A 57,671-nucleotide genomic window follows, 5' to 3' on the forward strand; every position below is an offset into this window, starting at 1 on the left:
GCATGCAAGCTGCGGCTGCGCCCGATCGTGATGACGTCGGTCGCATTCATCGCCGGCTCGGTGCCGCTGCTGATCGGCAGCGGCGCGGGCAGCGAAGTGCGCGCGGCCACCGGCGTCACCGTGTTCGCGGGAATGCTGGGCGTCACGCTGTTCGGGCTGTTCCTGACACCTGTGTTCTACGTGGCGATCCGCAAGCTCGCGGGCGGCACGCCGGCCGTCTGGAGCGAACAGCACGGCACCCTCGAAGGAGAAAACCGATGAGCGCCGCTTTCCGTCTTTCCGCGCTCGCGATGTCGGTGACGATGGCCGCGTGCGCGGTCGGCCCCGATTTCAAGCGGCCCGATACGGCCACGGCCGCGCGGTTCGCGCGCGACGCGCAGCCGGCGACGCAGCGTGACGCGTCACCGTCCGATATGCCGCCCGACGCGTCGGCCGATGCCGATGCCGCGTTCTGGCGCGGCTTCGGCGATCCGGCGCTGACGCGGCTGATCGACACGGCGCTCGCGGCGAACCAGGACCTGCAGGTTGCCGTGTCGCGCTACGACGCGTCGAACGCGCTGCTGTCGCAGGCGACGTTCGACCGCTATCCGACGATCACCGCGAGCGGCCAGATCGGCCATCAACTGACGAGCAAGGATCAGGCGTTCGGCGCGCCGCGCAGCCAGCGCGATACGCCGATATCCAGCGTCGGGATCAATGCGGCATGGGAGCTCGACCTGTTCGGCCGGGTGCGCCGCTCGATCGAGTCGCAGCGTGCGGAAACGGCTGCGAGCGCGGCAGACGTGCGCGCGGTGCGCGTCGCGATCGCCGGCGAGGTCGCGAGCACGTACGTCGATCTGCGCGGTTCGCAGGAGCGGCTGCGGATCGCGCGCGACAACGCCGACAACCAGAGGCAGACGCTCGCGCTGATCAATGCGCGCGTCGGCGCCGGGCGCGGCTCCGAACTCGATGCGGCGCGTGCGCGGGCGCAGTACGAATCGACGACGTCGCGGATTGCCGTGTACGAAGCCGCGATCGGCGTCGACGAGCACCGGCTCGCGGTGCTGACCGGGCAGACGCCGGATGCGCTGATCGGCCGGTTCGATCTCCCGAAGGCAGCCGCTTCGCCGGGCACGCCGGTGCCGCTGCCGGCGCTTGCCGCCGATATCGATCCCGGCACGCCGGGCGACCTGCTGCGCCGGCGCCCCGACGTCGCTGCCGCCGAGGCGCGGCTGCGCGCGGCGACTGCGCGCATCGGCGTCGCGACGGCCGACCTGTTTCCGCGCTTCACGCTGTCGGGGTTGCTCGGCAGCGCGACGAGCAGCTACGGGTTCTTTCGTGCGGGCAGCGACACGAACCTGATCGCGCTCGGCATTGACTGGTCATTCCTCGACGTCGGCCGCGTGCGCGCACGGATCGCCGCGAGCGACGCGGAGGCGGCCGGCCAGCTCGCGCAGTATCGGCAGACCGTGCTCGGTGCGCTGGAGGAAACGGAGAACGCGCTGCTGCGCGTCGCACGCACGCGTGACGAGACAACGCACCTCGTGCGTGCCGCGGACGACAGCGCACGTGCCGCGCAGCTCGCGCAGACGCGCTTCTCGGCCGGCGCGATCGACTACTACGAAGTGCTCGACGCGCAACGGACACTGCTGCAGGCGCAGGATGCGGCGGCCGACGCGCGCACGCGCAGCGCGGCATCGACGGTCGCGTTGTACAAGGCGCTCGCTGGCGGCTGGCCGTCGGGAACGGCGCAGCGCGCGCAAGGCCCGCTCGCGCAGTCGGGGCAGTAGCGCGGGCAGGGCGGCGCGGCAGGCCGGAACGATCTTGCCTGCCGCGCGGTGCGCGACTACATGTGGATGGGAACCGTATCGAGGTAAGATTTAATTGCAACTGCAATTAAACGAATGGAACGACCTGACATGAGTGCATTCGAACCCGATCTGTGGTTCTCGTTCGTCCGCGCGCACCGGACAATGATTCGCGAGATCGAGCGCCGCCTCGCGGATGCCGGCCTGCCCGCGTATGCGTGGTACGACGCGTTGTGGGGGCTCGAAAGCGGGCCCGACGGCACGCGCCGTATGCACGAACTGGCCGATGTGCTCGCGATCGAGCGCTACAACCTCACGCGGCTCGTCGACCGGCTCGAACAGGAGGGGCTCGTCACGCGCGCCCGTTCTGCCGACGACGGCCGCGCCGCGTACGCGAGCATCACCGACAAGGGGCGGGCACTGCGCAAGAAGATGTGGAAGGTGTACCAGTCGACGGTCTCGGAGCTCTTTCTCGGGCAGTTCACCGGCAAGGAGCAGGTGGCGATGGCCGCCGCGCTCGATCGCGCGACCGCCGCGGCGCGTGAAGCGACGGCCGACGCGAAGTAGCGGAGGCCGGCTCGCGCGTCGGCCGCGCGCATACCGGTGCATCGCCTGTGCGGCTCGCGCGAAATAGCCGGGTTCGCGTGACCATGCTTGCCCGCCGCGCGCCTGCCTGCCCGGATCGCACAGTCTGCATATCCCTCTTTCGAGTGCTGGCATGTACCGGAGCCCCAGATCCTGGCATAGGATTGCAATTGCAACGATTGCAGTTGCAACGATAGCCGGATGACAAGGACCGACATGACATCGACACACTCCCTCACGTTCTATACGGCCGACACGCCGAACGGGCACAAGATCGCGATCTATCTGGAAGAGGCCGGGCTCGCGCACGACCTCGTGCACGTGAACTTGTCCGCCGGCGAGCAGCGCAGCCCGGCGTTTCTCGCGATCAACCCGAACGGCAAGATTCCGGCCATCGTCGACCACGACACCGGGCTGGCCGTGTTCGAATCCGGCGCGATCCTCGGCTATCTCGCCGCGAAGACGGGCTGTCTGCACCCCGAAACGCTGGCCGAGCGTACGGCGGTCCAGCAATGGCTGCACTTCCAGATCGGCGGGATCGGGCCGATGCTCGGCCAGCTCTGGTGGTTCCTGCATGCATCGAAGACGGTCAATGCGGAAGCGATCGCTCGCTACCGGAACGAAGCGCGGCGCCTCTATGGGGTCGTGAACGGCCGATTGTCGGAATCGGCGTATCTCGCATCGTCGCGATACTCGATCGCCGACATCGCCGCGTTTCCGTGGCTGCGCTCGGCGGCCGAACTCGATCTCGACGTTGCCGATTACCCGCATGTCGAGCGCTGGCTCGCCGACATCGCCGCGCGGCCGGCCGTTCAGCGGGGCCTGGTCGCCTGCCGCGCTTCCTGAACCGCGGTCGCTCGCACGTTGGCCCGATCCTGTCGGACGTTGTCCCGCGGGCCGCTGTCGCGCAAAGCCGCTCTGCCCGACACTGGCGCCTCGCGGCCGGGGAAGCCCCAGGCCGCGTCCGGCGGCGCCGGCAAGCTCCGCGCGCCGTTCCGTTCAATGTGCCAACCGAGAGAGCGACCCATGCAACATCCGACCATCCGTACCCTGGCCGGCGCGACGGCGCCGACGTCGATCGTCGCCGCCCGCACCGCGCTGCTGGTGATCGATTTCCAGAATGAATATTTCAGCGGCCGCCTGCCGATTCCGGAAGGGCCGCACGCGCTCGCCAACGCGCGGCGCGTGATCGCATTCGCCGACCGTGCGGGCATTCCCGTGTTTCATGTCCAGCACGTCGGTACGGCCGACAGCCCGATCTTCGCCGACGGTAGCGACGGCTTCCGCTTTCACGCGGACCTGCAGCCGGCGCCGCACCACACGGTCGTGAAGAAGACGTCGGTGAGCGTGTTCCCGACCACGGACATCGATGCGCGCCTGAAGGCGGCCGGCATCGACACGCTGATCGTCACGGGCCTGATGACGCATGCGTGTGTCGCCGGCGCGGCCCGCGATGCAGTGCCGCTCGGCTATGCGGTGATCGTCGTCGACGATGCATGCGCGACGCGCGACCTCGACGTCGCGGACGGCGACACGGTGCCGCACCGCGATCTCCATCGCGCGACGCTGGCCGCGCTGTCGGATACGTTCGGCGACGTGCTGACGACCGGGCAGGTGCTGGCGCTCGACGTCGCCTGACGGCCGCCCGGTTCGTACTTCAGTCGGCACAGCCGGCGCGGCGTATACGATTTCGTCGCGCAAGCTCGCCTCGATCGCGCGGGTTTGCGCGAAGGTCTCGACCGGGGGCGCGAACGGATTGCGGTCGAGGATCGCGAAGCTCGCGTCCTTGCCCGCTTCGAGCGAGCCCGTGCAGTCGTCGAAACGCGGCGCGTACGCGGTGTTCACCGTATAGGCTTCGAGCATCGTGAGCAGGTCGAGGCGCTCGTGCGGATTCCACGGCGGGCTGTCGGGCTGGTCGGTCGGCAGGTACGTGACACCCGTCTGGATGATCTGCATCGGGTCCATCGTGCTGACCGACCAGTCTGAACCGGCCGCGAGCATCACGCCCGCGTCGCGCATGCTGCGGAACGGGCAATTCCGCGCGGCGCGCTTGTCGCCGAGCAGGTCGCGGTAGCGCTGTTGCTGCTCCTCGCGTTCAGCCGTCCACGGCGTCTGCGCGCTTGCGATCGCGCCGAGCCGGTCGAAACGGCTCATGTCGGCCGGATCGACGAGCTTCAGGTGCGCGAGCTGCGCGCGCCGGTCGCGCTTCGTGTGCGGCGGCGTGCCTGCGGTGCGGTCATGCGAGCCCGCGGCCGGCGCGGCGGCGCTGCTCGATTGTAGGGGACTTCGCCGGCGCGGGGCAGCCGCGCTTGCGTTGCGGGTGGCCGGTCGTTTGGCGACGGCCGGCGCGCATCGTTGCACGCGGCGCGCCGGCCCGCGCGTCAGAACATCGTGTTCCGGTTCGCGGCCGTTTCGGGCACCGACTGGATCACGTCCCAGTGCTCGACGATCTTGCCGTCCTTCACGCGGAAGATGTCGACGACCGCTTCGCCGCGATCGCCCGGACGCTCGGTCGCATGTACGTGCAGGTAAACGAGATCGCCGTCGGTCGCGCTGCGGACGAGGCGCGCACGCGATGCCGGGTTCTTCTGGAATGTACCGACGAAGTACGACACGAACGGCTTCTTGCCGTCCGGTACGTGCGGGTTGTGCTGCTTGTAGTCGTCCGCGACGACGGCGGCTGCCTCGACCGCTTCGTGCTTGTTGAAGAAGCGGTCGTAGAACGTCAGCACGAGCTGGCGGTTGGCTTCCTCGGCGGCCAGGTCGCGCGTGGCCGGGCCGGCGGCAAATGCGGCCGCCGATGCGGCCAGCAGGACGCATGCGGCAACGGCGCGAACGGGGGAGTGGAGCGATGACATGTAGCGTTTTCCTTGTCTGGCGATTCGTCGGTTGGCGTGCGATGCGCGCCTGCGGATTGCGCCGATCGTTACGATCGTGACGATCGGCGGGCGATGGGGGCTTGGCCGCGAGCACGCATGCCGTAGCGACACGCAGGGGGCGTCGCGACCGGCGACGTTGCGACGACGGGCTGCATCGTCATGCTTCGTTGAACTGGCCAATTCGTACGTGCGGCTTTCGGGGCGATCGAATGGTACAGTTGCCGCGACCCCGTCACAAGAAGTCAGCGCGGTGTGAACAGGTCACACCGCGGTGACCGTGCATTGCCCGTGAAAGGGAATCCAGTCATGCCGTTCCCGCTCGCCGACGAAACCGTCGAACTCGATCAGCCGTGCCCGATCCGCGATGTGCTCGACCGCATCGGCGACCAATGGAGCCTGCTCGTGCTCGAAGCGCTGTCCGGCGGAACGATGCGCTTCAACGAACTCGGCCGCGCGATCGGCGATGTGTCGATCCAGATGCTGTCGCGCACGCTCAAGCGGCTCGAGCAGGACGGCTTCGTCAGCCGCACGCTGTTTGCCGAAGTGCCGCCGCGCGTCGAATATGCGCTGACCGACCTCGGGCGTTCGTTCCTGACGCCGATGCAGGCGATGATCCGGTGGGCCGACGAACATCATCGTGCGATCTGTGCCGCGCGCCTTCGGGCACGGGGGCAGGAGGGCGGCGCGCGCTGAGGGGATGCACGTGCCGTTCTGTCGCTTGTCGGGCTGTTGCGGACGGAGCGCGATGCGGTGACGCATGTTCGATGCAATCGCATCGGCATCTCATGATTTCGTTATCCGAATTATTTTGCCGGAATGGACGGCTCGACGATGCCTTGCCGTATTCGTCGCGAATGCGGCGATGCGCTTGCGATATGGCGCCCGGATAATGGGCCTGGCACCGGGGGGGCGAAACATTCAGCCGTCTGTTGCGCGGCATGCGATGCGCGCGATAAGAGAGTGGCGGGAATTCGGTCGATGCACGATGACGCGCCGGAGATCGGCGGACATATTGCGTGTCGACGTTGCCTGATTGGACGCCCAGGCGTCGGCTTTGGCGGTCGGGATCGTTCCGGGGAAGGGGCGAGCGGCGCAGCCGCCGCGAGTGCGCCTGTCGGGCACCATGATTCCGGAGCCGAACGACGCGGGTTCGCACGCCGTCCGGCTTTGGGCCCGGGGCCGCCATGGGCCGGACCCGGGCAACCGCCTATCGCCACGAACCGTCGACGTAGACCCACACTTGTCCCTGGCGACGCCAGTAGCCGGGCACCCAGCGACGCCCGGGGCGTCGTGCGACCCAGCGGCCGGGCACCCATATATAGCGGCCGCGCTGCCAGCGCCAGTAACCGTCCGTCCATATATAGCCGTGCGGCCGTGGTGGCGGCGGGCGGCGGTCGTGCCGGGCCGCCGGCGGCCCGAAGCCCGGGCGGTCGGCATAAGGCGGCCCGCCGGGCACGCGGTTCGGGCCGGACGGCCGGTACACCGGCGGCGCGGGCTGGGCCGAGGCGGCGCGGAGCCAGCCGGTGCCGACGAAGGCGGCGGTCAATCCGATGGCGCGCAGCAACGAGCGTCGATTCATGGCGTGTCCTGTTCTGTATTGGAGGCTGCCTTACATTAGCGTGCCGGTACACCTGCCGGGTTACGCCGGCGGTTAAGGCTGTTACCGCGTGTCACGGCACACGGCTGGGCGGCCAGCCGGTGGAGATCGGCCTTCCGTTTCTGCGGACTGACAGGCGGACATCGCCCGCTGCACGGGCGTCGCTCCCTGTTTACTGGTCGACCGACACGTTTTAGACGATCGAAGCTCGGCATTTGAGGCTGAAATGGGTAAAAATTGCCGATTTTGGGGTTTCGGTTGAACCTGTTTGTTGTTTCTATGCAACCGTCAAGACGGCGACATGAAAGAATGGTGCGATGAAAGCCTCCAAAAAGCCCCCGTCAAGAAGTCAAAAACAGACGTCAAAACAAATACTTATAACTCAGCCCCACTTTCATTATTTCTAGTTCTGGAAAAGCTTATTTCTTTATTTGCGGATCGCGCCCCTAGGGTACACCCCTAAACTCACGGTTCCCAAACGGGCAACTATCCGGGCGCGGCCAGCAGGACCGATGGCGTTCCCGGGCGGTTGAGACCGTTTATGAAACAAGGTCGCGAGACCTGCCTCTTTTTAGAAGGGAGCTCCACGAATGAACAAGACTCTGATCGTTGCAGCAGCTGCAGCATCGTTCGCTACCGTCGCTCACGCGCAAAGCAGCGTCACGCTGTACGGCGTGCTGGACGCAGGCATCACCTACACGAGCAACGTCCAACCGGCACTGGGTCAAGCTGGCAAGTCGCGTTGGGCGATGGGTTCGGGCATTGACCAGAGCCGTTTCGGCCTGCGTGGCTCGGAAGACCTGGGTGGCGGCCTGAAGGCAATCTTCACGTTGGAAAGCGGCTTCAACATCGGTAACGGCAAGTTCGCGAACGGCAACGGCGGCATGTTCAACCGTCAAGCTTTCGTCGGCCTGTCGAGCCAATACGGCACGGTCACGCTGGGTAAGCAGTATGACGCAACGCAAGACTACCTGGCGCCGCTGACGGCAACGGGTTCGTGGGGCGGCACGTACTTCGCGCACCCGCTGAACCTCGACCGTCTGAGCACGAACGGCGATGTCGCAGCGAACAACACGATCAAGTTCACGAGCGCGAACTACGCTGGCCTGCAATTCGGCGGCACGTACTCGTTCTCGAACAACACGAACTTCGGCAACAACCGTGCATACAGCGCGGGCGTTGCATACCAGTTCCAAGGTCTGAAGCTCGCAGGTGCGTACTCGCAAGCGAACCTGGGTGACGGTACGAACGGCAACGGCGCAACGTCGTCGGCGATCGGTGGCATCGCTAGCCAAGGCCGCGTCCGCACGTACGGTGCTGCTGCTGGTTATGCATTCGGTCCGGCACAAGTCGGCGCTGCATGGACGCAAGCGCGTCTCGACAACAATGCAGTCGCTCTGGGCACGCTGCGCACTGACAACTACGAAGTCAACGCAAAGTACAACCTGACGCCGGCTCTCGGCCTGGGCGCTGCTTACACGTACACGAACGCGAAGATCAACAACGGCAGCACGCACTGGAACCAGTTCGGCCTGCAAGCTGACTACGCATTGTCGAAGCGCACGGACGTCTACGCACAAGCTGTGTACCAGCGTGCAGCGAAGAACGGCATTGGCGCATCGATCTACAACGGCGACAGCTTCAACAACAACCTGCCGAGCTCGTCGATCAACCAAACCGCAGCAACGGTTGGTCTGCGTCACCGCTTCTAAGCGTGACGGCGGGGTAACCCGCTTCGTAGCATCGAAAAAGGCGCCTTCGGGCGCCTTTTTTTCGTCTGTGGAATGTAATGTCGGCGATTCAAATCGTCCGGATGCAAAAAAGCGAGGCCTGTGCCTCGCTTTTTTGTTGCGCGCCGTTAGGGCGCGGTGCCGCCGGCAGATGGCTCAGCGCGTGTATTCGCCGTTGGCTTCCGGCTGGAACACGATCGCGGCGACCTTCATCAGCTTTTCGGCGCCGCTCGGCTGCATCACCTTGACCATCTGGCCGCGCTGCGTACCCAGCAGCGCCATGCCGACGGGCGAGAAGACGTTCAGGCGGCCGAGTTCGAGATTGGCGGCGTCCGGATAAACAATCGTCCAGGTGGCCTGTTCCTGGGTCGCTTCATCGAGCAGCGTGATCTGCGAGTTCATCGTGACGACGTTTGCCTTGATGGCGTCGGGCTGGACGATGTCGGCGCGTTCGAGCAGCGTGTCGAGCATTGTCTGGAATCGCGGGTTGTGTTCGGCGTGCTTCTCGAGGCGAGCGACGTCGAGTTCAGTCAACTGGTAAAGGCGTTGTTTCATGGCAGTTCTCCAAATGATCGGCAGGGGCAGGCGTGGCGTGCCTATGAGGATCGCCCGGAGCCTGTCTGACCTGGCTCCGGGAGGAGACCGAGCCGTCAGATCAGGCGCCGGGCAGGGGCGAGCGGCGCCTGGGCCGTGCGTCGAGCGAGTGGATGCGCCGGATGGCCGGCGCGTGCGCGCGCGCCGGCCGGGCCGGACAGCGAAACCGAGAGGGGCGTGAGCGCGTACATGGTGGATGGAGTATCGAATCGACTGGCGAATAAAACCTTACGATTTTACAACACAACCTTCGGGATATGTGATCCGGCTGTTGGCGTTTCGTCAGCGATTGTTGTGCGGATGAGGCAAGTGGCAATGCCCCGGTCCATAAACAGTGGGCGATATTTTCCAAAATCGCAACGCTGTATGTTGAAACTAAGGGTTTCCCCTTGGAGTGGCGAGAACTACACTGAACTCAATCGCTTCAGACAGTCCTGCCGAGGCGACGTCAAAAGAGAACATATTCCGGAGGTAAATCATGAAGTCGATCATCTACGCAGCCATCGCCGCATCCGTCCTTGCCGCCCCGATCGCGTCGTTTGCGCAGTCCGACCAAGGGCTGACCCGCGACCAGGTCAAGGCCGAACTCGTGCAACTCGAACAGAACGGCTACAAGCCGCTGGCGAGCGATTCGCAATATCCGAGCAATATCCAGGCGGCCGAACAACGGATCCAGCCGAACCAGCCGATGCTCGCGCAGGCCGATACGAGCGGCTACGGTGCGGTGGCGACGGGTGCCGGACAAACTGGCCGCCGCATGACGCGGGAAGCACCGAATCCCGTGAACTCGGTCTACTTCGGCAACTAACCGAACGTCCCCGGTCTGCCCGAGCGCACCGCTTAATCGACGAGACGCGCGCCGTCCGCGCGCGTTGTTCGCCCGCAGGAGCAGAACCTCCGTCGCCGCATGCCGGCGGCTTTCCGCCCAGACGCTTACGCGTTTGGGCCTTTTTTGCTGGAGCGGGTCAGACGGACGTAACCGCGGGCGTGCCGTGGATGTAGTGTTCGAGCTGGCTGATCGTGAACTGCTGATCGGCAATCACGCTCTTCACGAGGTCGCCGATCGAGATGAGGCCGATCAGCTTGCCGCCGTCGAGGACGGGCAGGTGGCGCATCCGGTGCTCGGTCATCAGCGCCATGCACTCGTCGGTGGACTGCGACGGTTCGACGTAGCGCACCTTCGCCGTCATGATTTCCTCGACGCGGGTGGCTTTCGATGAACGGTCCTGCAGGACGATCTTGCGCGCGTAGTCGCGCTCGGTGACGATGCCTGCGATGTCGTCGCCGTCCACGACCAGCAAGGCGCCGATGCCCTTTTCCGCCATCAGCTTGATGGCGTCGTAGACGAGGTCGTTCTTCTTGACGGTGTAGATGGTGCGGCCCGAATCCGGCTTGGCCTTGAGAATCTGCGCGACAGTCGTGCTCATTCGCTTTCTCCGTGTGCAGGTCGATGCAGGGAAGGCAGGCGTGATGCGCGTCACCCGATGGGCCCAGTATAGCCGGGCAGGCGGCGGCAGTCGCGTGACGTTTCCAGATTAGCGGTAAACTCCCGTCACGCACTATCCACACAACTCCTACATTCCTGAACGTTTCGATTGAATTCATGATGTCTTTGCGTCCCCAATCGCCCACGCCGGGCAATGGCCAGGCCGACGAGTGCGTGACGCTCGTCGCCACTGCGTCGCTGCCTACGCGCTACGGTACGTTCACGTCATACGCATTCCGCGTATCGGGCAGCGATGCCGAACATCTCGCGCTCGTGATGGGCGACGTGACCGGCGAGCAGTCCGTGCTGACGCGACTGCATTCCGAATGCCTGACCGGCGACGTGTTCGGCTCGTACCGCTGCGATTGCGGCGAGCAACTCGATCTCGCGTTGCGCTACATCGCGGCCGAAGACCGCGGCGTGCTGCTGTATCTGCGCGGCCATGAGGGGCGCGGGATCGGCCTGAGCAACAAGATTCGCGCATACGCGCTGCAGGAGCAGGGGCGCGATACTGTCGAGGCGAACCTCGACCTCGGCCTGCCCGACGACGCTCGCGAATACGACTCGGCCGCCGCGATCCTCCGGATCCTCGGCGTGACGTCGGTGCGCTTGATGAGCAACAACCCGAAGAAGTTCGACACGCTCGCGAAGCACGGCATTCCCGTCTGTGAACGCGTGGCGCTCGCGGTGCCCGTGCGCGAGGAAAACGAGCGTTATATCCGTACGAAGCAGACGAAGTTCGGGCATTACTTCGAGGAAAACGAGTAATTACAGCGGGCGCACTGGCGCCCGTTTCTCGCTGCTTGTTCTTCCGATCGTCGTCGGCCGACGCGACGATCGCGATTTCCCCTTCATCCGTTCTGCATCCGGGTTCGTGACGTTACCTGAACGGCATACGTGCATCGGGCCGTCAGCGCCATGCGGCGTTCTGCAGCACGATCCTGTAGCCGTCGGCATCCTCGAATGTCTGGCCCGATATCTCCCAGTACGGATTGAACGACATCACAGGCATGAAGCCGTGCGCGGTCGCGCGCTCGCAGGCAGCTTCCCATGCCGGACGATCGGGCAGGTAGAAGACGATAAGGTCTTCGGGCGTTGGAGACGGCGCGATCGGATGGTCCGGGCAGTGCGTGAATTCGAAGTGGTAGTCGAGTCCTTCGCGTCCGAGCATCACGCCGGAAAAGCCGTCGTGATCTTCGAAGCGCGCGAGCACCGACAATTCGAGGGCGTCGCGATACATGCGCTCGGTTCTGGCAAGGTTGCCAACCGGGCGGGCAATGCGCAGATGGGCGTGCAAGTTGGACTCGGGGGGGGGCCCCTATGTCCTTCGTCAAGCGTTAGGGGCTGACTTGGGTTTGTAAATGGTGCCGTCGCGCAGCATGGCGAACAGGACGTCGCAGCGTCGCCGTGCCAGCGCGATGAGCGCTTGGTTGTGGCGCTTGCCCTGCTGGATTTTGCGCGCGTAGTAAGCCCGCGAGACAGGATCCCGCAATGCCGCAAAGGCGGATAGGAACAAGGCGCGCTTGAGCATTTTGTTGCCGCGTCTGGATGGATGCTCACCACGAATGGATGAACCTGAACGCCGGGTGACCGGGGCAAGGCCAGCATAGGCCGCCAAGTGGGCGGCCGAAGCGAACGCTTTATGCGCGACCTCGGTCAGGAGTCCGGCGGCGGTCCTGACGCCGACTCCCGGCATGCTGGTCAGGACCGGCCAAAGAGGGTGAGCAAGCACCAGTCGCTCAACTTCGGCGGCGACCTCGTCGCGTTGCTTACGCAAGGCCGCAAGCTGCTGGGCCAAGCGAGGCATGACGATGGTGGCAGCTTGCGTGCCGGGCACGGTCACGGCTTGTTCGCTCAGCGCCTGAACGATCTCGGCCGCCAAGCCTTTGCCCATGCGAGGAGCGAGCTTGGTCAGGCGATTGGCGAGCGTCTTCTCGCTGGTGGCGGCAAGCGCGGCGGGCGACGGATAGCGCTCAAGCAGATCGAGCACCGCTGGATGGTCGAGGCGCGGTCCGAGAACGCGTTCGAGAGCGGGATGGATCTGGGTGAGCAAGCCGCGAATGCGGTTGCTGGTTTGAGTGACTTGGTCGGCGAGATCGTCGTCGAAGCCGCACAGCATGGTGAGTTCGGCGAGTTGCTCGTCGGCCAACCGAAGCGAGCGCAGTGTGTGCGGCATCGAGCGAGCGGCTTCGGCAATGATCGCGGCATCGCGGGCATCGGTCTTGGCTTCGCCGGCGTGCAGATCAGCGATGCGGCGCATAGCCAGTCCCGGCAGATAGGCGACGAGTACGCCTTCATTGCGGGCAACGGCCACGGGAAGCGCGCCGATGGTGGAAGGCTGATCGACGACGAACAGGAGTCGGCCGTGAGTCTTGAGTTCGGCGATGAGGGCGCGTAGCTTGGCCTCGTCGTTGGGTAGCGCCTTGTTGTACAGGCGCTTGCCATTCCGATCGAGCGCGACGGCATGATGCTGGCCTTTACCGACATCGACGCCGATGAAGACATCGACGGCGCCATGTTGTTGAGTGTCTTGCATCGAAGTATGAGCAGAGTGAACGGATTGGCCTGCAACAACGGTGGCAAGTCTCGGCATCCACGTTACGGACGGCGTCGGGATATCCCGGCCAAACCCCTATTAGCGATCACCAGCCACCCACCAGGCCCGGTGACAACACCCCCCGGATCATGACTGCGACTGGGGGCGGGAATCATGCCGGGCCTGGCTGGCCAAAGCCCCGATTATCGGGGCGTGAAGATAGTAACGGGGCGTGGCAGTCCCGCCGATGATAATCCGACCGATTCGGATTGTGGCGCGCCGGAATGCTCTGGCAGAGGGCGTCGGGCGGTATGGCCCCGCAATTCGCACAGGCAATAAAAAAGCCCGCTGCTTGAGCGGGCTGAATCCATGTTTGGAGACATGGAGGAGACAGACGTAAATTTAAGGGAAAACCCGAAGATTGGCAAGCCCCCGTTGTATCGATGCAACTTGCTGCCGTACCGGCCGCCTCGCGTCGACGCAACCGATACCGCACTTACATGCCGCCGGCCCGCGCGTGCGCCGCAAACGCGCCAAACCGCTCCTGCGCGACAGGCAGCGCGTACTTGTCGCGCATCTCCGTCTCGATCCACGCACAGGCCTCGCGCGCGCAGTCGGTCAGCGCGTGCCGCGTCGCGTGTCCGTCGATGTCGTAGACGAAGCGCACGCCAACCTCGTCGTCGGCAACTTTCCGTTCGAGCTGGTTGAGTTGCAGTTGCGGCCCGTGCTGTTGCGACAGCGCGCGCAGCTCGTCGAAGTGATATTCGAGCCAGTCCGCGAAGAACAGCGCGTCGCTGTGGCACGGCAGGCGGAAAGCCGCGCTGCGCGACGGGCGCGGCCCGGCTTCGCCGGCCGCCGCGCGCGGTTCGCTGTTCGCGGCGAGGGACGCGTCGACGGGCGCGAGCGGATGCTGAATCCGCCGGTACGGTGCGTGGTCGCGCAGCGCATGCCACAGCAATTCGTCGCCAGCGGCGCCGGACGGCTGCATCGTCAGGTCATGGCGGCCGTCGCCGGCATGGGCGATGTCGCGGATCACGAGGCGCAGCGAGCACAGCGGCTCGTCCGCGACCAGCAGCGTCGCCGCGCGCGGCAGCCCGCAGACGAGCGGCGCGGCGCCGGCGGCACGAAACACGAGCCCGCGGCGGTCGAGCCGCACGAGCGGCAGCGGCCTGGGAAACGACGGATAGGCGACCGCGATGCGGGCGCCGTTGGCGCTCGTCAACCCGGGCATCATCGCGCGAAAGACCTGAGACTGGTCCACGTTGGTTCTCCTTCGTTACGATGCCGCCCGGACGGAAACGCGCGTTCCGGCTCAGGCGGCGATGGCTTGCCGGGCTGCCTGCCCCGGCTCGATTCCTAGTGCCGCAAACGTTTGCGGATCAATATCGATCCAGCACGCGACCACCAGACGTCCGTCCACCTGCTTCGGCGGGCCTGCGCGGTGCGCGTGTATGCCGATCCGGCGGAACAGCCGCTCCATGCTCGCGAACGTCACGCCGATCAACTGCCGTGCGCCAAGCTGCGCCGCGCATTCGACCACGGCCGCGAGCATCGGTCGCACGGCCCATTCGGCATTGCGCGACCCGCCTTCGTCGTCGGTCGCCGCGAACCTGGACAGCTCCCAGACGGCCGCCGACTGCGGCAGCGGCATGTCTGCGGCGATCAGGTCGGCGAACAGCGACTGCAGCAGATACGGGCGCGTCGTGGGCAGCAGGCGCGCACATCCGCACACGTCGCCGCCGGCATTTCGCGCGAACACGTACACGGTATCGTCGCGATCGAACTGGTCGCGCTCGAAGCTTTCGTTCGCCGACGGGAGCTCCCAACCGAGTTGTTCGACGAACACGCGGCGCCGGTAGCGCCCGAGATCCGCTGCAAGTTCGTGTGGCAACCGCCCTTCTTCGTGAACGAAGGTCCGCATGGTGTCCTCGGATTTGTGCTTTTGTATGCATGCATTACATCGCGCGGCACGAGGGGGCGGTAACTGGTAACTCTTACAGGTTGGGCGGCGCAAAGACGCCATTTAGGACGTGGTAACGGTTTCTTGATCGACGGGATTGAAAAACCGGGCGCTTTTGCTTATAAAGAGCGCCAGCATCTTGGAAATTGTCAGATGAATGCGCAGCCGGTTGTCACTGGAGCGTCGGACCGGCATGATAGGCGTCGTTGCGACCGAGCAGGGCCGACGCGACCGCGGCGTGCCAGTCGATGCAGGCGAGCCGCGCGACGAGCGCGGCGGCCGTGCGGAACATGCCGATGTCGGCACCCGTGGCGTCGACGGCCATTACGTTGCTGCGGACGTCGCCGCCGGTGATGACGAACGTGCCCGTTGCGCGTTCGAGGTACCAGTCCCAGCCGACCGTCACGTAAGGGACGCCGGCACGGGCCGTGCGCTGCCATTCGGTATAGCCGGCGAGGCGTGCGTCGATCGCGTTGTCGCGCAGTTCCGCGAGCAGCGATGTATCGAGGCCGCTTGTGACATGATCGAGTGCAAGCGCGGCCAGTGCGCCTTCTGACAGGCGCACGTAGCCGTCCGGGGACGGGCCGGGGACCGGGTGCAGCAAAGGTGAAGTCATGCGCGGAATGTATCAGCCTCGAACTGGAGCTGGCACCTGACAAGTATGACAGCGTGACGTTGTCGGAGAACGAATGGAACTGCGCTGGCAGGATGCCTATCAACAATTCAGCGCCGCGGAAGACGAGCAGCAGCTCTTCCAGCGGATCGCCGCCTATTCCAGACGGCTGGGATTCGAATATTGCTGTTACGGCATTCGCGTGCCGCTGCCGGTGTCGAAACCGTCGGTCGCGATCTTCGATACCTATCCGGATGGCTGGATGGCGCACTACCAGGCGCGGAACTACATCGAGATCGATTCGACGGTGCGCGACGGCGCGCACAGCACCAACATGATCGTCTGGCCGGATGTCGACCGGATCGATTCGAACCCGCTGTGGCAGGACGCGCGCGAATTCGGGCTGTCGGTGGGTGTCGCGCAGTCGAGCTGGGCGGCCCGCGGTGCGTTCGGGCTGCTGAGCATCGCGCGCCACGCCGACCGGCTCACGCCGGCCGAGATCAATATGCTGACGCTGCAGACGAACTGGCTCGCGAACCTGTCGCATTCGCTGATGAGCCGCTTCATGGTGCCGAAGCTGTCGCCCGCGGCGGGCGTCACGCTGACCGCGCGCGAGCGCGAGGTGCTGTGCTGGACCGCCGAAGGCAAGACCGCATGCGAAATCGGCCAGATCCTCAGCATCTCGGAGCGGACGGTCAACTTCCACGTCAACAACATCCTCGAGAAGCTCGGCGCGACGAACAAGGTCCAGGCGGTCGTCAAGGCGATCTCGGCCGGGCTCATCGAGGCACCCTGACGCGAGCGAGGGCGGCGACGCCGAATCCGGCAGCCGCCATGCCGCTCACTCCATCAACGGCTCCGCTTCCTTCGCGGTCCAGCTCACGCTGGAAATGCTCTTCTCCATGCTCATCCGGCTCGCGATCTGCTCGAGCTTCTGCTGATCCTTCGGATGCAGCTTCAGCGTCGCGGTCACTTTCAGCCGGTCAGGCTGGTCGGGCACGTCCTCGCTCGTCAGGCTCTGGAACGACAGCGGCTTCGCGTACATCGAGTTCGACAGCAGCGTGCGGATGTGCACTTCGTCGGCGGCGAGGCAGATCACGGTGATCTGGTATTCGCGCACGAGATCGGCGTTCGACACGGGCGTTGCGTTGATCGCCTGGCTGACGCCGCGCAGCACGGTGTTGGTGAGCAGCACGACGCCCGTGCCGGCGAGCGCGGGCACGTAATGGCCGGAGCCGGACAGCACGCCGACGGCGGCTGAACACCACAGCGTCGCGGCCGTGTTGATGCCCTGGATCGAGCCCTTGTCGCGCATGATCACACCGCCGCCGAGAAAGCCGACGCCCGACACGACGTACGCGGCGATCTGCGTGACGCCCGCGACGCCGTTGCCGGTCAGCACGCCGAGCGTGACGAACAGGCACGCGCCGCTCGCGACGAGCGTGATCGTGCGCAGGCCGGCCGTGCGCTGACGCATCTGGCGCTCGAGGCCGATGGCGACGCCGCAGGCGAACGCGGTGAAAAGACGGAGTGCGAAATCGAAAGTCATGGTTGTCCTGCCGTGCAAGGCGCGCATAGCGGCTCGCATCGCCGTGGCGCAATGCCGAAGGCGACGCGAGGATAGCCGTCATCGCGCGGTACTGTACCGTGCGTATGCGTCATTCAGTGTGAAACGGTAGGCGTGCGGGCTCGCGGAACGCGAGCCGGGGCAGGAGAACTGCGTCGGACAGGCGTTCAGGCGGCAAGCGGCGCACGCAACGGAGTGCTGCAACTGTCCACGATGGTTCCTGAAGGAAGAATGGGCGGCATTCTAGTGGGCGGCGTGCGCATGCGTCAACCGCCTGGCGGCGGTCGCGCTACTGCGCGGAGCCGATCGTCCCTGTCGCGAGCGCGAGCGCGGCAGCCGCCGACAGCGCGCCGGCGTAGCTGTCGACCTCCGCATTCCGCGCCGCGAGCAGCTGGCTTTGCGCGATCGTCGCATCGGTGACCGAGCCGACGCCGTTCCGGTACGCGGTCAGCGCCGCATCGTAGCTCGTCTGCGCGGCATCGACGAGCGCGGTCGCGGCGTCGTGCGACGCGAGGCTCGTCTGCACCGCGTTCTGCGCGGCGACGACCTGGCGGACGGCTTCCTCCTTGGTCCGCGTGAGGCGCGCGGATGCGCTTTGCGCGTCGTTGCGCGCCTGCATCAGCACGGCCGAACGCAGGCCGCCGTCGTACAGCGGGATCGTCACGCCGAGGAACACGCCGCCGCCGTAGCGGCTGCCGTTCAGGTTGACGGTCGGCGCCTGGTCGCCGATCGCGGGCAGCGCTGAGATGGCCGTGCCGCCGCTCGCATACGACGTCGAAGCGGACAGGAATATCTTCGGCATGAACGCGGCTTCGGCGGCCTTGATCTTCGCGCGATTGGCTTTTTCGAGCGCAAACGCGCCCTGCAGGTCGGGGCGGCGCGCGATCGCGTCCGACACGATCGCGTCGACCGACGAACCGAGCGCGGGCGGCAGCGGCCGTTTCGGCAGCGCGGCGATCGTCGGTTTCGACAGCGGCGAGATGCCGAGCGCGGACACGAGGGCGAGGTAGCTGTCGCTCTCCGTGCCGCTCGCCTGTACGAGCGCGAGGTTCGCCTGCGCACGGTTCTGCGTCGCCTGCGCGAGCTCGACGACCGTGCCGACGCCATGCTTGAGCCGCGCGCGGGACGCCGCGAGGATCGCGTCCGCGTTCGCGAGGCCCTGCTGCGCGCTGAGTGCGCGCGAGCGCGCGGCCTCGTACCGGTAGTACGCGACGGTCACGTCGTGAATCACTTGCTGGTGCACGGCCGTGAACGCGACGTTCGATGCGATCGACGCCTGTTCGGCCGCTTCCACGCGCGCCGCGCGTCCGCCGAAATCGAACAGCAGCCATTGCAGCGACAGCGCCGAGATCGTGCCGTGCACGGTCGTGTCGCTCGACGAGTCGCCGAGTACCGTCGACGTCGAGCCGTGGCTCGCCTGGTACGCGCCCATGGCCGTCGCGGACAGCTTCGGCAGGTAGGCGGCTTTCGCGATGCCGACCGCGAGCGCCGCATTGCGCGCGTCGTTCCATGCGATGCGCGTCAGCGGGTTCGCCGATTCGGCGAGGTCGATCAGCTCGGGCAGCGTGTACGCATGCGCGGAATCGAGCGCGGCAGGCGGCGCTACCGACGCGAGCGCGGGCGTGGCCGGCAGCGTGTAGTCGTGCGCGCCTTGCGCGGTCGCGCGCGGCGGTGCGGGCACGACGTCGCCCGCGGCCGAGGTCTGCGGCTGCCACGGGCGGTCGGACGCCTCCGGCGCCAGATCGATCGACGACGTCGCGCAGCCGGCCAGCGCGACGGCGGTCGCGAGGGCGGTGGCGGCGATCGAGGCGGCCGGCGGTTCAGGTAGGCGCATGGGGGGCAGGCTCCTTCGGTGTGGCTTGACGGGCGGCGTCGGCGATGTGCGCGAGCCGCGTGTCGATCAGGTTCAGCAGCGCGTCGCGTGCGGGGTCGGTGGGGGCGACATTCGGCGGTGGGGCTGGCGGCGCGGGGGAATCCGCGCGAGGCGCGGCTTCGTCGTCGTGCAGGTCGACCACGCGTGCGAGCCGCGCGCCGATCGCCGCGTCGCCCGGTGCGCGCTCGGCGAGCAGGAACAGCGGGCCTTCGAGCGCGCCGAGTTCCGCGAGTGCGCGCCGCCGTGCGGCGAGCCACGTGGCGGCCGGCCGCACCCACGACGGTTCGTAATGGATCAGGCCGAGCTCCTGCGAGATCGCGCCGTGGCGTGCGAACGCTTCGGCGGCCAGCGCGCGCCGCTCGGCCCGCTGAGCGATCTGCGCGACGCGCCGCCACTGGTCGAGCAGCGCGGCGAGCGCCGCGTCGATCTGCTTGCCGATGCTGACGGGCCAGATGCGCGTAAACACGAGATACACGACTACGTTGCCGAGCAGGATGCCGATCGTGCGATCGCGCGCGAGCGTCAGGTCGAAGCCGGGGCCCGCGCCCTGGATCACGCACAGGAAGAACGCGAATGCGACCTGGAAGCCCGCGTAGGCGATGCGCGGCGACCCGAACGCGACCCACGCGGCGAGCCATGCGCCGGCGAACACGAGCGCCATCAGCTCGCCGATCGACGACAGCGACGGCACGACGAATACGAGCGCGGCGGTGCCGAGCAGCGCGCCGACGATGCAGCCGGCGATGCGCAGCGTGAGCTTCTCGACCGTCTCGGCCGTCGAGCCGAGCGACACCATGTAGCAGGTGATGAAGCAGGTATGGATGCCCGACCAGTCGAGCTGCGAGTACAGCAGGTAGCAGAACATCGCCGCCGCCGTCGTCTTCAGCGCATAGCGGATGTGGTCGGGATTGGTGCGCGCGTCGGGCAGGAAGAAGCCGCCGCCGGGGGCGGGCGGTGCGGCGGGTTCGGCAGGCGTGTCGGCGGCGTGCGCGTGGGCCGTGTCGGCCGAAGCATCGGCCTCGGCCGGTTCCGCGAAGTGCGTGATCGCCGTGTGCAGATCCGTCGCGACGACGCGCGCGAGCGGTGGCAGCGCTTCGGCTGCCGGTAGCGCGAGCGTCACGTCGACCGGATAACCGCCGCGTTCGAGGATGGCGGCCATCTCGTCGAGCGTCGTCGCGATCGGCTCGACAAACGCGTCGGGCAGCCGCGCATCGGGTTCGCGGTCGGCGAGCGCGACCGCGACGAGCAGCGCGGTGCTCGATGCGATGGCCTGCCGCAGTGCGACGACGTCGGCGGCCGCCGACGAGCCTTCGAGCTTCGACAGCTTGAGCCACGTGAGCAACTGCTTGTCGCCTTCGCGCAGGCTCGCGTCGAACGCGGCGCGAGCATCGCCGCTGTCATCGCCGCGCAGCCGTCGCGCGGCGAGCCGCAGCCGTTTCGCGAGCTGCGCGTGCACGAGCTTGCGCGGCGACGGTGCGATCAGCAGGTTGACGACGATCGCGACACCGACCGGGATCGCGACCATCAGCCATGCATAGAGCAGCGCGCGTGTCGCGGCTTCGCCGAACGGCGCCAGTCCGAGCTGGTCGAGCCCGAAGCCGACGATCATCGCGAGGATCGCGCCGACGGGGCGCAGCTTGCTGGCGGATGTCAGGTAGAGCAGGCCGATCGACATCACGGTCATGCAGGCGACCCGCAGGATCGAATAGTCGATGCTGAAGATCGCGACGCCCATCACGAGCGCGATCACGACCGTGACGAGCAGCAGCATCGCGACCGCAAGCACGACGCTCGTCACGCGGTCGGCACGGTTCAGGAAGAACACGACATACGCGGAGATTGCGGCTTCCGGCGTGCCGTAGCCGCTCGTCACGAGCACGACCAGCGCGCAGATCAGCGCGACGCGCACGGCCATCGCCGTGCGCCCCGGAAACGGTGCCAGCAGCCGCAGGACTTCGCGCGGGCCCGGCGAGCGGACGTCAGCGGCAGGCAGTGCCATGCCGGACCTCGACGATCGCGCTGGCGCCGACGCGCACGAGCTTGCCGTCGGGTTCGTCGAGCTTCACGCGCACGGGGAAGCGCTGCGCGACGTGTACCCAGTTCACCGAGTTCTGCACGATCGGCAGCGAGCGCGGCAGGTTGATGCGAGCACTGTCCGCGATGCCCGCGCCGATGCCGACGACCTTGCCCGTCATCGGGCGGCTGCGGTCGATCATCGAATAGACGGTCGCGCAGTCTCCGACCTCGATGCGATTCAGCAACGTTTCGCGGAAATTGCCGACGGCGAACCATTCGCTTGCGTCGATCAGCGTGAAGATCGACTGGTTCGGCGCGAGGGTCTCGCCGGCGAGCACGGTCAAGCCTGTCACGAGCCCGTTGTGCGGCGCGCGCACGACCGTATCGTCGAGCGCGTGCTGCGCGCGGGCCAGCGCGGCCTCGCGCGCATGCAGCGTCGCGATCGCGTCGGCTTCGTCGCCGATCGTCTGTGTGGACGCGCGTTGCTGTTCCTGCGCCTGCGCGAGCGACACGGCCGCGTCGCGCTGGCGGACCTTCGCCTGGTCGAACTGCTGCGCGCTGACGTAGCCCTGCGCGGCGAGCGGCGCGAGCCGGTTCACGTCGCGCGTCGCAAGGTCGGCGTTCTGCGTCGCGCGCTTGACCTGCTCGGCGGCGACCGACGCGTTCGAGCGTTCGCCGATCAGCGAACGGCGGCGCGTGTCGAGCGATGCGCGCGCGAGCTCGAGGTCGGCTTGCGCCTGCGCAACCGTCAGCCGGTACGGTACGGGATCGATTTCGTACAGCAGGTCGCCTTTCGCGACGCGCTGGTTTTCATGCACCGCGAGCCGCACGATGCGCCCGCCGACAGGCGACGCGACATGCACGACGTCCGCGTCGATCGACGCGTCGTCGGTGGACGGGTAGGCCGTCGTGCGGTGGTATGCGTACGCGAGCGCCGCGATGCCGAGCGCGACGATCGCGAGCGCGATCACGCGGCCTTTCATGGAGGGGCGGGCGGTTCCGGCGGCCTTCATGCGAACGGCCCCGTGCCGGTGAGCCATACGAGCACGGCGATCACGAGCCCGATCGCGGTGCAGACGGCAAGCTGGTAAGGGACCGTGGCGGCCCAGCCGGTCGCGACGAACACGCGGTGCGCAACGATCGCGCCGACGATGCCGACGATCGCGCTGACGAGCCAGAGCGGGAAATACGCGCCGAACAGCACGTACGACGGTGCGCCGCGCGATGCGCAGCCCGCGAGCGGCAGGGCTGGCGTCAGGACGGCGGCGACGCGCAGGGGCGCGCGCGGCGTTGTTTTTCTCATGGTGTGACGAGCTCGACGATGGGGGTGGATGCCGGGCGCGGCGCAATGCGGTTCGTCGCCGCGACGACGATTCCGAGATACGGGGCCGATAATAAAGCAGCGCGATGCGGACCGCCAGCCGTCCGTCTCCAGGGGGGCGGCACGGGCCACGGCCGGTCGCGGTCGCGCTGGCGGCGGTGCCGGCCCGTCCGGCATCGCATTTCGGCGGCGGGGCGGCCGGATCGCCGTGATTCTGCCAGCGCAAGCTCGTGTAGGGTTGCTAACGGACTGTAAAGGATGGTCAGATGAAAGAGGGTTGGCGAAATTTACCGCGCTGATGCGGCGGAATCGGCGTGGAAACGGCCGATCACCGCACGAAGCCGCGCGAGCCACCACCGGCGGCCGCGACCGGTCGTCGCGGCCGGGATCTGTGTACCATCGTGCGTATGGCGCGAAGCGCGGCACGGGGCGTCACGGCCCCGTGCGACGCGCGTCGCGGAAGCCGTATCGCAACGAAGGTGAGCGCTCCATGCGAAGTTTCTTTGTCCGGTTCATTGCAATCGGCGTGCTGTTCCATCTGTATGTCGGGATGCGGATCATTCCCGCCGCGTTCGCGTCGCCGGTCGCGCGCACGATCGCGGCGCTCCTGCTGGCGAGCTTCGTCGTGCTGATCCCGGTCGGCATGTTCTCGCGCCGCTTCGACGAAGGCTGGGCCGCGACGCTGGCAGGCTGGACCGGTGCGCTCGTGATGGGTTTCTTTTCGTCGCTGCTGGTGTTGACGTTCCTGCGCGAGTTCGTGCTGCTCGGCGTGTTCGCGTGGCGGCAGCTCGGGCACGACGGCGCGTGGAGCGGCGCCGCGGCCGACACGGCGCTCGGCGTGCTGGCGGCCGCGGTGCTCGTCACCGCGATCGGGTTTGCGGGCGCGCGCCGCACGGCGGCGGTCAAGCGCGTGTCGATTCCGGTCGCCGGGCTGCCGGCCGCGCTCGACGGGCTGACGATCGTGCAACTGTCCGACATCCACGTCGGGCCGACGATCAAGCGGCCCTATATCGAACGGATCGTGCGCGCGGTCAATGCGCTCGATGCGGACCTCGTCGTCGTGACGGGCGACGTGGTCGACGGTTCGGTCAAGCGCCTGCGCGAACACACCGCGCCGCTCGGCCGCATGCAGTCGCGACACGGCAGCTTTCTCGTGACGGGCAATCACGAGTATTACGCGGGCGCGCATGAGTGGATCGACGAATTCCGGCGCATCGGGCTGACGGTGCTGCTGAACGAGCACGTGCTGATCGAGCACGACGGCGCGCGTGCGGTGCTCGCCGGCGTGACCGACTTCACGGCGGGCGGGTTCGATCCCGCGCATCGGAGCGACCCCGAGCAGGCGCTGGCGGGCGCGCCGCGCGACGTCGGCACGAAGATCCTGCTCGCGCACCAGCCGCGCAGCGCGGAAGCGGCGAACCGCGCGGGTTTTACCGTGCAACTGTCGGGGCACACGCACGGCGGCCAGTTCCTGCCGTGGCCGCCGTTCGTGCGGATGCAGCAGCCGGTGATCGGCGGGCTGAGCCGCTTCGGCGATCTGTGGCTCTATACGAGCCGCGGCACCGGATACTGGGGGCCGCCGAACCGGTTCGGCGTGCCGTCCGAGATCACGCTGATCCGGCTGACGCGCGGCGGCTAGCGAGCCCCGTCATTCGATGCGGGCGATTTCGTCGAAGTCGAAGCGCGGGCTGCGCGGGAACAGGCCGGCCGGATCGCCGTAGCCGAGATTCACGAGGAAGTTGCTCTTGATCGCGGTGCCCGCGAAGAATTCGGCATCGACCTTCGCGCCGTCGAAGCCCGACATCGGGCCCGCATCGAGGCCGAGCGCGCGTGCGGCGAGGATCAGGTACGCGCCTTGCAGCGACGAGTTGCGGAACGCGGTGGCCTCGATCAGCGCATCGTTGCCGGCGAACCAGCTGCGTGCGTCGGCGTGCGGGAACAGGCGCGGCAGGTGATCGAGGAACGCGAAATCCATCGCGACGATCACGGTGACGGGCGCGGCCATCGTCTTCGCGAGATTGCCTGCGGACAACGCGGGCTTCAGGCGCGCCTTCGCTTCGGGCGACTTGACGAACACGAAGCGCGCGGGGCTCGAGTTCGCCGACGTCGGGCCGAATTTCGTCAGGTCGATGAGCCGGTGCAGCGTCGTGTCGTCGACGGGCTTGTCCTGCCACGCGTTGTGCGTGCGCGCGGTGAGGAACAGTTGATCGAGGGCGGAATCGGAGAGCGTCGTCATGATGGGATCCGGAAAGAACACGGCCGGGGCGCGCCGGCAGGCATGGCGGAAGAAAGCCGGCGCCCCGCGGCAGGGCGCCGCGACACGCCGCGATGATAGCGTGATGCGCGAACGCGCATCGCGGTGCGCGGCGGTTTCGTTTCATCGGCCCTTTCATCGGCGAATCACAGCGCATGGCGGCGCGCGGCGCCGTTGGCTAGTATGCAGACATGCGCTGTTCGTCCCGTTCATCGCCCGTTTCTTTCCGACATGTCGACGCCCGATCTTTTCTCTGACACGCCCGTGCCCGACGTGGACTGGTACCCGGACTGGCTCGCGCAACCCGACGCCGACCGCGCGCTGGCCGCGCTGATCGGCGAGGTCGCGTGGCGGCAGGACACGATCCGCACGCCGCGCGGCCGCATTCCGTTGCCGAGGCTCACGGCGTGGCAGGGCGAGCCCGACGCCGTTTACGTGTATTCGGGGATCCGCAACGTGCCGGCGCCGTGGACGCCGGCCGTGCTCGACCTGAAGCACGCGGTCGAGGCGACATGCGGTGCGCGATTCAACAGCGTGCTGCTCAATCGCTACCGCAACGGGCAGGACAGCCTCGGCTGGCACGCGGACAACGAGCCAGAACTCGGCGATGCGCCGGTGATCGCGTCGGTGAGCCTCGGTGCAATGCGCGTGTTCGATCTTCGCCATCGCGCGACCGGCGTCACGCATGCGTATCGCCTCGTGCACGGCAGCCTGCTGGTGATGCGTGGACGCACGCAGTCCGAGTGGCAGCATCGCGTGCCGAAGGCGCCGAGCGTGGAGGGCGAGCGCGTCAACCTGACATTCCGGCGTGTGATGCCGGCCGGTACGGGCCGGTAGCGGCAGGCTGTCACAGCGGTGCCCGGGTGGCCGGGAGATTCCCGCCCCATTTTTGTGACCCACGAACGACCGATGCACGCAATCGGCCGCACGTGCGGCACGTTGCCGCATGAGCGTTGTACCGTGCTGCCTGAAGCGGCTTTGAGGCCCGTCCCATATGGGTTTCAGGAATATTCGATCGACCGGCCGGTTCCGATAGATGAGTGAAACCTCTGATGGTGCGTCGCAACAATCATTGACTAGACTGTCGAATGGCTGAAACGCGCCGCATACCGGCGCGACCCTTTCGACATGCCCCGTGCGTTGCCGATGCAACGCGCAAGGGGGCAGGAGCTTAACGCGTGACCGTACTCGACCCTTCCTTCGAACCCTCGCTGCACGTCTTCGAACAAGACGGCGGATGGCAATGGGCGCTGACGGTGAAGCGGGCGACCGGCGTCGGGGTGAAAGTCGTCGCATTCAGTCGGGAAGGCTTTCGCGGCGAAGCCGAGGCGTACGCCGCCGGCCAGCTTGCCCGCGCCGAGTATGACGCCGCCGTGACGGCCTGACGCCGTCGCGTCGATCCCGCCCGAGGATCGACTTACCGTTCATCGCCCGCTGCCGGACGGTTCCTTCCGATCGTTTTCCCGTTTCCCGCCCGCCGCGAGGTGCGCATCACGCGACACCGCGCGCGGTGCGCCAGCGCGTCTGCCTGAGCGCGCCCGCCGCGCCAAATGGTCCGTACCATTCGACACGCGCGTGCCATACGCCGCGCTTAACGTCCTTGCACAGTGCCCGTCGCGTCGGCGATGCGGCCCGCGCCGCGGTTCGCGCCGCCGGGGACCGGGCGACGATTCATCGACAAGAACGCAGGTCATGTGCGACGACTACACCGACTACAACCGCGATGCGCGCGGCGGATCGCGCACGGCGCGTTCGCCGGAGCGGGGATTCACGTTGATCGAGGTGCTGATCGCGCTGGCGATCGTGGCGGTCGCGCTCGGCGCCGTGATGCGCGCGATCGGTGCGCTCGCATCCGATACCGATACGGCACGCATGCGCCTGCTCGCGTTATGGAGTGCCGACAACGCGCTCGGCGAGATCCGCATCGCGTCGACCTGGCCATCCGTCGGGTCGAACACGTTTGCCTGCCCGCAGGGCCGTTACCGGTTCGTGTGCCGCCAGTCGGTGGCCGAGCTGCCGAGCCCGCTCGTGCGTCGCGTGACAGTGAGCGTCTATCCGTCCGCGTCGAGCCGCAACGTGCTCGCCGAAGTCGTCACGGTGATCCAGAATGAAGCGCGTCGCTGAGCCGCGCGCGGCGGTGCGCGCGCGCGGCTTCACGCTGATCGAAATGCTGGTCGCGATCGCGTTGCTCGCCGTGATCGCGCTGCTGTCGTGGCGCGGCCTCGACGCGACGATCCGCGGCCGCGACGATATCGCGTCGAATCTGGCGCAAACGCGTCTGCTCGGCCGCTATTTCTCCCAGCTGCAGTTCGACCTGATGAGCCTGGTGACAGCCGACGAAGTGTTCGGGCCGCCGCTGCGCATCCGCCCGAATGAACTGGTGATGGTGCGCCATCTCGGTGTCGGCGGCGGGCCGACGCAGATGCAGGTCGTGCGCTACCAGCTCAACGGGCGCGAGCTCGCGCGCAGCGCGTCGCAGCCGCTCCCGTCGCTGGCCGAGGTCGACGACGCGCTGCATCACATGGATGCGTTCGCGCGGGTGGTGGCCAGCAACGACGCGCGGTCGATGCAGCTTGCCGTGTGGATTCAGCCGGGCGGATGGACGACGAGCCAGACCGTCATCGAGCAGGCTTACGCGCAGTTTCTTGCCCAGCACGGCATCAGCAACATCACGTCGCTCGGGATGCCGCTGCCGCGCGGGGTGCGCTTCACGGTCACGATGGGCTCGCCGGCGGTGGAATACGTGCGGACGATTCCGATCGGACAGTGACGGCGGCGCGTGCCGCCCCGGCCCGAAGCGTGTTCCGTCCCCCGGGCAAAAAGGTCCGTAACTTTCGTCATACGTCTGTTATTGGCCGTCCGTTAGTCTCGTGGCGAGCATGACCGCCGCGACCGGTTCCATTGGCCGGTTCAGCGGCGGCATCGACAAACGGGAAGGGGGCGAACGTGACGGTCGAGCACCGGCATGATGCATACGCGGGCGCGTCGGGGAGCGACGCGCGCGGGCAACGGCAATCGGCGGCGATCCTGAGCCGCGCACAAAACTGGCACAGCGCCGGACGGTTCGACGACGCTGCGCGCGAATATCTCGCCGTGCTCGCGAAGGAGCCGGACAATCCCCACGCGCTGCACCTGTATGGCGTACTGCAGTTCCAGCGCGGCGCGGCGGACGACGCTGAAGCGTTGCTGCGCCAGTCGATCGCGATCGCACCCGGCACGCGCGCGCTGTCGGACCTCGGCGCGATCGCAGGCGAGCGCGGCCGCGTCGACGAGGCGCTCGAGCACTTCACTGCCGCGCTGCGCGCGACGCCCGACGACGTGCAGACGCTCGTGCGTCACGGCAATACGCTGATCGGGCTGCGCCGCTACGACGACGCACTCGCATCGTTCGACCGCGCGCTCGCGGTGTCGCCGCTCGTGCTCGATGCGCTCTGCAATCGCGGCAGCGCGTTGCGTGCGCTGGGCCGCTTCGACGAGGCGCTCGACACCTACGATCGCGCGCTGATGGTCGATCCGCGTTCGTTCGAATCGTGGTTCAACCACGGCCTCGTGCTGCGCGAACTGCAGCGGCCGGCCGATGCGCTGCAGTGCTTCGATCGCGCCAACGCGATCCGGCCCGGCGTCGCCGCGATCATGGCCGAGCGCGGCCGCACGCTGATCGAGCTTGATCGGCCGGGCGAAGCGCTCGCCGCCTTCAACGAAGCGATCGCGTCAAATCCCGCGCGCATCGACGTGCTCTACAACAGCGCGGTGGCGCTCGAACGGCTCGGTCGCGCCGACGAATCGCTCGACCGCTGCGAGCGCGTGCTGATGCTCGATCCGGAGCATGTCCGCGCTCATGCGACCCGTGGCAATGCGTTGCTGCAGCTCAAGCGCTACGACGAAGCGCTGGCCGGTTATGCGCGCGCGCTGGCGCTCGATCCGCACGCGGCGGAGACGTTGTGCAACCGCGGCACCGCATTACGTTATCTGAAACGTTACGACGACGCGCTGGCCAGCTACGACGCCGCGCTCGCGTGCGACGCGCGGTTCGCCGAGGCGTGGACCAACCGCAGCAGCGTGTTGCAGGACCTGCGCCGCTACGACGAAGCGATGGCGTCGCTCGACCGCGCGCTCATGCTGCGCCCCGATCACGCGACGAACTGGCTCAATCGAGGCAACCTGCATTTCGAAACCGCACGCACGGACGACGCGCTCGCCGCGTACGACCGCGCGATCGCGCTGCGTCCCGACTACGCCGAAGCGCATTTCGCGCGCGCATCGCTGTATCTGGTCGAAGGCGATTTCGCGCGCGGCTGGCCCGAATACGAATGGCGGCTGCGCGATGCGCAGCTTGCGCGGCACTATCGGCCGTTCACGCAGCCGGCGTGGCAGGGCGACACGCCGCTCGACGGCAGGACCGTGCTGATTCACGCGGAACAGGGTTTCGGCGACACGCTGCAATTTTGCCGCTATGTGCCGCTGGTGGCCGCGCGCGGCGCACGCGTCGTGTTCGAGGTACAGCCGCCGCTGCGCGCGCTGATGGCGTCGTTGCCCGGTGCGGCCGACGTGATCGCGCGCGGCGAGCTGCTGCCCGCATTCGACTGCCAGGCGCCGCTGTTGAGCCTGCCGCATGCGTTTCGCACCGACGCAGCCACCATCCCGCGCACCGGCCCCTACCTGCATGCGGACCCGTGGCGCATGCGTCGGTGGCAGGCACTGCTGGGCGAACGGCGCCGGCCGCGGATCGGGCTCGCATGGGCCGGCAATCCCGAGCACCGCAACGATCACAACCGGTCGATCGACTTCTCGCGGCTCGCGCCGCTGTTCGATCTCGACATCGACTGGATCAGCCTGCAAAAGCCCGTGCGCGAACGCGACGAGGCGCGGCTCGCAACTGCGCCGGTTCGCCGCGTCGACGACGAGCTCGGCGACTTCGCGGATACGGCCGCACTGATCGGCGCACTGGATCTCGTGATCGCGGTCGATTCGGCGGTCGCGCATCTGGCGGGCGCGCTGGGTCATCCGGTCTGGGTGCTGCTGCCCGATCCGCCTGAGTGGCGCTGGATGCGTACGCGCGGCGACAGCCCGTGGTATCCGTCCGCGCGGCTGTTCCGGCAGCCGGCGCCGGGGGACTGGACGGGCGCGATCGATGCGGTGCATGCCGCGCTCGAGCCGATGACACGTTAGACACGACACGCGACACGAACAGCGACCAGTGGGAGCCACACGATGACACCGAACGGGGAAGGGACGACATTCGCGAGCGCGCCGGTCGCGCCGGATCGCCGTCCGCCCGACGCCGCGCAGCTCGAACGGCTGCTCCTGCGCGCACGCAGGGCGCACCACGAGGGCGCGCTGCAGCATGCGGAGAACGCGTATGCCGAATTGCTGACGCTCGATCCCGAGCATCCGGAGGCGCTTCACCTGCTCGGCGCGGTGCGCTTCCAGCAGGGGCGGCTCGACGATGCCGAGCCGCTGATGCGGCGCTCGGTCGAGCGCCGGCCGGTGCCGCTCGCGCTCGCGAACTATGCGGCGGTGCTGGCCGGACTCGGACGGGAGCACGATGCGCTCGCGCGCCTCGACGAGGCGCTCGCGATCAATCCCGTCCATCAGCGCGTATTGTTTCAGCGCGCCGGGCTGCTCGCGCAACTCGCGCGGCACGACGACGCACGCACGGTCTACGATCGCCTGCTCGAACTGACGCCCGGCTTCGCCGACGGCTATGTGAAGCGCAGCGACATGCTGCGCGCACTCGGCCGCCATGACGAAGCGCTCGCCGACTGCGACCGGTCGATCGCGCTCGCCGGGCGTTCGTTCGACGCGATGCGCGCGCGCGGTCTCGCGCTGCGCGAACTCGGCCGTTTCCGCGATGCGGTCGACAGCTATGGCCACGCGCTCGCGCAGACGCCGGGCAGCGCCGAAGTGCTGTTCTTGCGCGGCGTCGCGTATCTGGACCTGCACGATCCGGAACGCGCGCTCGCGGATTTCAATGCGGCGATCGCGACGAGCCCGACCTTCGTCGATGCGATCTTCAACAGCTCGATCGCGCTGGAGCAGCTCGGCCGGCACGACGAGGCGCTCGGACGCTGCGACCGCGTGCTCGCGATCGATCCGCGCCATGCGCGGGCGCTCGCGAACCGCGGCAACGCGGCCAGCCACCTGGAGCGCTACCGTGACGCGGTCGACAGCTACGCGCGCGCGCTCGATGCGGAACCGCACAGTACCGGCGTGCTGTGCAACTACGCGAGCGCGCTGATGCGCGTCGAACGTCACGACGATGCACGCCACATGTGCGACCGCGCGCTTGCACTCGATGCAGGTTTCGTACCCGCCTGGTTCACACGCGGTCGCGTGCAGCTCGAAACGCATCGCTACGAGGCCGCGCTCGACGATTTCGCGCGCGTGATCGACGCGACGCCGCGCGACAAGCTCGCGCACTTTCACATGGGCAACGCGCTGCGCGCGCTGCGGCGCCACGACGCCGCGCGGCAAGCGTATGCGGAGGCGATCGAACTCGATCCCGACTACGTGCTCGCGCACTGCATGCGCGCGTTCCTGTGCCTGTCGATCGGCGATTTCGAAGCGGGCTGGGCCGAGTACGAATGGCGCTGGCGCGACACGCAGCTCGACGCGAGCCGGCGCACGTTTGCGCAGCCGCGCTGGACCCGCGGGATGCCGCTCGACGGGCAGACGATCCTGCTATATCCGGAACAGGGGCTCGGCGACACGCTGCAGTTCTGCCGTTACGTGCCGCTCGTGAAAGCGCTCGGTGCACGCGTCGTGCTCGAGGCGCCGGTCGAGCTGAAGGCGCTGTTCACGACGCTCGACGGCGTCGACACGCTGGTCGCGCGCGGCGAGCCGCTGCCGCCGTTCGACCTGCATTGCCCGCTGCTGAGCCTGCCGCTAGAGTTCCGTACGGACCTGGCGTCGATTCCGGCGGGCGTGCCGTATCTCGCCGCCGATCCGGCACGCGTCGCGCGCTGGCGCGAACGGCTCGGCGCATCGACACGGCCGCGTATCGGCCTCGTGTGGTCCGGCAACCCGCTACACCTGAACGACCGTAACCGCTCGATGACGCTCGCGGATCTGCTGCCGCTGTTCGACGACCGCTACGAGTGGATCAGCCTGCAGAAGGTGGTGCGCGACGAGGATCTGCCGGTGCTCGACGCGAGCGCGGTCCGCTTCGTCGGCGACGATCTGGCGGACTTCGCCGACACGGCGGCGCTGACCGCGCTGATGGACGGCGTCGTCAGCGTCGATACGTCCGTCGCGCACCTCGCCGGCGCGCTCGGCCGGCCGCTGGCGCTGATGATTCCGCATACGCCCGATTTCCGCTGGCTGCTGGAGCGGGACGACAGCCCGTGGTATCCGTCCGCGCGATTGTTCCGCCAGCCCGAGGGCGGGCAGTGGGCGCCTGTCGTCGAGCGGATCGCGGCCGAGTTGCCGACGCTCGTTGGTGGGGGCGCGCGGTGAGTGCGCACCGTGAGGCTGCGCCGTTCGCCGGATTCGGTGTCGGCGCCGTGCCGTTGAGCGCGGTGCTCGCCGATGCGCTACGCAATGCGCGCACGCGTCTCGAACAGCGCGACTTCGCGGGGGCCGGGCGGCTCTACGAAGGCGTGCTGACGATGGCGCCCGACCACGTCGAGGCATTGCACCTGCTCGGCCTCGTGTACCTGAAGCTCGGTGATCCCATGCGGGCGGAGCCGCTGATTGCGCGGTCGATGCGGTTCGGGCTGAACCAGCCGTGGAATCTCGCGAACCACGCGGCGGCGCTGACCGGCGTCGGTCGTCATCGCGACGCGCTCGCGGTTGCCGACCGCGCGCTCGCGGCAGATCCGGACCATGCACCGTCGAATGCGGCGCGCGGCGACGCGCTGCTCGCGCTCGGACAATACGACGCAGCGCTCGCGGCCTACGATCGCGCGCTGGTGCGCGAGCCGGCCCGCGCCGCGGCGTGGTGCAAGCGAGGCGAGACGCTGAGGCGGCTCGAGCGGCCCGCCGATGCGCTGATCAGCATCGAGCGCGCGCTGCGGATCGATGAGAACGATCCGGCCGCGCATACCGAACGAGGGCATGCGTTGCGCGCGCTCGGTCATCGCGAGCAGGCGCTGCACAGCTATCAGCTTGCGATGGTCGTGCGCGGCAAGACGCCCGATCTCGTCTATGCGTGCGGCGTGGCGATGACCGAACTCGGCCGTCCGGCCGATGCGCTCGCGTGCCTCGACGAGGGGCTCGCGCGGCTGCCGAACGACGAACAACTGCTGTACGCGAGTTGCGTCGCGCTGGATCTGCTGCATGCCCGCGACGAATTGCTGAAACGCTGCGACCGGCTGCTGGCGTTGAATCGCGGCAACGTCGCGGCATGGGTCGGACGCGGCAATGCGCTGCTGGGGCTCGAACGCTACGACGAAGCCGCGCACGCGTATCGCGAAGCGCTGGCGCGCAAGCCCGACGATATCGACGCGCGACGCAACCGCGCGGCCGCACTGCGTGCGCTCGGCCGGTTCGACGACGCGCTCGCCGATTACGACGCGGCGCTCGCGCTGACGGGCCCGCATGTCGAGCTGCATTACAACCGTGCACTCGCGCTACAGCAGCTCGGCCGCTACGACGAAGCGCTCGCGAGCCACGCGGCGGCGGCGGCCGCGCCGGCGGACGTCGCGCAGGCATTGTTTACCCGTGCGCTCGCGCGCCAGCACCTGGGCGACTACGACGTGGCGCTGGCCGATTATGCCGACGCGTGCCGGCGCGATCCGCACCACGGCGCCGCGCGCCGGTCGGAGGCGTTCTGCCGGCTGCTGATGGGCGATTTCGACGCGGGCTGGCGGCAGCACGAGACGCGCTGGGACGCGGCCGACGTGATGCTGCACCGGCGTCATGCCGACCGGCCGCTTTGGACCGGCGACGAACCGCTCGCGGGCCGCACGCTGCTGCTGCACGCGGAACAGGGTTACGGCGACACACTGCAGTTCTGCCGTTACGCGAGCCTCGCGCACGACCTCGGCGCGACCGTGATCGTCGAAGCGCCGGCCGCGCTCGGCGAGTTGCTCGGCACGCTGCGCGGCGTGAGCCGGATCGTCACCGACGGGCAGCCGACGCCGGCGTTCGATCTGCAGTGTCCGCTGATGAGCCTGCCGTACGCGTTCCGCACGACGCTCGACACGGTGCCGGCCGACGTGCCGTACCTGCATGCCGATGCGCTTCGGCGCGCTGCGTGGGCGCAGCGTCTCGACGCACTTGCGCCGCCGGGCCGGCTGCGGGTCGGGCTCGCGTGGTCCGGCAATCCGCGTCACGCAAACGACGAGAACCGCTCGATACCGTTCGCCGCGCTCGCGCCGCTCGTCGCCGCGCACGATGCGACGTGCGTGAGTTTGCAACCGCAGGTGCGTGCGCGCGACGCCGACGCGTTCGCCGCGAGCGGCGTGCTGTCGTTCGCGGATGCGTTGACGGATTTCGCCGAAACGGCCGCGCTGGTCGACACGCTGGATCTCGTGATCGGCGTCGATACGTCGGTCGCGCATCTGGCCGGCGCGCTCGGGCGGCCCGTATGGGTGCTGCTGCCGCTGGTGCCGGACTGGCGCTGGCTGCTCGAGCGCGACGACAGCCCGTGGTATCCGGCCGCGACGCTGTTCCGGCAGATGCGGCCCGGCGACTGGCCGGCGGTGATCGGCCGGGTGGCCGAAGCGCTCGGCGGGGTGCGCCGCGCGGACCCCGAACGGGCGTGACCGGCCTTCCATGACAAAAGCTACGGACCTTTTCGCGGCGGCCGGAATGATCCGTAACAGTCGCCACGCCGCTGCCATTCGCGCTTCGTATGGTCTCCGGATTCCAGCGGCCTGTTTCGGGCGCAACGACATGTGCGGTGCCGGACGGGCACCGCGCGCAATTTCCTAGCATCGGGGTGGAAAGAATGGCAGCACGCGCACGTACGGATCGGCAACCTCGCGCCACGGCCTCGCGGTCGGTCCTGAAGTCGGAACTGAGCCCGCTGTACCGCGCGGTCGTGCTGATGCTCGCGGCAGGCGTGTCCGCGCATGCGCATGCGGCGGGCATCACGAACCTGGGGCAGGCCACCGCGCGGGCGTCGGGCGGCGGCGCGGGCGGTGTCGGCGGCGTGCCGGGCATGCCGAATCTCGGCGTGTCGCCGCAGCAGGCGCTGCAGGCGAGCCAGCCGTCGATCCGCAACCTCGGCTATGCCGCGCATGCGATTGCCGCGCAGATCGCGGCGCAGCAGAACGCGGCCGCGGCGGCGGCGAAGCTGCCGTCGACCGTACCGAACGGGCTCGCGCCGGGCGGGCTGCAGGTCGCGGCGGGGGCGACGGGCGATACCAACAACCCGGTGCTGTGGTTCAACGCGAACGCGCCGACGCAGAATACCGACGCGACCGGGCACGTGAACGTCGATGTCAAGCAGACCGGGCAGAACGCGGTGCTGACGTGGGAGACGATGAACGTCGGCCGGCAGACGACGCTCAATTTCGATCAGTCGGGCGGCACGCAGACGAATGGCGCGAACAACTGGGCCGTGTTGAACCGGGTCAACGATCCGAGCGGGCGGCCGAGTCAGATTCTGGGGAACATCACCGCGCAGGGGGCGGTGTACGTGATCAACCGGAATGGCGTGCTGTTTGGCGCCGGGTCGCAGGTGAACGTGCATTCGCTGGTGGCGTCGTCGCTCGACGTGCTGAACATGAACAACTACAACCAGACCATGCTGAACCGGGTGCCGGTTGTGACGGACAACACGCTTGCGCAGGATGCCGCCGGGATCGTCGCGAGCAACAAGCAGTTCCTGAGCCTGCCGGCCGGGACGACGGGCGGGCTCGCGTATCCGGAGTCGGGTAGTTCGACGGGGGTGAATGGTAACAGCCGGATTCCGAACGAGGTGCTGGGCCTCGGCAACCAGGTCAATCTCACGTCCGCCAGCCAGTATCAACCGTGGGGCGATGTCACCATCGAACAGGGCGCGTCGATCACCACGCACGCGAACGGCAACGCGAGCGATGGCGGCTTCGTGATGATCGCTGCGCCGAACGTGACGAATGCCGGGCACATCAAGGCGACGGACGGGCAGGTCGTGCTGGCGGCGGGTGTCGGGGTGAGCCTGCGGCCCAGCTCCGTGCCGACGAATCCGCAGGTGCTGCTGCCGGAACTCAGCGGAAAGATCACGCTGCTCGGCCCGAACGGCCAGATGACCGACATCACGCCGGCCGGCACGCTGACCAATACCGGCATCGTCGAGGCCGCCCGCGGCAACGTGAACCTGCTCGGCAGCCGCGTTGCGCAGAATGGAGTGGTCGGCGTGACGACGAGCGTCAATTCGCCCGGCACGATCACGATTTCCACGGTCGACGAATACAGTTCGAACAACCCGGCCGGAGCCGCCTATCTCGGACAGGCGCTTCAGACGACGGACTCCACCGGAGGCGGCAGCGACACGCACCGCGCCGGCCTGCTGAGCTTCGGTCCCGATTCGGTGACGACGGTGATGCCGGACGGCAACGGCCAGACGACGCCGTCGACACCCGGCGCGACTTTCACGCCGGGCAGCATCGGCATGACGGCCGGCTCGGTGTGGTTCCAGGGCGGCTCACTGATCGAGGCGCCCGGTTCGAAGGTATCGGTCGGGGCGCTGACGCCGTCGGCATCGGGCGCCCAGGCGCCGGCCGGCCAGACCGCCGTGCCGGGCCGGATCTATGTCGACAGCGGCGCGACGATCGACGTGTCGGGTCTCGCGAACGTCGAAGTGCCGATCGCGCAGACGCTCGTGACGGTCGAGCGCATCGGCCAGAACGAACTCGCCGATTCGCCGCTGCTGCGCAACGGGTTTCTGCTCGGGTACAAGAATCTCGTGTTCGACAGCACGCTGACGGGCACGCGCAGCGACGGCGTGTCGTGGGTCGGCAGCCCGATCCTGAACCTGTCCGGCTATGTGAACCTGATTCCGCGCACCGTCGACCAGTTGCTGACCAACGGCGGTTCGATCACGCTGTCGGGCAACGAGGTGATGACTTCGGCGGGCTCGTCGATGAACCTGAACGGCGGCTACGTGCATTACGACGGCGGGATGGTCAACACGACGCGCCTGGTCGATGCCAACGGTGCAATCGTGCCGATCGACAAGGCGAGCCCGTACGACACCTACGTCGGCGTCGCCGGTCAATTCATCGAATCCCATCCGCGCTGGGGCGTGACGAAGTCCTGGTACAACCCGCTGCAGACGACGGGCGTCTATCAGGGCGACTACATCGTCGGCGGCAACGCGGGCACGCTCGATATCTACGGGCTGCAGTCCACGGTGCTGGACGGCGACATCAGCGCACAGGCGTTCGGCGGCGCGAAGCAGATGCAGGGCAACAGCCTGCCGAGCGGCGGAACGTTCAACCTCGGCGCCGATCCGAAACTCGACGGCGCCGCCCTCGTGCACCTGACGTCGAACAACAGCGATGTTGCGTCGGGCACCTCGGGCCTGGTCGTGCTGCAGGACAACGCGCCGCACCTCGCCGACATCGCGCCGGGTTTTTCGATCGACACGCCGCTCGACAAGACGGCGCTGCAGGCGTTGCCCGCGACCGATCCGCGCAATGTGCTGACGACCACCGTGGTGCCGGTCGCGACGTTGAACAACGGCGGCTTCGCGAACTTGAACGTGACCGAGGACAGGTCGGGCGGCAAGGGTGTCGTGGTGCCGCAAGGCACGCAACTGAACTTGCAGCCAGGCGGTTCCATCACCGTCAACAGCCCGGTGCCCGGTACCGACGTCAACGTGGCCGGCCGCCTGTCCGCGCCGTCGGGGGTGATTTCGATCACGAGCGGCGGCAACGTGATCGTCGGCCCGCAGGGCGTGATCAGTACTGCAGGGCAGTGGGTGAACAACGACGTGCAGGCGGCACCGGGTACGGCGCCCGGAAACAGCCAGTTCATCAATGGCGGCAGCATCACGCTCTCCGCGTTGCTCGGATCGAACGTTATCGGCGGCGGGCTGGTCGGCGACACCTCGGGTTCGGTGCTGCTGCAGCCAGGCAGCGTATTGGACGTGTCGGGCGGCGGCGAAATGCTGTCCAACGGCCAACTGCTGATGCAGAGCGGCGTGCCTGCCGGACGCGGCGGAAATGTGACGTTGCAGGCGTATTCCGCGACACCGCTGAAGCAGTTTGGCGGGTCGGACGGCGCGCCGACCTTGCCCAGCGTACAGCCGACGGCCGGCACGATCGCACTGGGCGGCACGATCCTGAGCGAAGGGTTTTCGGGCGGCGGCACGCTGACGCTGCAGGCGCTCGGATTCCGGATCGGCGGTGCCGAAGCCGCCGCGTCGCCATGGGACGTCTATCTCCCGGAAACCTTCTTTGCACGGCAGGGCTTCGGCAAGTATGTGCTGAATGCGTTCTACGACACGACGGTCGCGCCCGGCGCGTCGGTTGCCGTCACGCAATTGAATCGTATTCCGGACATGTTCGCGCTTCAGCAGGCGGTCACGGGTGCGAACCTGGCGGCAGGCAGCCTGACCACGATCGGCCAGCTCGATGCCTATCATCGGCAGGCAACGAATCTCGTCCTGACGGCCGGGAACGATACGTCGTGGCGGCAGGGCCAGCCTGCTACCACGCCGTCGTATCCGGGCGTCACCGGTGCGGTCACGCTGTCGGAAGGCGCGTCGATCCACGCGGATGCCGGCGCGAGCATCGGCCTTGGCTCGCCGGCGCAGGTCACCGTACTCGGCTCGATCGTCGCGCCGGGCGGGTCGATCACGCTGATCGCGGACGGGAACGGCACGTATGCGCAGGCAGGGCAGTTCAGCACCGGTTTCATGAGCGCGAGCCAGTCGGTCTGGCTCGGCGCGGATGCTTCGCTCGACGTATCGGGCACGGCATTGGCCAATCCGCTTGCGGCGCCGGTCAGAATCGGCGCAACGACGGTCGTGCCGAACACGGGCAAGGTGCTGGCGGGCGGCTCGGTCACGATGTCGAGCGATACGGGTTACGTGGTCGCGCAGTCGGGCTCGAAGATCGACGTGTCCGGCACGTCGGCGAAATTCGACCAGTTGCAGCCCAATGGCACATACGCGTCGCAGCCGGTATGGAGCGATGCCGGCTCGATCACGCTGTCGGCGGCGAACGGCCTGTTCGCGGATGCGACGCTGGCCGGACGTCCGGGTGCCGCGCAGGCACGGGGCGGTACGCTGACGATCCGGCCGAGCCAGGCGGACCCGCATAGCAGCGCCTCGACCGCCACCGCGCTCGTCGTACGGCAGGACGGTACGTTCGTGCCCGCGGGCCTGATGCCCGGGCAGAGTTTCGCGTCGGCTATCGATTCGACCACCGGCTTGCCGATCGGGCAGTCGAGCGGCGTCCTTCAGTTTGCGGCCGACCGGCTCGACGGATCCGGCATCGCGAATCTGGTATTGGGCAGCGGCACACCGCCCAACGGTGCGCAATCGACGCCGATCCTGTTTGCCGGCAACGTCACGCTGTCGTTGCCGGAATCCGTGACGTTGAACACGGGGCGCGTCGCCGCCATCGGCATGGGAGAACTGTCGTCGCTGCTGTCGACGCCCGCGCGCAAGGCCGACGGGACGCTCACGGCCGCCGTCGACGGCTTGCTCGCGCAACCGCAGCCGTCGTTGGGCACGACGGTCGAGATCGACGCGCCGTACGTCGCGTTGTCGGGGCCGCTCATCCGATCGCAGTCGCCCCAGTTCAAACCGGTCGCGGCACTGTCCGATGCGACGCTGAACGTAAACGCATCGTTCATCGACCTGAAGAACCAGGTCCAGCTCAACAATTTCGCTCATGCGAACGTCACGAGCCGCGGCGATATACGCCTGAGCTCGACGAACGCGGGTGGGTCCGCGGCCGGCACCGCGCCGGGGATGCTTTATACGCCGGGCAACCTGACGTTCAACGCGGCGGATCTGTATCCGTCGACCGGTAGCACGTTCGTCGTCGCCGCGGTGGGCCCGACCGATTCGGCAACGGGCAAACCGGCGCCGACGACGGTCACGTTCGCGTCGAACGGCGTGTCGGGCACGCCGCTTTCTGCGGGTGGCGCGCTGCTCGTGGACGCGACGAACATCGTGCAGGGCGGCACGGTGCGCGCGCCGTCCGGCACGATCGTATTCGGCGTAGGCGATCCGTTGAATGCGGCGACGCAGGCTCAGTTTGCCGGGTTGCCGCTCGTCGCGACGGATTCGGTCAAGCTGGCGAGCGGGAGCGTGACGTCGGTCTCGAACGGCGGCTTGGTCATTCCGTACGGCACGACGATCGACGGGGTCGAGTGGCAGTTCAATCCGCTCGCCGGCAACACGACGCCCGACCTGAGCGCGCCGCCCGCGAAATACGTGGGCGTGAACGGCAGCAATGTCGCGCTCGACAAGGGCGCGACGATCGACCTGTCCGGCGGTGGCGACCTGCAGGCCATCGAATGGGTGCCCGGCACCGGCGGCACGCGCGACGTGCTGTCGCAATACAACGTGAGCTATGCGAGCGGCAAGGGCGGCACGGCCGTGCCGGTCAATGTCGGCGCCGGGAACGTCTATGCGATCGTGCCGGGCAAGCAGTCACCGGTCGCGGCGTATGACCCGACCCTCGCGCAGACGGTACAGCCTTCCACCAATGACAACGGCACGGCAACGACCGCGACGGCGACGATGGGCGTCGGACAGGCGAGCCTGACCGACCCGGTCGGCAAGGCCGTGTATCTGTCCGGCGTGCCGGGGTTGGCGCCCGGCTACTACACGCTGCTGCCGGGCAAGTACGCGACGCTGCCGGGCGCCTATCGCGTCACGGTGTCGAACACGGCCGGCAATCTCGTGCCGGGCGCGAGCCAGGTGCTGCAGGACGGCACGGTCGTGACGGCCGGCTATTTCGCCGACGCGTTGACGGGCAGCCGAAGCGCGACGCCGACGCTGTTCAACGTGCAGTCGAACAGTGTATGGCAGCAGTACTCGCAATACGCACTGACGGGCGCGAACGCGTTTTTCACGAAGCTCGCCGCGACGAAGGGCAACGTGACGCCGCCGCTGCCCGTGGACGGCGGTCAACTGGTGCTGGCGGCGACGAAGGCGCTGACGCTCGGCGCGACGCTGAATGCGGCCGCCGGCGCGGGCGGCGCGCCGGCTCAGGTCGACATCGCGTCGCAGGACATCCAGGTCACCGGCAACGGCAGCGCGGCGCTGCCCGGCTATCTGCAGATCGGCAGCGACGCGCTCGATTCGCTGAACGCGGGCAGCCTGCTGATCGGCGGCACGCGCGCGGCGACGACGAGCGGCGTCACGATCACGCCGATCGCGAACAGCGTCGTCGTGTCCAACGACCGAAACACGGCGCTGAAAGGCCCCGAGATCCTGCTCGTCACGAAGACCGACGGCAGCGGCACCGATCCGAACGGGGCGAACGGCCTGCGCGTCGATGCCGGTGCGTCGATCGCCGCGCAGGGCGATTACCCGGCAGCCAAGGATCAGCCGATCGCGATCGCCGGCGACGGCGCGTTGCTGCGCGTGTCGAACGGCGCGATGGCGCCGCTGTCGCGCACCGGTGGCACGGGCAAGGGCTTGCTGACGGTCGGCGCGGGCGCGACGCTCGCGGGCGGACAGGCGTTGCTGCTCGATTCGTCCGGCGACCTGAAGGTCGATCCATCCGCCGTGCTGTCGGCCAAGGCGATCACGGCGGACGGTTCCGCGATTACGTTCACCAACGCAGGCGGCGCGTCGGCGGCGAACCTGCCGGGCTTCGTCATCGATCCGGCCGGCCTCGCGCAGTTCGCGAACGCGCAGCAGGTCACGCTGCGCAGCTACGGCGCGATCGGTTTCGTCGGCGACGTGAACGCGACGTTCGGCAACAGCGTCGATCTGAGTGCCGGCACGTTCACGAGCGACGGCGGTCACGTCACGCTGAATGCGCAGCAGGTTGCGTTCACGAACGAGATGGGCGCCGCGCCCGGCACGACGACGGCCGGAAACGGCACGCTGACGGTCAACGCGAAAGAGATCGACTTCGGCACGGGCACGAAGGCGGCAAGCGGCTTCGGCTCGGCGGTGATGAACGCGACGGGCGGCATCGTCGGCCAGGGTACCGGCACGTTCGACTTCGGTGCATTGCCGGTCACGCTCAATGCACCGATCTACCTTGCCGATACGAGCTCGGCCGCCACCGTGAAGACGACGGGCGCACTGACGCTGAACGGGGCATCGGGCACCGCATTGAAGCGCAATGCGGTTGGCGGCGCATGGACCTTCATCGGCGGTACCGTGAACGACAACGGCGCGACGATCAGCGCGCCCGCCGGCAACGTGACGCTCGAGGCGACGACCGGCAACCTGACGATCAGTGGCGGATCGACGGTCAGTTCGGCGGGTGTGTCGAAACAGTTTTTTGACGTGACTCGCTACGCGCCGGCAGGCTCGATCACGCTGACGGCCGATGCCGGCACCGTCGATGTGCAGTCCGGCTCGACGCTCGATTTCTCCGGCGCCAGCGGCGGTGGCGCGGCGGGTAGTCTTTCGCTGTCCGCGCCGCAACAGGTCGTGAACCTGAACGGCACGATCAAGGGCGGCGCGGCGAGCGGTTATGCGGGCGGGTCGTTTTCGCTGAATACGGGCGGCGCGGCGGATCTCGATGCGCTGTCGAAGACACTCGCATCGAGCGGCGTGAACCAGGCGATCACGGTTCACACGAAGACGGGCAACCTGACGCTGTCGCCGGGCAACACGCTGACCGCGCATTCGGTGCTGCTGACGGCCGACGGTGGCTCGGGAAGCTCGGCCGATGCGGCGAACGGCAACGTGAACGTGCTTGGAACGATCGACGCGTCCGGCAAGACGGGTGGCGAGATCGATCTGTACGGCCGCAACGGTGTGGACATCGAAGGATCGCTGCTGGCGCGCGGCTCCGATCCGAAGCAGCGCGGCGGCAAGGTCAACATTGGCACGACAGCGTGGTTCGATCCGACGATCGTCGACGCGAACGGCAACTCGATCGCGTACAACGCAACCTATGGTTACGAGAACATCCTGCGTGCGAACGCGGGCGCCATTACGCTCGGCGCGAATGCGCTGATCGACGTATCGGGTGGGACGGCCGGTGGTTTGTCGGGCGGCACGGTGAATTTCCGCGCGCCGCTACTGGCCGACAACGGCGTGAAGGTCAACCTGCCGGATACGTTCAACGACGGCAAGGGGATCGTCGGTTCGCGCGCGACTTCGCTTGAAGCTTATGCGGTGTGGAGCACGACGGACGCGACGACAGGCGGGAAGCACTTCGACGGGGTCATCGACCCGGCGGGGTGGTACGACAAGAGCGGGCATCTGCTGGCCGGCACATTCACGGCACAAGGGACATCCGGCACGCCGGCGACGTTCTTGTTCGCACCGGATGGTTCGGGTGGCGGCACGTTGACGAACCAGGCGACGGGCGTATCGTCGACTGTTACGCAGGTGCAGCTTCAAGGCGGTGAAAAAGACATTGGTTTTGGCGGGCTGAACAACATGTACTTCGCGCCCGCGAGCGGCGGCGCGAATGCGGATCACCAGACCTTCTACGGATATCTCAACGGCGATGCGTCGACCGCGGCGCCGGGTACGCTGATGGGCTTCGTGCAGCACGGTCTCGATACGCTGGTCGATCCGTTTGCCGGCAAGAACATTGCGAACGCGCGCATCGTGCCGGGGATCGAGCTCGACAACCCGAGTTCGGCGATCAACGGCGGTGATATCCAGGTGCTGACGAACTGGAATCTCGGCGCGGGTACGTCGCCGACGAATCTCGCGTTCCGCTTCGACGGGCAGGCGCCGGTCGTGACGCTGCGTGCCGAGAACAACGTGAAGGTGAAGGCGAGCTTGTCGGACGGGTTCTTCCAGATCGCGAACCCGTTGGGTGGTGGAGGGACGATTCCGGTGCCGCCGTTGTCGACGCTAGCAGCGGCACAGGCGATTTATGGTGCGTCGGCGGGGCATTACGGGTACGGGCTCTCGGTTTGGGCGAACTATGGCCTGGCGTCCGGTCCGGGGCAACCGGTCGGAGGTGCCCCGGACGAAATTGCGGAATACTATGCACTTTATACGGCGTATGCGAATTTCCTGGACCAGACCGCGACGAGCCTTTCGTCGGCGCTGGGACCAGGCTGGTCGCCGAATGACACCAATGTCGAGATTATCTATGGGATTCGGTCCTCGAACTCCAGCACGATGCTACCCGGTCAGCCAAAGGCTCCCATTGCGCCGGCCGCAGCCGAGCAGGCATCGAATCCCGGATCCTATCTGATCTATCTGAATCAGTATCAAAAGTATTTGTCCGATTCTGTACAGTTTGTGGTCCAGCACCAGCAATGGCCGCTGGTGACCAGTGTCGATGCACCAAAGGTTCAGCCTGTATCTGTCATCGCAGCAACGACGATCAACTTGCCGGCAGTAACGGACAATACGCCGTCTCCGACGTCGGTTGCGACCGTTCCAATTCCTCTTGTGTCCGCTTCGTTGACGGGTGGCTCGAGCAGTTCCTTCCGCGTGGTGGCAGGGGCGGATCTGAACAGCACGAATCCGCTGGCGCTTCAAGCGCGGACCGCAGGAGACGGAACGAGCGGCAAGAGCGTGATCTTCGATGGGCATACGACGTTCGTGGATGGCAATGGACTGGCTTTGCTGGCCCCGACGATGATTCGCACGGGCACCGGTGCGATCGATATAGCAGCGGGCAACGACATTGCGTTGTTCGACGCCGGCTCGATACAGTCGGGCAACCCGGATGTGCTGGTTCCTGGCGTGATTTACACCGGTGGCGCGCCTGCGGCGGGAGCGCCAGCTTCCGGCACTGGTCTTTCGATCATTCATGGCCTGAACAACAATCCGGATTTTCTGGTGACGTCCGCCGTCAATCCTGATTCGGCCGGCGATATTACGATCCATGCGCAAGGTGATATCACGGGCGCGGAGTATCTGACCGACGTGAATGGCACGGTGACCGGGCGGAAAGGCACCAACATCAGCCAGTTTTGGTGGCAGTGGATGCAGATCGGCAATCCGACCGGGATGGTCGGGGCGACCAATCCTGTATCGCAGACCGTCCAGACGTCAATCAACTTCGGCGCATTCGATCAAGGCGTGTTGAGCGCGGGTGGCAACGTGTCCGTGTCGGCTGGCGGGAATATTTCCGACCTCTCGGTGTCGCTGCCGACCACGTGGTATTTGACCGGTGCCAATACTGACAACCCCACGGTCAATACGGTCGGCGGCGGCAACCTGTCGGTGCGAGCGGGAGGGGATATTCTGAGCGGCGGCTATTTCGTCGCGAAGGGAACCGGAACGATCGCGGCGGGCGGGAAGATCGGGGCGGATATTGCGGTGCCTTCGTCAGTCGACGGCCAGCCTGCCGTAACGATGGATACGCTGCTGGCGACACAGGACGGCGCGCTCGACGTAAGCGCGCGACAAGGCGTCAGCATCGGGCGTGTGTTCGATCCTTCGTATGTTCAGAGCATCGCGCTGTTGAATGCGTACAAGCAACAGGCCGACATGAAGGGCTATTCGTCGACGTCCGCCGTCAATATCGTGTCGACGACGGGTGACGTCGCGATCGGCACGCTCTCGAACATCAGCCTGATCGGCGGTGGTTCGACCGAATCCCAGGTGCCAGGGCGCGGCGACTTTTCGTCCGTCCTGCCGGCGTCGGTGAACCTGACTGCGCTTTCCGGCGGCATTACGGTGGCGGCGAGCGGCGTGCTCTATCCGTCGGCGTTCGGCGACCTGAGTCTGATCGCTGATCAATCGGTCAATCTGTCGAGTGTCAACGGAATGGGGTGGGACGCACGTGCAGTGTTCGGCATGTTCGACATCGACCCGTCCGCGATGCCGTCACCGGCGAAGCCGAATGTTCTCGTCGCGAACCCGACGATTGCATCGGCGGCGGCTCATGATCCGGTTGCCCTGCATGGCGACGATACGGTACCGGCGCGGATCTACAGTCTGAACGGCGATATTGTCGATAGCGTACCGGGAAATACGTCAATCTTTAATGTCGTGGTTCCGGTGGTGATCGATAAACCGGCGTTGATCCAGGCCGGCCGGGATATCGTCAACTTGTCCTTCCTGGGACAAAATCTGCGCAGATCCGACGTGACGCGGATCGTGGCGGGGCGCGACATCTACGATACGCCCGCGTCGGGCTTGCCCGCGCTGAATATCGGCGGTCCCGGCACGTTCGACATCGAAGCCGGCCGCAATATCGGACCGTTGACCAATCTGTCGGGCGTAACGAACGCGGCTGGCATAACCACCGGTATCAACGCGATAGGCAACGCAAACAATCCCTATTTGCCCCACGAGAGCGCGAACATCAATGTACTGTTCGGTGTCGGGCCGGGTATCGATACCGCTTCGTTCGTCTCGAGGTATGTCGATCCGGCGAAGTCCGTGCCGGGTGTTTCCAGCGCGACGCCCGCGCTCGTTACGTTCATGGAGCAATACGAGGCGGGCCTCTCGGTCGACACGGGGCTGGTCAACGATCAGCCGGCGATCAAGCCGTTGAGCGCGGACGAGGCCTGGTCGAAATTCAAGGCCCTGCCGCAGTATGTCCAGCAGCTCTTTGCCGAGCAGGTGCTGTTCAAGGTACTGGCCAGCGTCGGTGAGGATTACAACAACCCGGCCAGTCCGTACTATCAGAAATATGCGCGCGGCTACGAGGCGCTCAATACGATGTTCCCGGCTTCGCTGGGCTACACGGCCAATAATCTCGGCGGCGGCAGCAACGGTGCGAACAAGCCGGCCGATACGGGCGACCTGGACATTCGCAGCACGACCATTCAGACCCAGCAGGGCGGTAACGTATCGATCCTTGGCCCGGGTGGGCAGGCGCTGGTCGGGAGTACGTCCGCGCCGCCTCAGATCGTCGACAGTGCGACCGGCAAGACGATTGCCGGGCCCGGGACGATGGGTGTCCTCACGCTCGAAAAGGGTGACATCAACATCTTTACTGATCGCAGCGTCCTTTTGGCGCAGAGCCGGATCTTCACCGAGCAGGGCGGCGACATGACGATCTGGAGCTCGAACGGCGACATCAACGCGGGCAAGGGGGCGAAGTCGTCGGCCGATACCCCGGCGCCGCAATACGTGTGCGACGCGAACCACTACTGTATGGTCGACGCACGCGGGCAGGTCACGGGTGCGGGCATTGCGACGTTGCAAAGCGTGCCGGGTGTGCCGATCGGCACGATCAACCTGATCGCGCCTCGCGGCACGGTTGACGCGGGCGATGCCGGCATTCGCGCGGGCAACCTGAACGTGGCGGCGCTGCGCGTGGTGAATGCCGACAACATTCAGGTAACTGGCAAAGCGAGTGGCATCCCGCTCGTGCAGGCGGTGAATACCGGTGCGTTGACGGCGGCAAGTGCAGCTGCATCGGCCGCAACTCAGGTCGCGCAGGATATCGCGAAGAACAACGCGTCGGGAGGCGCGGTGCGGCGCTGGACGATCTCGGTGCAGGTCGAAGGCTTTGGCGATGCCGGCGGCGACGGCACGAAGAAGCACAAGCAGCAGGTCGGCTACGATGCGTCGAACGCGGTGTCGATTCTTGGTTTCGGTCAACCCGGAGCCACGCAACGGGCCACGTTGACATCCGAGGAGCGGAACCGGTTGGGCAAGATCTGATCGAGGCGAAGCGCGGCGCGACGCGGGCTGCTGGTAGTATCGGCGCTCGCGTTTTTTATGCGGGCGCTGCATGGATCCTTCGGTCAAAGATGGGATGAGTGTCCCCGTGATCCGGATTCTTGCTGTTCGATGAGTGGGGAGCGCGAGCCGTACTGACACTCGTTTGCCGGGGCTTTTTACACGTCGCGAGACGAAGCGGCCTCTCCGAATGCAATGACGTGGGTCAGGAAGTTACGGGTCGCCTGATGAATAGGCTGGTGGTTTTCAAATAAAACTGCGCCCCTGTTAACCGAGGGGCGTAGCAGTCGGAATCCCGGTATTAGTCGGCATGCGATGACTTAGCGACCGACCACCGTACCCGTGCAGACGCTCGTGTTGCCGATGTCGAGGTTCCACGTGCGCGCGTTGCTCAGGAATTCGTTCGAGATGGCCGTCTGAAAGTACGTCGGAATTGTGTCGAAGCCGTTGCCATGAACGATAGACGCGAAGCTGGGGTTTGTGTAATGAGCGTTCAGGAAATCATGCACGGCTGTTCCGACTGTCGGATCTGCATAACATTGGCTCAGGATGATGTAGCTCATGCCGGAAACCGGATAGCCCGAAGCAGGGTTGCTAACACCGCTCCGAGCAGTTTCCGCCCACTGTGACGGGTCAGCAGCTGTGACTCTTAGCCCGGGCGGGGTAACGGTACCGAGCGCCATGGTCGCATTCGCATACGTCGGTGCGTAATACGTGCTGTTCTTCGCGTTCACGAGGCTGGCCACCGGCAGTTGCAGCGCGCCGGCCGACGTCACGACCGTGCTCGACGGGGCGAGGAACGTGTTCGTGTAATTCGGAGCCAGATATGCAACAGCGGCCATACCGGCCGACGCATAGCTCGCCAACTGTCTACGCACGCCACCGTCACCCGAAGCAGCTATGAAGCTCGACGGCAGTACGCGGCCCTGGAACGAATCCGTTAAAAAGAGTGAGTCGACGAACGTCACGCCCGGGGCCGTGTTGTACGCCGTACAAACTGCTGCCAGGTGACGGGTCAGCAGTTCGGTCGTACCGCTGCCGTTGGAACGATAGATGACCGTGATCGGAACGTTCATCCAAAGATAGGGTGAGTTCGTTTCGGGATTCGTCACCTGATTCCAGTTCGTCAGCCTGCCCGAGAATATCCCGCACAGATCGTCATCGTTCAGCGCGATGCTGTGCGCTTGCCCCGGCGTCGTTTGCGGCGTCGTCGTGCTCGTGACGGCCGGGCCGTTGACGACCGGCACCGTGATCGGCGTGACGATGTACGGGATCTGGATCAGCGGGCCGTTGGTCGCGCCGAGGCCGGCCTTGTACGACGTGAGCTGGGCGGTCGACAGCGCTGCATCGCTGTTCGCGAAATGGACCGTACCCGTGACCGTAGAACCGAAGTACGTCGGCTGGTTGCGCAGAAACGCGTTCTGACCTGCCCACGAATCAACCGAGTAATAAGTGAACGAGCCTTCGGCGGTGCCGAACAAGCCGATTTCGGTCACGGGATTGCCGATCGCACCAATGGCCGGAGCAATGAGGGACGAGCCGCCGCCTTGCACGTTAGGCGAGGCCATCGCAGCAATACCGCCGAGGCTCGAGAAAGCAACAGCAATCGACTGGCAGAGCCTGCGGTGTTGATGAAGTCGCATGAGATGTTTCCGAGAAGGAGGGATGGCACGCCGGACCGACGTCCACGGTGCGCTGGCCGAGGGGTGTAAATGAAAAACTGCGCCTGCGGATATCCGGGGGCGCAGCCGTTCCGACGAGGTTAAGCGGATTGCCGATCGCTTAGCGACCGACCACCGTGCCCGTGCAGACGCTCGCGTTGCCGATATCGAGGTTCCACGTGCTCGCGTTGCTCAGGAAGTCATTCGAGATGGCCGTCTGGTAGTTCGACGGAACCGTGTCGAAGCCGTTGCCGTGAACGATCGACGCGAAGCTGGCGTTCGTGTAGTGGTTGTTCAGGAAGTCATGAACGGCAGTCTTGACGGTCGCATCCTTGTAGCACTGGCTCAGGATGATCTGGCTGGTGCCGGAAACCGGGTAGCCCGATACCGGGTTGCCGGCGGCCGGCACCCATTGCGAAGGATCGGAGGCGCCGGCCTTGAGTGCCGGCGGCTTGACCGAACCGAGTGCCGTCGAAGCATTCGCATACGTCGGCGCGTAGTAGACGCCATTCGTATTGTTCACGAGGCTGGCCACCGGCAGTTGCAGCGCGCCGGCCGGTGTCACGACCGTGCTCGACGGGGCGAGGAACGTGTTCGTGTAATCCGGGCTCAGGTACGCAACGGCGGCACCGGTGGAGGACGACAGCGCATTGCGCACGCCGCTGCTCCCCGAAGCGCCGGTGAAGTTCGACGGCACGACGCCGCCCGGGAACGAAGCCGTGAACGTCAGCGAATCGACGAACGTCACGCCCGTGGCCGTGTTGGCTGCCTTACAGACGGCTGCCAGATGGCGGGTCAGCAGTTCGGTCGTACCGCTGCCGTCCGTGCGGTAGATGACCTTGATCGGCGCGTTCGTCGTGTAGGCTGCGGTCGTTTCCGGGTTGATGACCTGGTTCCAGTTCGTCAGCTTGCCCGAGAAGATGCCGCACAGATCGTCGTCGTTCAGCGCGATGCTGTGCGCTTGACCCGGCGTCGTTTGCGGCGTCGTCGTGCTCGTGACGGCCGGGCCGTTGACGACCGGCACCGTGATCGGCGTGACGATGTACGGGATCTGGATCAGCGGGCCGTTGGTCGCGCCGAGGCCGGCCTTGTACGACGTGAGCTGGGCGGTCGACAGCGCCGCATCGCTGTTCGCGAAGTGGACCGTGCCCGTGACCGTCGAGCCGAAGAACGTCGGCTGGTTGTTCAGGAATGCGTTCTGGCCGGCGCCCGAGCCAACCGAGTAGTACGTGAACGAGCCTTCGGCGGTGCCGAACAGGCCGATTTCGGTCGCGGTGTTGCCGATCGCACCGATGGTCGGGGCGACGAGCGACGAACCGCCGCCGTGGATGTCCGCGGCCATTGCGGCCGTGGCGCCCAGACCGGAAACAACGAGAGCGAGGACTTGACAGATCTTGCGCTTGCTGGATTTCATGAGAAATTTCCTTGGACGAAGATAAACGGGAACCCCTGCTACTGCGGTTGGAATGCTTGTGGACCGCCGGGTAAATGTAGGGGGAAATACGAATGACGCGTGTGAATTTTTCATAACGAATGGTGCGTAACATTTTTATCGAATAAGTCATTGCGTTATTCGGATTGGTAAATCATCGAATGGAGCGCTATTCGGTACGGAGCGGCGCGTCCAGATATTGGGGCGCAGCCGGGAATCGTGGGACGGATCGCGCTGGAGCCAGCATCGCGTGTGGGTGGATGCCGTTGGCTTCGTACGTGAGCGTTGCGCAGCGCTATCCGAACTTCAAGACGTTTTTGTGGCGGATGTTACGGAACATTCCGCGCGTCGATGAATATCCGTGCCTTTGATGTATTGCTTCCGTTTGACGGGCGAATCCGCAAATTGACGATCGGTGAAAGTCGTGTGCGTTTAATATGCGATCGATTGGTTGAGTGAATAAAAATGAAATCGTTTTTACGTTATAAGAATAACGACGCACAGCAATAAATCCCGCCCACAAAAAGGTAGCCCAACATCCGTCACAAATTTGCGCCGGTTCGCTCCTTAGTCTTCCCCGGCGACTCCGTCCGGCGCGTTGCGCGACGTCGTCGGAAAAGGTCCTGCGCATGACACGAGGGCACAGACATGTCGGCATTCCGCTACGAAGCGATCGATCCCACCGGCCGCACGCTGAAAGGCGTGCTCGAAGCCGACAGCGCGCGCGCCGGCCGCAGCCATCTGCGTACGCAGGGGCTCACGCCGCTCGTCGTCGAACTCGCCGGGCAACGCCGGCACGGCGAGCGTCGTCAACGCCTGTCGCTCGGCCGCAAGCTGTCGCAGCGCGAGCAGGCGATCCTCACGCGCCAGCTCGCGAGCCTGCTGATCGCGGGGCTGCCGCTCGACGAATCGTTGTCGGTATTGAGCGAGCAGGCCGAGCGCGAATACCTGCGCGAGCTGATGGCGTCGATCCGCGCGGAAGTCGTCGGCGGGCATTCGTTCGCGAATGCGCTCGGCCAGCATCCGCGCGATTTTCCCGACATCTATCGTGCGCTCGTCGCGGCCGGCGAGCATACCGGCAAGCTCGGCGTCGTGCTGTCGCGCCTCGCCGACTACATTGAGCAGAGCAACGCGCTGAAGCAGAAGATCCTGCTGGCCTTCACGTATCCGGGCATCGTCACGCTGATCGCGTTCGGCATCGTCACGTTCCTGCTGAGCTACGTGGTGCCGCAGGTCGCAAACGTGTTCACCAGCACGAAGCAGCAGCTGCCGACGCTGACGGTCGTGATGCTCGCGTTGTCCGATTTCGTGCGGCACTGGTGGTGGGCGTCGCTCCTGGCGACGGTCGCGATCGTCTTCGCGATCCGCAAGGTGCTGTCGAAGGAAGGGCCGCGGCTCGGGTTCGATCGCTGGCTGCTGACCGCGCCGCTCGCGGGCAAGCTCGTGCGCGGCTACAACACGGTGCGCTTCGCGAGCACGCTCGGCATCCTGACGGCGGCCGGCGTGCCGATCCTGCGCGCATTGCAGGCGGCCGGCGAGACGCTGTCGAACCGTGCGATGCGCGCGAACGTCGACGATGCGATCGTGCGCGTGCGCGAAGGCTCGGCGCTGTCGCGGGCGCTGGCCCATACGAAGACGTTTCCGCCGGTGCTCGTGCACCTGATCCGCTCGGGCGAGGCGACCGGCGACGTGACCACGATGCTCGATCGCGCATCGGAAGGCGAATCGCGCGAACTCGAGCGCCGCACGATGTTCCTGACGAGCCTGCTCGAGCCGTTGTTGATCCTGGCGATGGGTGGCGTGGTGCTCGTGATCGTGCTCGCGGTGATGATGCCGATCATCGAGCTGAACAACATGGTGCAGTGATACGCGGTTCAGCGCACGAACGCGTTCGCCTTCTCTGCGGCAGGCAGTGCGATCTCGCGTTGAATACCGTTGCGATCGACGACGATCGAGCGCGCGCGAACCTCGGCGAGTTTCGCGGCTTCGCCGATCGCCGCGCCGAGCGACACGACGTGCGAAGCGTCGCCGCCGACACTGACGATCGCGGCCGCACGGCGCGCGTCGAACGCGAGCACGCCGAGCAACTGGATCGCATCGCGGCCGTTGTCGGGTTTCGCGCCGAAGAGTTGCGCGCTCGCGGTGACGTCGAACGGCGCGGGCGGCGCGACAGGCGACGGAGCCGGCACGTAGGACACGCTCAGCAAACGCACGGCCCACAGCGAGACGGCGACGAGCGCCGCGCCGGAAGCGAGCGTCGCGACGAGCGGCAGGAGATCGGCGCGGGACGGAACGATGCGGGGCAGCGCGAACGGTTTCATGGCGACGGGTCGATGCGATGGACGAAAGACGATTTCCATTCTTTGATGAAAGGGTGAATGCATGATGACGAGGCACGACGAAACCCGAACGTCGCACGCACGCGGTCCGCATGAGAACGCACGCCGCCGCACGCAACGCGGCTTCACGCTGCTGGAGATGCTTGTCGTGCTCCTGATCGTCGGGCTGCTGGTGGCGGTCGTGACGCTTGCGCCGTCGCGCAATCGCCGCACGGATCTGGCCGAGGAAGCGCAGCGCCTGGCGAACCTGCTCGAATCGGCCGGCGACGAAGCGCAGGTGCGGTCGATGCCGATCGCATGGCAGCCGGTGGGCGGCGGCTACCGGTTCGTGCAGCGCACGGAAAGCGGCACGTGGGCGCCGATGACCGACGACCTGTATCGCGCGCGCCACTGGGGCGCCGAAGTCACGGGCGTGTCGGTGCGTTACACGGGCGGCGGCGAAGCGCCGTCGCGGATCGTGCTCGGCAGCGAAGGCATCGACGTGCCGGTGACGATCACGCTGTGGTCCGGCGACGTGCGCATGGCCGTGGTCGGCACGGGCATCGGCAACTTCGTCGTGCGCCGGCCATGAACCGCTTGCGGCGCCCGCCATGCGCGTGACGCCCGAAAGTGGTGCGCCGAATTGACTCGCGCGGCTGCACGGTTCACCTGACTGTCATAGTGCCCGCTCACAATCTGTCGTTCGCTTGCGACGGAACCGCTCACGGGGGAGCGCATTCCGGCATGCAACGTGCAACTCCACTTCCGTCCAGGGATTCATGACTCGTTCACGGGCGCCGACCGGTGTCCTGGCGCTCGTCGCGTGGCTTGCGTTCGTCGCGTTGTGCATGCGCGGTGCGCACGCTCAGGAGACCGGTTCCATTGCGCGGCCGCCAGGCGGCGCGGTGCACTTCGATCTGCCCGCGCAGCCGCTCGCGAAGACCTTGCAGGACTTCGCGCGGCTCACCGAGCTGATCGTGCTGGCGCCGGCGCCGCTGCTCGACGGGCGCGCGAGTGCGCCGGTCCAGGGCGATTACGCGCCGCGCGACGCGCTCGAGCGGATGCTGGCCGGAACGGGGTTGCGTGCGGAATTCTCGCGTCCGGACGAAGCGATCATCGTCGCGCAGCCGGCCGCCGAGATGGCGCCCGCCACGGCCGACACGCCGGCGGATGCGTCCTTGCCGATCGACGGGATCGGCGATTCCGGCGAGCGGCGCGCGTTCGCGGGCCAGCTGCAGGCGCATCTGATCGATGCGCTGTGCGCGCAGCCGGCGGCCGTGCCGGGCAGCTATCGACTCGTCGCGCAGGTGCGCATCGACAACAGGGGGGCGGTGGTGGCGGTCAACATGGTGGCATCGAGCGGTTCGGCCGCCCGCGACGCGGCGGTGATGCACGCGCTGCGCGCGCTGAAGCTGGACGACGTGCCGCCTGCGGATCTGCCGCAGCCGGTCACGATCCTGCTGCGCCCGGCCGGCAACGGCGTGCATTTCCGTTGCCCGGCGCCGCAGCCGGCCGTTCGGGGCTAGCCGCCATGTCCGACAGCAACCGCTCCGGGCTCAGGCATCTGCTGGCGACGCGCTACGCGTATCTGGTCAGGCGCCTCGAACGGGTGACGGGGTCGAAGGACGGCGCCGCCGACGCACTGCACGAAACCTGGCTGCGCCTCGAGAACGCGAACGTCTCCACGCAGGTGACGAATGCGGACGCGTATATCCTCGGGATGGCGAACAATGTCGCGATCGACCAGCATCGCCGCGAACGGCGCCATCTGCACGACGACGACGTCGAGACGCTGCTCGAGATGCCCGACGAACTGGCCGATCCCGAGCGCATCGTCGCGGCGCGCCGCAAGGTCGATACACTGAAGGACGTGCTGCGCGGCCTGCCGCCGCGGCGCCGCGCGATCCTGCTGGCCGCGCGCGTGGACGGCCTGCTGAACCGCGAGATCGCCGAGCAGTTCGGCATTTCGCTGCGGCTGGTCGAAAGCGAGCTGAGCGCGGCGATGAAGTACTGCCTGCAACGCATGCAGGAAGAAGACGGTGATTCGTACACGGGTTCGCGAGGCGGCCCGCGCAAATTTTGAGCATCCGGACGATGACGAAAGCCCAGGCCGAACCTGCCCACGACGAACTCGACGAAGCGAGTGCGTGGCTGTTGCGTCTGCGCTCGGGGAGCGCGAGCCAGACCGAAGCCGACGCGTTCGAGCGCTGGTGCGCCGATCGTCCGCAGGCCGCCGATCTGCTGCGCGACACCTGGAGTTCGCTGCGCACGGCCGCGACCGAACTCGCGCACGAGGAACGCACGGCCGCTGCCTGGGCAGACGTTGCGAAGCGCGAGCGCACGATGCGCACCGGGCGGCGCGCGTTCATCGGCTTCGCGGTCGCGGCCGGCGCGTCGTGGCTCGCGTTGCGCCCGCCGATGGAATTGTGGCCGTCGATCGGCGATCTCGCGGCCGACTACCACACGGGCACCGGCGAGCAGCGCAGCGTCGCGCTGTCGTCACGCGTGACGGTCGCGCTGAATACGCAGACTCGCGTCGACGTGCTGCCGGCGAGCGATGCCGCGCACGGCGTCGAAGTCGTCGCGGGCGAGGCGGAGATCGACGCGGCCGTGCCGCCGGCCGGCCGCGCGACGCCGATCCAGCCCGTCACCGTGGTCGCGGGCGGCGGCCGCATGCAGGCGACCGTCGCCCGCTTCAATGTACGGCGCACGGGCACGCGGGTCTGCGTGACTTGCCTGTCGGGCACGGTCGCGCTCGAGCATCCGCGCGGCGCGCGGACGCTTAAGGCCGATGATCAAGTCGTCTACGACGATCGCGGCGTACAGCCCGTGTCGCGGATCGATCCGGGTGCGGTCAGCGCATGGCGGCGCGGCATGCTGGTGTTCAACGGCGTGCCGCTCGCGGATGTCGTCGACGAGATCAACCGCTACCGGCGCGGCAAGGTGATCCTGCGCAGCGCGTCGCTCGGCGCGAACCGGATCCAGGCCCAGTTCCCGATCGCGCGGCTCGACGACGTGATCGACATGGTCGGCCGCCTGTATGGCGCGCACATCACGCGCTTGCCCGGCAATATCGTGCTGCTGAGCTGAGCGTCTTCCCGCGTCTTCCTCTTTCCTTCATCGCTCCGCCAGGCGGCTCCTTCGCCTGCTTCCGGGCCACCCGTGCGCTGCGGGTTACGGCCCTTCGATACGACCTTGTCCATGAGGGCCGGCAAACGCCGGGCTGCCGTCAATGGTGGCCCGGTGGTGCGTCGTCGGATCCGAGGCGTGGGTGGCAAGCGCCCCGGGCCGCGCAGCGGTGCGCGGGTCGGGGGAGGTGTGTCGATGGGCTTCGGGCGGTGGCGTGATCATGACAAAAACGCAACGGGATGCAGATTCCGGCGACGCGTTCGCGCGTGCCGAGGATATTCGCGAGGGCGCGGTGCGCTGGTTGCTGTGGCTGCGCGCGGGCGATACGACCGAGCGCGAGTTCGACGCGTTCCGGCGCTGGCGCGCGCTGAGCGATGAGCATGCGCGCACCGTCAGGGAACTGATCTGGATGTGGGCGCTGCTCGAGACGGTCGGGCGCCAGGAGCCGGACGGGCCGACGCGCACGCATTGACGCGGCACACGCGGGCGGCAGCGCTGCCGAATCGCTTGCCTGCTTCGGCGCGCGCCACAAGAAAGTCTGCGGGTTACGCTGGCCCGCTTCGACCTTGTATACGAGAGAGCGAGGGGGCTGTGCAGCGGCACCGGGGGCCGGGAGAAACCGGCCTCCGGATGGTCGCAGGCGTGGGGCGGTGTTTGAATCGGGCGAGGCCTGCCCGTCAGGGCGACGATTCGTCCTGCATGCCGGCACGTGCGCCGCTCCACGCGGCGTCGAGCGGATCGCCCGCGTCGCGCAGCGGCTCGCGCAGAAAGGGAAAGCGTTCGACGAACGGTGCGGATTCTTGCAGGGCCACGATATGGTTGACCATCCATTGCAGCAGCTCGCCGCCGTGCCGGACCTGTTCCGGGCGCCAGTCCGGCATCGTCGAGAAGAGGGCCGAGAAGCTGCTCCAGCGAGACGGACGGTCGTTGTCGCCGGGCCGGAAATAGGTGTTCATCGCGACATCGTGCGCGTCGGTCAGTGTGCCGACGAACAGCCCGTGCGGCGTCGGCACGCCGATCTGCCGCCAGCCTTCCGCAAGTGCGAGCGAGCGCATCACGCGCGCCGCGACGAACGCGATGCGTGTTTCATGCTCGATTTCCGCGAGCGACATCACGCCATTGCGCTGCATGCAGCGCGCGACCGCATGCGGCCGGATCGCGTTCGACGCGAAGCTGCGCAGCACGAGGTCGGGCACCGTCAATTGAAGCTGGAATTCGCGCAGGCCGTGCTCGGCGCTCATCGTCGAGAAGTTGACGAACAATCCTTCGGTGTGACCGAGCACGCCGACGTACGGCTCGAGCCCCAGGCGCGCGAGCTTCGGCGCGATCTGGCGTTCGAGCAGCCGCATCAGGTTGCGGCGGTTGCGCACGCCCGCGAAATCGTCGATGCCGCGCGTGACGACGTCGCTGATTTCCCAGCGGCGCTCGTCGGCGACGAGCCGCGGCGAGCCGCTCAGGTCGAACCGGGCGCGGCCGTGCGCCACGCGTGGATCTACGTACATGCCGGTGCCTCGTGCATCGATTGCGGGCGGACCGCCGCGACGGCGCGTCGTCGCGCGGATCCGGTCGCCCACGATGCTGCGGCGCCGAAAGCGCTCCGTCAAGTGCGATCGCGTCGCGCCGGACGCGCGCGCATGCCGTTGCGGCGGCCCCCGCAATCAACCAGACAGTGTGGGGTGACCCGATGATGCGCACGATCG

General features: G+C 66.9%; 45 protein-coding genes and 1 pseudogene (2 of these 46 only partly in view). 26 read left to right on the top strand and 20 right to left on the bottom strand.

Annotation, left to right across the window (positions count from 1 at the left end):
• The 5 genes from ACNQQL_RS16590 to ACNQQL_RS16610 form a co-directional block, all read left to right on the top strand.
• Positions 1–261 carry the end of a multidrug efflux RND transporter permease subunit gene (locus ACNQQL_RS16590; RefSeq protein WP_347064768.1) on the top strand. Its footprint begins 2,913 nt before the window's first position, so 261 of the gene's 3,174 nt are visible here — the last part of the coding sequence; the start codon falls outside the window, past its left edge; the stop codon is at positions 259–261.
• Positions 258–1,769 carry an efflux transporter outer membrane subunit gene (locus tag ACNQQL_RS16595; RefSeq protein ID WP_347064769.1) on the top strand — a complete coding sequence of 504 codons (1,512 nt, stop codon included), beginning with the start codon at positions 258–260 and terminating at the stop codon, positions 1,767–1,769. Before ACNQQL_RS16590 ends, ACNQQL_RS16595 begins: the two co-directional genes overlap by 4 nt.
• A 129-nt stretch (positions 1,770–1,898) precedes the next feature.
• On the top strand, positions 1,899–2,354 hold the full coding sequence (locus ACNQQL_RS16600) for a MarR family winged helix-turn-helix transcriptional regulator (RefSeq protein ID WP_347064770.1): 456 nt from the start codon (positions 1,899–1,901) through the stop codon (positions 2,352–2,354).
• A gap of 234 nt (positions 2,355–2,588) precedes the next feature.
• Entirely contained in the window at positions 2,589–3,218 is a 630-nt protein-coding gene (locus ACNQQL_RS16605; RefSeq protein WP_175959477.1) for a glutathione S-transferase family protein, read from the top strand.
• Positions 3,219–3,398: 180 nt separating this feature from the next.
• Positions 3,399–4,010 carry a cysteine hydrolase family protein gene (locus ACNQQL_RS16610; protein ID WP_204421426.1) on the top strand — a complete coding sequence of 204 codons (612 nt, stop codon included), beginning with the start codon at positions 3,399–3,401 and terminating at the stop codon, positions 4,008–4,010.
• Between the two features lie 102 nt (positions 4,011–4,112).
• On the opposite strand, the pseudogene ACNQQL_RS16615 reads toward ACNQQL_RS16610, so the two are convergent.
• Positions 4,113–4,733: pseudogene (locus ACNQQL_RS16615) on the bottom strand (amidohydrolase family protein); the annotation flags it as partial.
• Positions 4,734–4,753: 20 nt separating this feature from the next.
• Entirely contained in the window at positions 4,754–5,230 is a 477-nt protein-coding gene (locus ACNQQL_RS16620) for a nuclear transport factor 2 family protein (protein ID WP_347064771.1), read from the bottom strand.
• Between the two features lie 327 nt (positions 5,231–5,557).
• On the opposite strand from ACNQQL_RS16620, the gene ACNQQL_RS16625 reads away from it, so the two are divergent.
• A complete protein-coding gene (locus ACNQQL_RS16625; protein ID WP_347064772.1) occupies positions 5,558–5,944 on the top strand; it encodes a helix-turn-helix domain-containing protein in 387 nt (128 codons plus the stop codon).
• A gap of 514 nt (positions 5,945–6,458) precedes the next feature.
• On the opposite strand, the gene ACNQQL_RS16630 is transcribed toward ACNQQL_RS16625, so the two are convergent.
• On the bottom strand, positions 6,459–6,830 hold the full coding sequence (locus ACNQQL_RS16630) for a YXWGXW repeat-containing protein (protein WP_072442477.1): 372 nt from the start codon (positions 6,828–6,830) through the stop codon (positions 6,459–6,461).
• 608 nt (positions 6,831–7,438) lie between these two features.
• Between ACNQQL_RS16630 and ACNQQL_RS16635 the strand changes: the two genes are divergently transcribed.
• Positions 7,439–8,560: a porin gene (locus ACNQQL_RS16635; RefSeq protein ID WP_347064773.1), complete on the top strand. Its 1,122-nt coding sequence runs from the start codon at positions 7,439–7,441 to the stop codon at positions 8,558–8,560.
• 174 nt (positions 8,561–8,734) lie between these two features.
• Here the strand turns inward: ACNQQL_RS16635 and ACNQQL_RS16640 are convergent, their stop codons facing one another.
• Positions 8,735–9,133, bottom strand: coding sequence for a GreA/GreB family elongation factor (locus ACNQQL_RS16640; protein WP_006486027.1), 399 nt, complete (start codon positions 9,131–9,133; stop codon positions 8,735–8,737).
• Positions 9,134–9,650: 517 nt separating this feature from the next.
• Between ACNQQL_RS16640 and ACNQQL_RS16645 the strand changes: the two genes are divergently transcribed.
• Positions 9,651–9,980, top strand: a complete 330-nt coding sequence (locus tag ACNQQL_RS16645) for a DUF4148 domain-containing protein (protein WP_347064774.1) — start codon at positions 9,651–9,653, stop codon at positions 9,978–9,980.
• Positions 9,981–10,137: 157 nt separating this feature from the next.
• Here ACNQQL_RS16645 and ACNQQL_RS16650 read toward each other — a convergent pair whose 3' ends face one another.
• Positions 10,138–10,599 carry a CBS domain-containing protein gene (locus tag ACNQQL_RS16650; protein WP_072442482.1) on the bottom strand — a complete coding sequence of 154 codons (462 nt, stop codon included), beginning with the start codon at positions 10,597–10,599 and terminating at the stop codon, positions 10,138–10,140.
• 176 nt (positions 10,600–10,775) lie between these two features.
• On the opposite strand from ACNQQL_RS16650, the gene ribA reads away from it, so the two are divergent.
• Positions 10,776–11,426, top strand: coding sequence for a GTP cyclohydrolase II (ribA, locus tag ACNQQL_RS16655; RefSeq protein ID WP_034180409.1), 651 nt, complete (start codon positions 10,776–10,778; stop codon positions 11,424–11,426).
• Positions 11,427–11,568: 142 nt separating this feature from the next.
• Here ribA and ACNQQL_RS16660 read toward each other — a convergent pair whose 3' ends face one another.
• From ACNQQL_RS16660 to ACNQQL_RS16680, 5 genes are all read right to left on the bottom strand, one after another.
• A complete protein-coding gene (locus ACNQQL_RS16660) occupies positions 11,569–11,955 on the bottom strand; it encodes a VOC family protein (protein ID WP_034180408.1) in 387 nt (128 codons plus the stop codon).
• 33 nt (positions 11,956–11,988) lie between these two features.
• Positions 11,989–13,194 (bottom strand): IS110 family transposase, encoded by a 1,206-nt coding sequence (locus tag ACNQQL_RS16665; protein WP_347064775.1) that lies wholly within the window; start codon positions 13,192–13,194, stop codon positions 11,989–11,991.
• Positions 13,195–13,690: 496 nt separating this feature from the next.
• The gene (locus ACNQQL_RS16670; protein ID WP_072442484.1) at positions 13,691–14,455 is read right to left on the bottom strand and encodes a hypothetical protein; all 765 of its coding nucleotides are present in this window, start codon (positions 14,453–14,455) and stop codon (positions 13,691–13,693) included.
• Between the two features lie 51 nt (positions 14,456–14,506).
• Positions 14,507–15,115 (bottom strand): acyl-homoserine-lactone synthase, encoded by a 609-nt coding sequence (locus tag ACNQQL_RS16675; protein ID WP_347064776.1) that lies wholly within the window; start codon positions 15,113–15,115, stop codon positions 14,507–14,509.
• Between the two features lie 211 nt (positions 15,116–15,326).
• A complete protein-coding gene (locus tag ACNQQL_RS16680; protein ID WP_347064777.1) occupies positions 15,327–15,770 on the bottom strand; it encodes a DUF4902 domain-containing protein in 444 nt (147 codons plus the stop codon).
• A 73-nt stretch (positions 15,771–15,843) separates the two neighbouring features.
• Here ACNQQL_RS16680 and ACNQQL_RS16685 point away from each other — a divergent pair, with 73 nt between their 5' ends.
• On the top strand, positions 15,844–16,563 hold the full coding sequence (locus tag ACNQQL_RS16685) for an autoinducer binding domain-containing protein (protein ID WP_072442490.1): 720 nt from the start codon (positions 15,844–15,846) through the stop codon (positions 16,561–16,563).
• Between the two features lie 45 nt (positions 16,564–16,608).
• Here the strand turns inward: ACNQQL_RS16685 and ACNQQL_RS16690 are convergent, their stop codons facing one another.
• From ACNQQL_RS16690 to ACNQQL_RS16710, 5 genes are all read right to left on the bottom strand, one after another.
• Positions 16,609–17,316, bottom strand: a complete 708-nt coding sequence (locus ACNQQL_RS16690) for an MgtC/SapB family protein (RefSeq protein WP_010089673.1) — start codon at positions 17,314–17,316, stop codon at positions 16,609–16,611.
• Between the two features lie 307 nt (positions 17,317–17,623).
• Complete coding sequence (locus ACNQQL_RS16695) at positions 17,624–19,168, bottom strand: TolC family protein (protein ID WP_347064778.1); 1,545 nt, start codon at positions 19,166–19,168, stop codon at positions 17,624–17,626.
• Complete coding sequence (locus tag ACNQQL_RS16700; RefSeq protein WP_347064779.1) at positions 19,155–21,206, bottom strand: FUSC family protein; 2,052 nt, start codon at positions 21,204–21,206, stop codon at positions 19,155–19,157. The genes ACNQQL_RS16695 and ACNQQL_RS16700 overlap by 14 nt, the downstream gene beginning before the upstream one ends.
• Positions 21,187–22,236 carry a multidrug transporter subunit MdtN gene (mdtN, locus tag ACNQQL_RS16705; protein ID WP_347064780.1) on the bottom strand — a complete coding sequence of 350 codons (1,050 nt, stop codon included), beginning with the start codon at positions 22,234–22,236 and terminating at the stop codon, positions 21,187–21,189. The genes ACNQQL_RS16700 and mdtN overlap by 20 nt, the downstream gene beginning before the upstream one ends.
• The gene (locus ACNQQL_RS16710; RefSeq protein ID WP_072442498.1) at positions 22,233–22,526 is read right to left on the bottom strand and encodes a hypothetical protein; all 294 of its coding nucleotides are present in this window, start codon (positions 22,524–22,526) and stop codon (positions 22,233–22,235) included. Before ACNQQL_RS16710 ends, mdtN begins: the two co-directional genes overlap by 4 nt.
• Positions 22,527–23,034: 508 nt before the next feature.
• Between ACNQQL_RS16710 and ACNQQL_RS16715 the strand changes: the two genes are divergently transcribed.
• Complete coding sequence (locus ACNQQL_RS16715; protein WP_347064781.1) at positions 23,035–24,183, top strand: metallophosphoesterase; 1,149 nt, start codon at positions 23,035–23,037, stop codon at positions 24,181–24,183.
• A gap of 9 nt (positions 24,184–24,192) precedes the next feature.
• On the opposite strand, the gene ACNQQL_RS16720 is transcribed toward ACNQQL_RS16715, so the two are convergent.
• Positions 24,193–24,780, bottom strand: coding sequence for a malonic semialdehyde reductase (locus ACNQQL_RS16720; RefSeq protein WP_072443405.1), 588 nt, complete (start codon positions 24,778–24,780; stop codon positions 24,193–24,195).
• Positions 24,781–25,029: 249 nt separating this feature from the next.
• On the opposite strand from ACNQQL_RS16720, the gene ACNQQL_RS16725 reads away from it, so the two are divergent.
• The 8 genes from ACNQQL_RS16725 to ACNQQL_RS16760 all read left to right on the top strand — a co-directional run bounded on the left by ACNQQL_RS16725 (position 25,030) and on the right by ACNQQL_RS16760 (position 47,413).
• Complete coding sequence (locus ACNQQL_RS16725) at positions 25,030–25,635, top strand: alpha-ketoglutarate-dependent dioxygenase AlkB family protein (protein ID WP_347064782.1); 606 nt, start codon at positions 25,030–25,032, stop codon at positions 25,633–25,635.
• 341 nt (positions 25,636–25,976) lie between these two features.
• Positions 25,977–26,183: a hypothetical protein gene (locus ACNQQL_RS16730; RefSeq protein WP_034180396.1), complete on the top strand. Its 207-nt coding sequence runs from the start codon at positions 25,977–25,979 to the stop codon at positions 26,181–26,183.
• A gap of 307 nt (positions 26,184–26,490) precedes the next feature.
• Positions 26,491–26,922, top strand: coding sequence for a type II secretion system minor pseudopilin GspI (gspI, locus tag ACNQQL_RS16735; RefSeq protein ID WP_347064783.1), 432 nt, complete (start codon positions 26,491–26,493; stop codon positions 26,920–26,922).
• On the top strand, positions 26,906–27,568 hold the full coding sequence (locus ACNQQL_RS16740) for a PulJ/GspJ family protein (protein WP_347064784.1): 663 nt from the start codon (positions 26,906–26,908) through the stop codon (positions 27,566–27,568). The genes gspI and ACNQQL_RS16740 overlap by 17 nt, the downstream gene beginning before the upstream one ends.
• A 176-nt stretch (positions 27,569–27,744) precedes the next feature.
• On the top strand, positions 27,745–29,967 hold the full coding sequence (locus ACNQQL_RS16745) for a tetratricopeptide repeat protein (protein WP_347064785.1): 2,223 nt from the start codon (positions 27,745–27,747) through the stop codon (positions 29,965–29,967).
• A gap of 42 nt (positions 29,968–30,009) precedes the next feature.
• Positions 30,010–32,253 (top strand): tetratricopeptide repeat protein, encoded by a 2,244-nt coding sequence (locus ACNQQL_RS16750; protein ID WP_347064786.1) that lies wholly within the window; start codon positions 30,010–30,012, stop codon positions 32,251–32,253.
• The gene (locus ACNQQL_RS16755) at positions 32,250–34,505 is read left to right on the top strand and encodes a tetratricopeptide repeat protein (RefSeq protein WP_416392622.1); all 2,256 of its coding nucleotides are present in this window, start codon (positions 32,250–32,252) and stop codon (positions 34,503–34,505) included. The genes ACNQQL_RS16750 and ACNQQL_RS16755 overlap by 4 nt, the downstream gene beginning before the upstream one ends.
• Before the next feature lie 185 nt (positions 34,506–34,690).
• On the top strand, positions 34,691–47,413 hold the full coding sequence (locus ACNQQL_RS16760; protein WP_347064787.1) for a filamentous haemagglutinin family protein: 12,723 nt from the start codon (positions 34,691–34,693) through the stop codon (positions 47,411–47,413).
• A gap of 338 nt (positions 47,414–47,751) precedes the next feature.
• Here ACNQQL_RS16760 and ACNQQL_RS16765 read toward each other — a convergent pair whose 3' ends face one another.
• Positions 47,752–49,074, bottom strand: coding sequence for a substrate-binding domain-containing protein (locus ACNQQL_RS16765; RefSeq protein ID WP_347064788.1), 1,323 nt, complete (start codon positions 49,072–49,074; stop codon positions 47,752–47,754).
• Between the two features lie 139 nt (positions 49,075–49,213).
• Positions 49,214–50,506: a substrate-binding domain-containing protein gene (locus tag ACNQQL_RS16770; protein WP_347064789.1), complete on the bottom strand. Its 1,293-nt coding sequence runs from the start codon at positions 50,504–50,506 to the stop codon at positions 49,214–49,216.
• Positions 50,507–51,172: 666 nt separating this feature from the next.
• On the opposite strand from ACNQQL_RS16770, the gene gspF reads away from it, so the two are divergent.
• Positions 51,173–52,390, top strand: a complete 1,218-nt coding sequence (gene gspF, locus ACNQQL_RS16775) for a type II secretion system inner membrane protein GspF (protein ID WP_347064790.1) — start codon at positions 51,173–51,175, stop codon at positions 52,388–52,390.
• 8 nt (positions 52,391–52,398) lie between these two features.
• On the opposite strand, the gene ACNQQL_RS16780 is transcribed toward gspF, so the two are convergent.
• Complete coding sequence (locus tag ACNQQL_RS16780; RefSeq protein ID WP_347064791.1) at positions 52,399–52,845, bottom strand: type II secretion system protein N; 447 nt, start codon at positions 52,843–52,845, stop codon at positions 52,399–52,401.
• 61 nt (positions 52,846–52,906) lie between these two features.
• On the opposite strand from ACNQQL_RS16780, the gene gspH reads away from it, so the two are divergent.
• From gspH to ACNQQL_RS16805, 5 genes are all read left to right on the top strand, one after another.
• Positions 52,907–53,434 (top strand): type II secretion system minor pseudopilin GspH, encoded by a 528-nt coding sequence (gene gspH, locus ACNQQL_RS16785; RefSeq protein WP_347064792.1) that lies wholly within the window; start codon positions 52,907–52,909, stop codon positions 53,432–53,434.
• Positions 53,435–53,621: 187 nt separating this feature from the next.
• Complete coding sequence (locus tag ACNQQL_RS16790) at positions 53,622–54,368, top strand: secretin and TonB N-terminal domain-containing protein (RefSeq protein ID WP_347064793.1); 747 nt, start codon at positions 53,622–53,624, stop codon at positions 54,366–54,368.
• 5 nt (positions 54,369–54,373) lie between these two features.
• The gene (locus ACNQQL_RS16795; RefSeq protein ID WP_347064794.1) at positions 54,374–54,925 is read left to right on the top strand and encodes an RNA polymerase sigma factor; all 552 of its coding nucleotides are present in this window, start codon (positions 54,374–54,376) and stop codon (positions 54,923–54,925) included.
• Positions 54,926–54,936: 11 nt separating this feature from the next.
• Positions 54,937–55,932, top strand: a complete 996-nt coding sequence (locus ACNQQL_RS16800) for a FecR family protein (protein WP_347064795.1) — start codon at positions 54,937–54,939, stop codon at positions 55,930–55,932.
• A 259-nt stretch (positions 55,933–56,191) separates the two neighbouring features.
• Complete coding sequence (locus ACNQQL_RS16805; RefSeq protein WP_347064796.1) at positions 56,192–56,443, top strand: FecR/PupR family sigma factor regulator; 252 nt, start codon at positions 56,192–56,194, stop codon at positions 56,441–56,443.
• 205 nt (positions 56,444–56,648) lie between these two features.
• Here ACNQQL_RS16805 and ACNQQL_RS16810 read toward each other — a convergent pair whose 3' ends face one another.
• Positions 56,649–57,473, bottom strand: a complete 825-nt coding sequence (locus ACNQQL_RS16810) for a hypothetical protein (protein WP_347064797.1) — start codon at positions 57,471–57,473, stop codon at positions 56,649–56,651.
• Positions 57,474–57,655: 182 nt separating this feature from the next.
• Here ACNQQL_RS16810 and ACNQQL_RS16815 point away from each other — a divergent pair, with 182 nt between their 5' ends.
• On the top strand, positions 57,656–57,671 hold the beginning of the coding sequence (locus tag ACNQQL_RS16815) for a transposase (RefSeq protein WP_347064798.1). It continues 1,628 nt past the right edge of the window; 16 of the gene's 1,644 nt are visible here — the first part of the coding sequence; its start codon is at positions 57,656–57,658; its stop codon lies beyond the right edge, outside the window.

The organism is Burkholderia sp. LFS061 (assembly GCF_047978125.1).
GTDB lineage: Bacteria > Pseudomonadota > Gammaproteobacteria > Burkholderiales > Burkholderiaceae > Burkholderia > Burkholderia pyrrocinia_C.

Coding starts and splice junctions, on each gene's coding strand:
- ACNQQL_RS16595 (WP_347064769.1), top strand. CDS start 258: ATGAGCGCCGCTTTCCGTCTTTCCGCGCTCGCGATGTCGGTGACGATG.
- ACNQQL_RS16600 (WP_347064770.1), top strand. CDS start 1,899: ATGAGTGCATTCGAACCCGATCTGTGGTTCTCGTTCGTCCGCGCGCAC.
- ACNQQL_RS16605 (WP_175959477.1), top strand. CDS start 2,589: ATGACATCGACACACTCCCTCACGTTCTATACGGCCGACACGCCGAAC.
- ACNQQL_RS16610 (WP_204421426.1), top strand. CDS start 3,399: ATGCAACATCCGACCATCCGTACCCTGGCCGGCGCGACGGCGCCGACG.
- ACNQQL_RS16620 (WP_347064771.1), bottom strand. CDS start 5,230: ATGTCATCGCTCCACTCCCCCGTTCGCGCCGTTGCCGCATGCGTCCTG.
- ACNQQL_RS16625 (WP_347064772.1), top strand. CDS start 5,558: ATGCCGTTCCCGCTCGCCGACGAAACCGTCGAACTCGATCAGCCGTGC.
- ACNQQL_RS16630 (WP_072442477.1), bottom strand. CDS start 6,830: ATGAATCGACGCTCGTTGCTGCGCGCCATCGGATTGACCGCCGCCTTC.
- ACNQQL_RS16635 (WP_347064773.1), top strand. CDS start 7,439: ATGAACAAGACTCTGATCGTTGCAGCAGCTGCAGCATCGTTCGCTACC.
- ACNQQL_RS16640 (WP_006486027.1), bottom strand. CDS start 9,133: ATGAAACAACGCCTTTACCAGTTGACTGAACTCGACGTCGCTCGCCTC.
- ACNQQL_RS16645 (WP_347064774.1), top strand. CDS start 9,651: ATGAAGTCGATCATCTACGCAGCCATCGCCGCATCCGTCCTTGCCGCC.
- ACNQQL_RS16650 (WP_072442482.1), bottom strand. CDS start 10,599: ATGAGCACGACTGTCGCGCAGATTCTCAAGGCCAAGCCGGATTCGGGC.
- ribA (WP_034180409.1), top strand. CDS start 10,776: ATGATGTCTTTGCGTCCCCAATCGCCCACGCCGGGCAATGGCCAGGCC.
- ACNQQL_RS16665 (WP_347064775.1), bottom strand. CDS start 13,194: ATGCAAGACACTCAACAACATGGCGCCGTCGATGTCTTCATCGGCGTC.
- ACNQQL_RS16675 (WP_347064776.1), bottom strand. CDS start 15,115: ATGCGGACCTTCGTTCACGAAGAAGGGCGGTTGCCACACGAACTTGCA.
- ACNQQL_RS16680 (WP_347064777.1), bottom strand. CDS start 15,770: ATGACTTCACCTTTGCTGCACCCGGTCCCCGGCCCGTCCCCGGACGGC.
- ACNQQL_RS16685 (WP_072442490.1), top strand. CDS start 15,844: ATGGAACTGCGCTGGCAGGATGCCTATCAACAATTCAGCGCCGCGGAA.
- ACNQQL_RS16690 (WP_010089673.1), bottom strand. CDS start 17,316: ATGACTTTCGATTTCGCACTCCGTCTTTTCACCGCGTTCGCCTGCGGC.
- ACNQQL_RS16695 (WP_347064778.1), bottom strand. CDS start 19,168: ATGCGCCTACCTGAACCGCCGGCCGCCTCGATCGCCGCCACCGCCCTC.
- ACNQQL_RS16700 (WP_347064779.1), bottom strand. CDS start 21,206: ATGGCACTGCCTGCCGCTGACGTCCGCTCGCCGGGCCCGCGCGAAGTC.
- mdtN (WP_347064780.1), bottom strand. CDS start 22,236: ATGAAGGCCGCCGGAACCGCCCGCCCCTCCATGAAAGGCCGCGTGATC.
- ACNQQL_RS16710 (WP_072442498.1), bottom strand. CDS start 22,526: ATGAGAAAAACAACGCCGCGCGCGCCCCTGCGCGTCGCCGCCGTCCTG.
- ACNQQL_RS16715 (WP_347064781.1), top strand. CDS start 23,035: ATGCGAAGTTTCTTTGTCCGGTTCATTGCAATCGGCGTGCTGTTCCAT.
- ACNQQL_RS16720 (WP_072443405.1), bottom strand. CDS start 24,780: ATGACGACGCTCTCCGATTCCGCCCTCGATCAACTGTTCCTCACCGCG.
- ACNQQL_RS16725 (WP_347064782.1), top strand. CDS start 25,030: ATGTCGACGCCCGATCTTTTCTCTGACACGCCCGTGCCCGACGTGGAC.
- gspI (WP_347064783.1), top strand. CDS start 26,491: ATGTGCGACGACTACACCGACTACAACCGCGATGCGCGCGGCGGATCG.
- ACNQQL_RS16740 (WP_347064784.1), top strand. CDS start 26,906: ATGAAGCGCGTCGCTGAGCCGCGCGCGGCGGTGCGCGCGCGCGGCTTC.
- ACNQQL_RS16750 (WP_347064786.1), top strand. CDS start 30,010: ATGACACCGAACGGGGAAGGGACGACATTCGCGAGCGCGCCGGTCGCG.
- ACNQQL_RS16760 (WP_347064787.1), top strand. CDS start 34,691: ATGGCAGCACGCGCACGTACGGATCGGCAACCTCGCGCCACGGCCTCG.
- ACNQQL_RS16765 (WP_347064788.1), bottom strand. CDS start 49,074: ATGCGACTTCATCAACACCGCAGGCTCTGCCAGTCGATTGCTGTTGCT.
- ACNQQL_RS16770 (WP_347064789.1), bottom strand. CDS start 50,506: ATGAAATCCAGCAAGCGCAAGATCTGTCAAGTCCTCGCTCTCGTTGTT.
- gspF (WP_347064790.1), top strand. CDS start 51,173: ATGTCGGCATTCCGCTACGAAGCGATCGATCCCACCGGCCGCACGCTG.
- ACNQQL_RS16780 (WP_347064791.1), bottom strand. CDS start 52,845: ATGAAACCGTTCGCGCTGCCCCGCATCGTTCCGTCCCGCGCCGATCTC.
- gspH (WP_347064792.1), top strand. CDS start 52,907: ATGATGACGAGGCACGACGAAACCCGAACGTCGCACGCACGCGGTCCG.
- ACNQQL_RS16790 (WP_347064793.1), top strand. CDS start 53,622: ATGACTCGTTCACGGGCGCCGACCGGTGTCCTGGCGCTCGTCGCGTGG.
- ACNQQL_RS16795 (WP_347064794.1), top strand. CDS start 54,374: ATGTCCGACAGCAACCGCTCCGGGCTCAGGCATCTGCTGGCGACGCGC.
- ACNQQL_RS16800 (WP_347064795.1), top strand. CDS start 54,937: ATGACGAAAGCCCAGGCCGAACCTGCCCACGACGAACTCGACGAAGCG.
- ACNQQL_RS16805 (WP_347064796.1), top strand. CDS start 56,192: ATGACAAAAACGCAACGGGATGCAGATTCCGGCGACGCGTTCGCGCGT.
- ACNQQL_RS16810 (WP_347064797.1), bottom strand. CDS start 57,473: ATGTACGTAGATCCACGCGTGGCGCACGGCCGCGCCCGGTTCGACCTG.